At 70.1% G+C, this 55,144-nt stretch carries 59 protein-coding genes and 1 pseudogene (1 of these 60 cut by a window edge); 19 read left to right on the forward strand and 41 right to left on the reverse strand.

Going from position 1 to position 55,144, the window contains the following annotated elements; translation table 11 throughout:
• From VGE03_RS09825 to VGE03_RS09840, 4 genes are all read right to left on the reverse strand, one after another.
• Positions 1-149 (reverse strand): SDR family NAD(P)-dependent oxidoreductase (locus VGE03_RS09825; protein WP_331046359.1); only part of this gene is annotated, 149 nt, incomplete at its 3' end.
• A gap of 26 nt (positions 150-175) precedes the next feature.
• Positions 176-1,168, reverse strand: a complete 993-nt coding sequence (locus VGE03_RS09830; RefSeq protein WP_331046302.1) for an HlyD family secretion protein — start codon at positions 1,166-1,168, stop codon at positions 176-178.
• Between the two features lie 25 nt (positions 1,169-1,193).
• Positions 1,194-1,949 (reverse strand): ABC transporter ATP-binding protein, encoded by a 756-nt coding sequence (locus VGE03_RS09835; protein WP_331046303.1) that lies wholly within the window; start codon positions 1,947-1,949, stop codon positions 1,194-1,196.
• Entirely contained in the window at positions 1,946-3,118 is a 1,173-nt protein-coding gene (locus tag VGE03_RS09840; RefSeq protein WP_331046304.1) for an ABC transporter permease, read from the reverse strand. Before VGE03_RS09840 ends, VGE03_RS09835 begins: the two co-directional genes overlap by 4 nt.
• A gap of 192 nt (positions 3,119-3,310) precedes the next feature.
• On the opposite strand from VGE03_RS09840, the gene VGE03_RS09845 reads away from it, so the two are divergent.
• The 3 genes and pseudogenes from VGE03_RS09845 to VGE03_RS09850 all read left to right on the forward strand — a co-directional run bounded on the left by VGE03_RS09845 (position 3,311) and on the right by VGE03_RS09850 (position 7,682).
• The gene (locus VGE03_RS09845) at positions 3,311-5,404 is read left to right on the forward strand and encodes a S46 family peptidase (protein WP_331046305.1); all 2,094 of its coding nucleotides are present in this window, start codon (positions 3,311-3,313) and stop codon (positions 5,402-5,404) included.
• Between the two features lie 26 nt (positions 5,405-5,430).
• Positions 5,431-5,604, forward strand: a pseudogene (locus tag VGE03_RS16560) (hypothetical protein).
• A 2-nt stretch (positions 5,605-5,606) separates the two neighbouring features.
• A complete protein-coding gene (locus tag VGE03_RS09850; protein ID WP_331046306.1) occupies positions 5,607-7,682 on the forward strand; it encodes a S46 family peptidase in 2,076 nt (691 codons plus the stop codon).
• Between the two features lie 197 nt (positions 7,683-7,879).
• Here VGE03_RS09850 and pgsA read toward each other — a convergent pair whose 3' ends face one another.
• From pgsA to VGE03_RS09885, 7 genes are all read right to left on the reverse strand, one after another.
• Positions 7,880-8,524, reverse strand: a complete 645-nt coding sequence (gene pgsA / locus VGE03_RS09855; protein WP_331046307.1) for a CDP-diacylglycerol--glycerol-3-phosphate 3-phosphatidyltransferase — start codon at positions 8,522-8,524, stop codon at positions 7,880-7,882.
• Between the two features lie 69 nt (positions 8,525-8,593).
• Positions 8,594-9,205: a carbonic anhydrase gene (locus VGE03_RS09860; protein WP_331046308.1), complete on the reverse strand. Its 612-nt coding sequence runs from the start codon at positions 9,203-9,205 to the stop codon at positions 8,594-8,596.
• 42 nt (positions 9,206-9,247) lie between these two features.
• The gene (locus VGE03_RS09865; protein WP_331046309.1) at positions 9,248-9,556 is read right to left on the reverse strand and encodes a YdeI/OmpD-associated family protein; all 309 of its coding nucleotides are present in this window, start codon (positions 9,554-9,556) and stop codon (positions 9,248-9,250) included.
• Positions 9,557-9,585: 29 nt separating this feature from the next.
• On the reverse strand, positions 9,586-11,481 hold the full coding sequence (gene uvrC / locus VGE03_RS09870) for an excinuclease ABC subunit UvrC (RefSeq protein ID WP_331046310.1): 1,896 nt from the start codon (positions 11,479-11,481) through the stop codon (positions 9,586-9,588).
• Positions 11,482-11,530: 49 nt separating this feature from the next.
• Positions 11,531-12,013, reverse strand: a complete 483-nt coding sequence (locus VGE03_RS09875; protein WP_331046311.1) for a DMT family transporter — start codon at positions 12,011-12,013, stop codon at positions 11,531-11,533.
• Positions 12,014-12,019: 6 nt separating this feature from the next.
• Positions 12,020-12,910, reverse strand: a complete 891-nt coding sequence (locus VGE03_RS09880; RefSeq protein ID WP_331046312.1) for an alpha/beta hydrolase — start codon at positions 12,908-12,910, stop codon at positions 12,020-12,022.
• Between the two features lie 56 nt (positions 12,911-12,966).
• On the reverse strand, positions 12,967-13,440 hold the full coding sequence (locus tag VGE03_RS09885; protein WP_331046313.1) for an NUDIX domain-containing protein: 474 nt from the start codon (positions 13,438-13,440) through the stop codon (positions 12,967-12,969).
• Positions 13,441-13,467: 27 nt separating this feature from the next.
• Here VGE03_RS09885 and VGE03_RS09890 point away from each other — a divergent pair, with 27 nt between their 5' ends.
• The 6 genes from VGE03_RS09890 (at position 13,468) to VGE03_RS09915 (ending at position 16,311) form a co-directional block, all read left to right on the forward strand.
• Positions 13,468-13,599 (forward strand): hypothetical protein, encoded by a 132-nt coding sequence (locus tag VGE03_RS09890; RefSeq protein ID WP_331046314.1) that lies wholly within the window; start codon positions 13,468-13,470, stop codon positions 13,597-13,599.
• A complete protein-coding gene (locus VGE03_RS09895) occupies positions 13,592-14,350 on the forward strand; it encodes an SDR family oxidoreductase (RefSeq protein ID WP_331046315.1) in 759 nt (252 codons plus the stop codon). Before VGE03_RS09890 ends, VGE03_RS09895 begins: the two co-directional genes overlap by 8 nt.
• Before the next feature lie 3 nt (positions 14,351-14,353).
• A complete protein-coding gene (gene folB, locus VGE03_RS09900) occupies positions 14,354-14,749 on the forward strand; it encodes a dihydroneopterin aldolase (RefSeq protein WP_414644927.1) in 396 nt (131 codons plus the stop codon).
• 81 nt (positions 14,750-14,830) lie between these two features.
• Entirely contained in the window at positions 14,831-15,514 is a 684-nt protein-coding gene (locus VGE03_RS09905; protein WP_331046316.1) for a hypothetical protein, read from the forward strand.
• A gap of 13 nt (positions 15,515-15,527) precedes the next feature.
• Positions 15,528-15,929, forward strand: a complete 402-nt coding sequence (locus VGE03_RS09910; protein WP_331046317.1) for a hypothetical protein — start codon at positions 15,528-15,530, stop codon at positions 15,927-15,929.
• Positions 15,930-16,023: 94 nt separating this feature from the next.
• Positions 16,024-16,311: a GNAT family N-acetyltransferase gene (locus VGE03_RS09915; protein ID WP_331046318.1), complete on the forward strand. Its 288-nt coding sequence runs from the start codon at positions 16,024-16,026 to the stop codon at positions 16,309-16,311.
• A 15-nt stretch (positions 16,312-16,326) separates the two neighbouring features.
• Here VGE03_RS09915 and VGE03_RS09920 read toward each other — a convergent pair whose 3' ends face one another.
• The gene (locus tag VGE03_RS09920) at positions 16,327-16,641 is read right to left on the reverse strand and encodes a hypothetical protein (RefSeq protein WP_331046319.1); all 315 of its coding nucleotides are present in this window, start codon (positions 16,639-16,641) and stop codon (positions 16,327-16,329) included.
• Positions 16,642-16,753: 112 nt separating this feature from the next.
• Positions 16,754-17,785, reverse strand: a complete 1,032-nt coding sequence (gene dusA / locus VGE03_RS09925; protein WP_331046320.1) for a tRNA dihydrouridine(20/20a) synthase DusA — start codon at positions 17,783-17,785, stop codon at positions 16,754-16,756.
• A 120-nt stretch (positions 17,786-17,905) separates the two neighbouring features.
• Between dusA and VGE03_RS09930 the strand changes: the two genes are divergently transcribed.
• Positions 17,906-18,208, forward strand: a complete 303-nt coding sequence (locus VGE03_RS09930) for a UBP-type zinc finger domain-containing protein (protein WP_331046321.1) — start codon at positions 17,906-17,908, stop codon at positions 18,206-18,208.
• Here VGE03_RS09930 and VGE03_RS09935 read toward each other — a convergent pair whose 3' ends face one another.
• Positions 18,209-20,074 carry a monovalent cation:proton antiporter-2 (CPA2) family protein gene (locus VGE03_RS09935; RefSeq protein WP_331046322.1) on the reverse strand — a complete coding sequence of 622 codons (1,866 nt, stop codon included), beginning with the start codon at positions 20,072-20,074 and terminating at the stop codon, positions 18,209-18,211.
• Positions 20,075-20,215: 141 nt separating this feature from the next.
• Between VGE03_RS09935 and VGE03_RS09940 the strand changes: the two genes are divergently transcribed.
• From VGE03_RS09940 to VGE03_RS09955, 4 genes are read left to right on the forward strand one after another with little or no spacing between them, the layout of a single operon-like run.
• On the forward strand, positions 20,216-21,406 hold the full coding sequence (locus VGE03_RS09940) for a winged helix-turn-helix domain-containing protein (protein WP_331046323.1): 1,191 nt from the start codon (positions 20,216-20,218) through the stop codon (positions 21,404-21,406).
• Positions 21,407-21,463: 57 nt separating this feature from the next.
• Positions 21,464-22,015: a helix-turn-helix domain-containing protein gene (locus VGE03_RS09945; protein ID WP_331046324.1), complete on the forward strand. Its 552-nt coding sequence runs from the start codon at positions 21,464-21,466 to the stop codon at positions 22,013-22,015.
• Positions 22,012-23,706: an MFS transporter gene (locus VGE03_RS09950; RefSeq protein ID WP_331046325.1), complete on the forward strand. Its 1,695-nt coding sequence runs from the start codon at positions 22,012-22,014 to the stop codon at positions 23,704-23,706. The genes VGE03_RS09945 and VGE03_RS09950 overlap by 4 nt, the downstream gene beginning before the upstream one ends.
• A 28-nt stretch (positions 23,707-23,734) precedes the next feature.
• Entirely contained in the window at positions 23,735-24,856 is a 1,122-nt protein-coding gene (locus tag VGE03_RS09955) for an HlyD family secretion protein (protein WP_331046326.1), read from the forward strand.
• Positions 24,857-25,014: 158 nt separating this feature from the next.
• Here VGE03_RS09955 and VGE03_RS09960 read toward each other — a convergent pair whose 3' ends face one another.
• Together VGE03_RS09960 and VGE03_RS09965 are read right to left on the reverse strand one after the other, a co-directional pair.
• A complete protein-coding gene (locus VGE03_RS09960; RefSeq protein ID WP_331046327.1) occupies positions 25,015-26,508 on the reverse strand; it encodes an aldehyde dehydrogenase family protein in 1,494 nt (497 codons plus the stop codon).
• An 88-nt stretch (positions 26,509-26,596) separates the two neighbouring features.
• Complete coding sequence (locus VGE03_RS09965; RefSeq protein ID WP_331046328.1) at positions 26,597-27,064, reverse strand: hypothetical protein; 468 nt, start codon at positions 27,062-27,064, stop codon at positions 26,597-26,599.
• A gap of 172 nt (positions 27,065-27,236) precedes the next feature.
• On the opposite strand from VGE03_RS09965, the gene VGE03_RS09970 reads away from it, so the two are divergent.
• The 3 genes from VGE03_RS09970 (at position 27,237) to VGE03_RS09980 (ending at position 30,299) form a co-directional block, all read left to right on the forward strand.
• Positions 27,237-27,647: a CBS domain-containing protein gene (locus VGE03_RS09970; protein WP_331046329.1), complete on the forward strand. Its 411-nt coding sequence runs from the start codon at positions 27,237-27,239 to the stop codon at positions 27,645-27,647.
• Positions 27,648-27,744: 97 nt separating this feature from the next.
• Entirely contained in the window at positions 27,745-28,317 is a 573-nt protein-coding gene (locus tag VGE03_RS09975) for a hypothetical protein (protein WP_331046330.1), read from the forward strand.
• Between the two features lie 257 nt (positions 28,318-28,574).
• Entirely contained in the window at positions 28,575-30,299 is a 1,725-nt protein-coding gene (locus VGE03_RS09980; protein ID WP_331046331.1) for a PAS domain-containing sensor histidine kinase, read from the forward strand.
• A 3-nt stretch (positions 30,300-30,302) separates the two neighbouring features.
• Here VGE03_RS09980 and VGE03_RS09985 read toward each other — a convergent pair whose 3' ends face one another.
• The 17 genes from VGE03_RS09985 to VGE03_RS10065 all read right to left on the reverse strand — a co-directional run bounded on the left by VGE03_RS09985 (position 30,303) and on the right by VGE03_RS10065 (position 47,319).
• Positions 30,303-30,803, reverse strand: coding sequence for a periplasmic heavy metal sensor (locus VGE03_RS09985; RefSeq protein ID WP_331046332.1), 501 nt, complete (start codon positions 30,801-30,803; stop codon positions 30,303-30,305).
• Positions 30,800-31,228 (reverse strand): hypothetical protein, encoded by a 429-nt coding sequence (locus VGE03_RS09990; protein WP_331046333.1) that lies wholly within the window; start codon positions 31,226-31,228, stop codon positions 30,800-30,802. The genes VGE03_RS09985 and VGE03_RS09990 overlap by 4 nt, the downstream gene beginning before the upstream one ends.
• A 5-nt stretch (positions 31,229-31,233) precedes the next feature.
• A complete protein-coding gene (locus VGE03_RS09995) occupies positions 31,234-31,797 on the reverse strand; it encodes an RNA polymerase sigma factor (protein ID WP_331046334.1) in 564 nt (187 codons plus the stop codon).
• A 65-nt stretch (positions 31,798-31,862) separates the two neighbouring features.
• Entirely contained in the window at positions 31,863-32,462 is a 600-nt protein-coding gene (locus tag VGE03_RS10000; RefSeq protein WP_331046335.1) for an EF-hand domain-containing protein, read from the reverse strand.
• A 61-nt stretch (positions 32,463-32,523) separates the two neighbouring features.
• Positions 32,524-35,415: a bifunctional [glutamine synthetase] adenylyltransferase/[glutamine synthetase]-adenylyl-L-tyrosine phosphorylase gene (locus VGE03_RS10005; protein ID WP_331046336.1), complete on the reverse strand. Its 2,892-nt coding sequence runs from the start codon at positions 35,413-35,415 to the stop codon at positions 32,524-32,526.
• Complete coding sequence (locus VGE03_RS10010; protein ID WP_331046337.1) at positions 35,412-36,848, reverse strand: HAMP domain-containing sensor histidine kinase; 1,437 nt, start codon at positions 36,846-36,848, stop codon at positions 35,412-35,414. The genes VGE03_RS10005 and VGE03_RS10010 overlap by 4 nt, the downstream gene beginning before the upstream one ends.
• Positions 36,848-37,246 carry an endonuclease domain-containing protein gene (locus tag VGE03_RS10015; RefSeq protein ID WP_331046338.1) on the reverse strand — a complete coding sequence of 133 codons (399 nt, stop codon included), beginning with the start codon at positions 37,244-37,246 and terminating at the stop codon, positions 36,848-36,850. The genes VGE03_RS10010 and VGE03_RS10015 overlap by 1 nt, the downstream gene beginning before the upstream one ends.
• 64 nt (positions 37,247-37,310) lie before the next feature.
• Entirely contained in the window at positions 37,311-37,982 is a 672-nt protein-coding gene (locus VGE03_RS10020) for a response regulator transcription factor (protein WP_331046339.1), read from the reverse strand.
• Between the two features lie 69 nt (positions 37,983-38,051).
• The gene (locus VGE03_RS10025) at positions 38,052-39,596 is read right to left on the reverse strand and encodes a Do family serine endopeptidase (RefSeq protein ID WP_414644929.1); all 1,545 of its coding nucleotides are present in this window, start codon (positions 39,594-39,596) and stop codon (positions 38,052-38,054) included.
• Positions 39,597-39,708: 112 nt separating this feature from the next.
• Positions 39,709-40,200 carry a cytochrome c-type biogenesis protein gene (locus tag VGE03_RS10030; protein WP_331046341.1) on the reverse strand — a complete coding sequence of 164 codons (492 nt, stop codon included), beginning with the start codon at positions 40,198-40,200 and terminating at the stop codon, positions 39,709-39,711.
• A complete protein-coding gene (locus VGE03_RS10035; RefSeq protein WP_331046342.1) occupies positions 40,197-42,176 on the reverse strand; it encodes a heme lyase CcmF/NrfE family subunit in 1,980 nt (659 codons plus the stop codon). The genes VGE03_RS10030 and VGE03_RS10035 overlap by 4 nt, the downstream gene beginning before the upstream one ends.
• Positions 42,173-42,643 (reverse strand): cytochrome c maturation protein CcmE, encoded by a 471-nt coding sequence (gene ccmE, locus VGE03_RS10040; RefSeq protein WP_331046343.1) that lies wholly within the window; start codon positions 42,641-42,643, stop codon positions 42,173-42,175. Before ccmE ends, VGE03_RS10035 begins: the two co-directional genes overlap by 4 nt.
• Positions 42,640-43,440 (reverse strand): c-type cytochrome biogenesis protein CcmI, encoded by an 801-nt coding sequence (gene ccmI, locus VGE03_RS10045; protein WP_331046344.1) that lies wholly within the window; start codon positions 43,438-43,440, stop codon positions 42,640-42,642. Before ccmI ends, ccmE begins: the two co-directional genes overlap by 4 nt.
• A 37-nt stretch (positions 43,441-43,477) precedes the next feature.
• Positions 43,478-44,839 (reverse strand): hypothetical protein, encoded by a 1,362-nt coding sequence (locus VGE03_RS10050; RefSeq protein WP_331046345.1) that lies wholly within the window; start codon positions 44,837-44,839, stop codon positions 43,478-43,480.
• A gap of 79 nt (positions 44,840-44,918) precedes the next feature.
• Positions 44,919-46,355: a sensor histidine kinase gene (locus tag VGE03_RS10055; RefSeq protein ID WP_331046346.1), complete on the reverse strand. Its 1,437-nt coding sequence runs from the start codon at positions 46,353-46,355 to the stop codon at positions 44,919-44,921.
• Positions 46,352-47,032, reverse strand: coding sequence for a response regulator transcription factor (locus VGE03_RS10060; RefSeq protein WP_331046347.1), 681 nt, complete (start codon positions 47,030-47,032; stop codon positions 46,352-46,354). The genes VGE03_RS10055 and VGE03_RS10060 overlap by 4 nt, the downstream gene beginning before the upstream one ends.
• Before the next feature lie 8 nt (positions 47,033-47,040).
• On the reverse strand, positions 47,041-47,319 hold the full coding sequence (locus VGE03_RS10065) for a hypothetical protein (RefSeq protein ID WP_331046348.1): 279 nt from the start codon (positions 47,317-47,319) through the stop codon (positions 47,041-47,043).
• 332 nt (positions 47,320-47,651) lie between these two features.
• On the opposite strand from VGE03_RS10065, the gene VGE03_RS10070 reads away from it, so the two are divergent.
• A complete protein-coding gene (locus tag VGE03_RS10070) occupies positions 47,652-48,026 on the forward strand; it encodes a hypothetical protein (protein ID WP_331046349.1) in 375 nt (124 codons plus the stop codon).
• A 73-nt stretch (positions 48,027-48,099) separates the two neighbouring features.
• Here the strand turns inward: VGE03_RS10070 and VGE03_RS10075 are convergent, their stop codons facing one another.
• The 7 genes from VGE03_RS10075 to VGE03_RS10105 form a co-directional block, all read right to left on the reverse strand.
• Positions 48,100-48,909, reverse strand: a complete 810-nt coding sequence (locus tag VGE03_RS10075; RefSeq protein WP_331046350.1) for a PhzF family phenazine biosynthesis protein — start codon at positions 48,907-48,909, stop codon at positions 48,100-48,102.
• A complete protein-coding gene (locus tag VGE03_RS10080) occupies positions 48,909-49,481 on the reverse strand; it encodes a nucleotidyltransferase family protein (RefSeq protein WP_331046351.1) in 573 nt (190 codons plus the stop codon). Before VGE03_RS10080 ends, VGE03_RS10075 begins: the two co-directional genes overlap by 1 nt.
• A complete protein-coding gene (thiD, locus tag VGE03_RS10085; protein ID WP_331046352.1) occupies positions 49,478-50,275 on the reverse strand; it encodes a bifunctional hydroxymethylpyrimidine kinase/phosphomethylpyrimidine kinase in 798 nt (265 codons plus the stop codon). Before thiD ends, VGE03_RS10080 begins: the two co-directional genes overlap by 4 nt.
• Before the next feature lie 38 nt (positions 50,276-50,313).
• On the reverse strand, positions 50,314-51,132 hold the full coding sequence (folP, locus tag VGE03_RS10090; protein ID WP_331046353.1) for a dihydropteroate synthase: 819 nt from the start codon (positions 51,130-51,132) through the stop codon (positions 50,314-50,316).
• Entirely contained in the window at positions 51,132-51,434 is a 303-nt protein-coding gene (locus tag VGE03_RS10095; protein ID WP_331046354.1) for a transcriptional regulator, read from the reverse strand. Before VGE03_RS10095 ends, folP begins: the two co-directional genes overlap by 1 nt.
• A gap of 2 nt (positions 51,435-51,436) precedes the next feature.
• Entirely contained in the window at positions 51,437-52,087 is a 651-nt protein-coding gene (locus VGE03_RS10100) for a hypothetical protein (RefSeq protein ID WP_331046355.1), read from the reverse strand.
• Between the two features lie 73 nt (positions 52,088-52,160).
• On the reverse strand, positions 52,161-53,372 hold the full coding sequence (locus VGE03_RS10105; protein WP_331046356.1) for an acyltransferase family protein: 1,212 nt from the start codon (positions 53,370-53,372) through the stop codon (positions 52,161-52,163).
• 495 nt (positions 53,373-53,867) lie between these two features.
• Here VGE03_RS10105 and VGE03_RS10110 point away from each other — a divergent pair, with 495 nt between their 5' ends.
• Positions 53,868-54,284, forward strand: a complete 417-nt coding sequence (locus VGE03_RS10110) for a GreA/GreB family elongation factor (protein WP_331046357.1) — start codon at positions 53,868-53,870, stop codon at positions 54,282-54,284.
• A 62-nt stretch (positions 54,285-54,346) separates the two neighbouring features.
• Here VGE03_RS10110 and ftsH read toward each other — a convergent pair whose 3' ends face one another.
• Positions 54,347-55,144: the final stretch of an ATP-dependent zinc metalloprotease FtsH gene (gene ftsH, locus VGE03_RS10115; RefSeq protein WP_331046358.1), read on the reverse strand. It continues 1,149 nt past the right edge of the window; only the last 798 of its 1,947 coding nucleotides appear in the window; its start codon lies beyond the right edge, outside the window; its stop codon occupies positions 54,347-54,349.

Here is a 55,144-nt window from a genome sequence, read left to right on the forward strand (position 1 = left end):
GATCCGCCCGAGCCGTCGAGCGATCCACCGAGGTCGTTGACCACCACCTTGGCCCCGCGCGCGGCGAGGGCCAGGGCGTGGGCGCGGCCCAGCCCCCCGCCGGCGCCGGTGACGATGGCTACGCGGCCATCGAAGCGAATCTCGGTCATGGGGGCCTCCCTCTTTGCGGGAGAACCTAGCCTGCCTTGGTCGGCGGAGTCGCGGGGGTCGGCGCGCGCTTGGCGCCGGCGACCTGGCCTGGCTTCATGAACTTCACGAGCACGCGCTGGCCGATCAGGAACGGCGCGCCGTCGGCGCTGACCACCACCTCGACCACGCGTTCGTCGGTGCGTTCGGCCGGATCGTCCGATTGCAGCTTGCGGGCCCCGAACATGGCCGCGCGACGGATCACCTTGCCGACATAGATCTTCGAACCGTCGCCCTCGGGGCTGATCTCCACCGGCTGGCCGATGAACACGGCCGGCACCGCCGCCTCGCTGATCTCGGCGCGGACGATGCGGGCGGTGTTGGGCTCGAGATCGAACATGGTCGAGACGTTGAGGGTCGAGGCGCCGGCGCCCGGGTTGGCGTAGCGGCGGACGATGCGGCCGTTGGCGGGCGAGCGGATGATGGTCAGCTCGACGTCGTAGGCGGCCTGGTCGCGGCGGGCGCGAGCGGTCTGCACGGCGGCCTGCTGGGCGCCGAGGCGGGCCTGGGCCTGGGAGATGGCGTCCCGGGCCTGGTCGAGACGCTGGGCGGCGACGAAGTTGGTGGCGGCCAGACGCTCCAGCCGCTCGAACTCGCGCTGGGCGGTGCGGATGTCGACCTGGATCAGGCGCAGCTGGCTTTCGGCGGCGGCCAGATCGGCGCTGGCGGTCTGCAGGGCCAGGCGCGGCTCGTCGTCCTCCTGACGGGCCAGGATCTGGCCGGCGACGACGCGGTCGCCTTCCTGCACCAGAACCTCGCGCACGACGCCGCCGCGGCGGGCCGCGATCTGGATGATGCCGCCCTCGATATCGACCTTGCCGTTGGCGATGGCCGCATAGGGACTTTCGACCTTCTCGGAGGCGGCTTTCTCGTCAGCGGCCTTCTTGTCGGCCGCCTGCCCCTGCAGGAACAGGACGGCGAACACCGTGATCCCTAGGGCGGCGATGCCGATCCAGAGCCATTTGTTCTTGAGGATGCGCATTTCGGTTCTCGGTCAGAAAGGGCGTTCAGTGCGACGCCAGAACGGCGTCGGGATTGGGAGTGCGGCGTTCGTCGCTGATGATGACGCCGTCCTCGATGTGGATGACGCGATCCGCCCAGGCCTCGAGGCGCGGGTCGTGGGTCACGCAGATGACGGCGGCGCCGTGCTCGGTCGCGGCCCGGCGCAGCAGGCGGATGACCACCTGACCGTTCTCGCCGTCCAGCGCCGAGGTCGGTTCGTCCGCGAACAGGATCTGGGGGTCCTTGGCGAGGGCCCGGGCGATGGCGACGCGTTGCTTCTCGCCGCCGGACAGGGCGGTCGGACGCTGGTGCAGGCGATGGCCGAGACCGACCTCCTCCAGCGCCAGCTGGGCGCGCTTCTTCGCGTCGGCGGGCGACAGGCCCTGGAATTTCAGCACCACCTCGACCTGCTGCAGCGCCGTCAGCGCCGGGAACAGGTTGAAGCCCTGGAAGATGAAGCCGCAGTGCTCCAGCCGGAAGCGGTCGATCCGCCCGGCCGAGAAGCTCCAGAGGTCATCCACGTCGAGGGTGTCGACCCGCCCCTGCTCGGGACGCAGCAGACCCGACAGGGCCGCGATCAGGGTCGACTTGCCCGAACCCGACGGCCCCATGACCATGGTCAGGTCGCCGTGACGGGCGTCGAAATCCACGCCCTTCAGCACCTCGACGAAGCTCTTGCCGGACTTGAACCGCTTGACCAGGCCCTTGGCCTCGATCGCGAAGTCGCCGTGCTTTCCGTGCACCTTGGTATGGCCGGTCATCGCAGCAGGTCCGCAGGTTGGCTGTTCTTGAGGATGCCGAGCGACAGCAGGCCCGACAGCATGGCGATGAGGATCAGGCCGCCGCCGACGACGATCAGCAGCGGGATCGGCAGGGCGATGATGACGGCGTTGGCCATCGCGAACAGCTGGATCAGCCAGGTCAGGAAGATCGCCGCGACCACGCCGACGCAGCCGACCCAGAAGCTCAGCTCCATGACGATCCGGCGCAGGCTGCCCATGCCGACGCCGAGGGCGCGCAGCGAGGCGAACTCCTTGATGTTGGCCATGATGGCGCCGCGCAGGGTCTGCCAGGTGATGGCCACGCCGATGATGGTGCCCAGCACCACGCAGCCGCCGATGATGATGACCAGGATGCCTTCCTCGAACATGGCGCCGGCGTTGGCGTCGGCCAGTTCCTGACGGGTCCAGGCCTTCCACTGGCCGTCGCCCTGCACGTTCAGCTCATCGGCGACGCGCTGGGCCTGGGCCGGATCGGACAGCTTGATCATCAGCGGGCCGACGCGCGGCCCGGTGTCGGCCTGGCCCACCATGCGCAGGGTGTCGCGCGACATGATGATCGTGGCCTGCATCATGTTGGGATAGCCGCGGGTGATGCCCACCACGGTGACCGTCTGGCCGTTGTAAAGGGCCTTGTCGCCCAGCTTGACGCCCAGCTTGCGCGTGGCGGTCTCGTCGATGGCGACGGTGTAGGGCTGGCGCAGGGCGTCGACCAGTTCCTGCGAATAGTCGGTCGGGATGGTGACCGAGCCGGGCGTGGTGTCGATGATGCTGGTCTGGACGAACTCCTGACGCGGCGCGCCCATCTTGGCGCGATCGGCCTGGGACATGGTCGGGTCGACGTTCTTGACCGACTGGAACGAGCCGCCGGCGCCGTCCAGCGGCTGCACCTCGATGACTGCGGGATTGCGGTAGGCCAGCGGGATGAAGCGACGGGGCACGCCCGACGGTCCGCCGATCAGGCTCTTGGCCCCCGGCTGCATGATGATGATGTCGGCGCTGGAGCGCTCGATCGTCGCAGTGAAGCCCTTGCCGATGCCGATGAAGACGCCGGTCATGGCCAGCACCAGCAGGCCGGACAGGGCGAGCGCCATCACGGCGGCCATGTAGCGGCGCCACTCATACAGAAGGGTTGAAAGCGCGAGCGACATGTAACCAACGAGCCCCGGACGATGAGCGTTATCTGACGACCGTTGAGGTTGTGGCCAAGTTAAATCGGGGTAAGGCGATCAGCGCTCGGCGAAGACCTGTGCGGTAAACCGTGGACGACCGGCGAAGAGTGGCGCTAGGTACGCGCCCAAGAGGGCTGGCACGGTCGTGGTCAGGCCCAGGGAGACCACTGCATGCTGTTCCGTTCGCTGCGTTCCGCCGTCCAGGCGACCGCTTCCATCATCGCTGTCGGCGGCGTCATGGCCGTCCTGGGCGCGCCGGGAACCGCCCGCGCCGACGAAGGCATGTGGACCTTCGACAACTTCCCGATCGCCACGGTCAACCAGCGCTACGGCACCCGGATCGACCAGCAGTGGCTGGACCGCGTGCGCAACGCCTCGGTGCGTATCCAGGGCTGCTCGGCCTCGTTCGTGTCGCCGGAAGGCCTGATCCTGACGAACTGGCACTGCGTCGTCGGCTGCTCGCAGGAACTGTCGACCCCGACCCAGGACTTCGTGAAGAACGGCTTCATGTCGGCGACCCGCGAGGAAGAGCGCCGCTGCCCGGGCCAGACCGCCGAGGTCCTGACCGAGATCGTCGACGTCACCGACCGCGTGCTGGCCGCCGGTGAAGGCCTGGAAGGCGCCGCCTTCAACGCCGCCCGCTCGGCCGAGATCAACAAGATCCAGCAGGAAGCCTGCGCCGGCGACGCCAAGTTCAACTGCCAGGTCATCAGCTTCTACCGCGGCGGCAAATACGCCCTGTACAAGTTCCGCAAGTACGACGACGTCCGCCTCGTCTTCGCGCCGGAAAACCAGGCCGCCTTCTTCGGCGGGGACCCCGACAACTTCAACTTCCCGCGCTACGCCCTCGATGCCGCCTTCCTGCGCGCCTATGAGGACGGCCGTCCGGTCAACGTCGGCAACAACTACCTGCGCTGGAACCCGAACGCACCGGCCGAAGGCGACGTGACCTTCGTCTCGGGCAACCCGGGCACCACCCAGCGCCTGCTGACCATCAGCCAGCTGGAACGCCTGCGCGACCAGCAGCTGCCGGTCACCCTGATCCAGAACTCGGAACTGCGCGGTCGCCTGCTCGAGTACTCGCTGACCGGCGACGAGGCCAAGCGCGTCTCGTTCGACCCGATCTTCGGCCTCGAGAACAGCTTCAAGGTCTTCTACGGCCAGCAGGGCGCCCTGACCGATCCGGCCTTCATGGCCCGCAAGCGCGAGGAAGAGGCCGAGCTGCGCGCCCGCGTCGCCGCCGACCCCGCCCTCGTCCAGCGCATCGGCGACCCGTGGGCCGACCTGGAGCGCGTTCAGGCCACCGCCCGTGACCTGTACCTGCCCTACCGCCAGCTGGAACAGTCGGCCGGCGGCGGCTCGCAACTGTACGCCTACGCCCGCGCCATCGTCCGCGCCTCGAAGAACACCAACCTGAGCGAGGCCCAGCGCACCCAGATGGCCGCCGCCATCTCGGCCGAGACGCCGATCTACGTGGACATGGAGGAAATCCGTCTGCGTTACTGGCTGTCGAAGACCCGCGAGTACCTGACCGTCGACAATCCGCAGGTGAAGGCGCTGCTGGGCCGTGAAAGCCCGGAAGCCCTGGCCGACCGTCTGATCTCGGGCACGAAGCTGGCCGACCCGGCCTTCCGCGCCCAGGCCCTGACCATGACGACCGAGCAACTGATCGCCGCCGATCCGCTGCTGGCCTTCGTGGCCGCCAACGACGACGCGGCCTCGAGCATCGGCGCGCGCTGGAACGCCGAGGTCAACGCCCCGACCGCCCGCGCCGCCGAGAAGGTCGCCCAGGCCCGCTTCGCGGTCTACGGCACCAACCTGTATCCGGACGCCACCTTCAGCCTGCGCCTGTCGTACGGCCAGGTGCAGGGCTGGACCTACCGTGGCATGACCGTGCCGGCCTTCACCTACATGGGCGGCGCCTACGAGCGCGCGACCGGCTCCGAGCCGTTCAACCTCGCCCAGGCCTTCATCGACAACGAGGCCCGGGTGAACAAGGACGTGGTCTACGACTTCTCGTCGACCAACGACATCATCGGCGGCAACTCGGGCTCGCCCGTGATCAACGCCAACGGTGAAGTCATCGGCGCCGCCTTCGACGGCAACATCCACTCGCTGGGCGGATCGTTCGGCTATGACGGCGAACTGAACCGCACCGTGACGGTGTCGACCGCCGCCATCACCGAGGCGCTGCGCAACATCTACCCGATGCCGCGCCTCATCGAGGAACTGGGCGTCGACCGTCCGCAGCGTCGCCGCCGCTAAGAGTGACGTGACAGACCCTTCTCCCCCTGCGGGAGAAGGTGTCAGGCCGCAGGCCTGACGGATGAGGGGTCGCACCGGTCTTGCCGGGCGGCCCCTTCGTCTTCATGGTCCCCGCCTCATTCGGTGAAAGCCGGAGACACCCCTCATCCGACCCGCTTCGCGGGCCACCTTCTCCCGCAAGGGGAGAAGGAAGGAGTTGATTATGCGCCACCTCACCCCCGCCCTCGCCGCCGCTGTCCTGACCCTCGCCGCCGGCTCCGCCGCGAAGGCCGAGGAAGGCATGTGGACCTTCGACAACTTCCCCATCGCGCGGGCGAACCGGACGCTGGGCACCAACATCGATCAGGCCTGGCTGGACCGCGTGCGCCTGTCGTCGGTGAAGTTCGGCGGCTGTTCGGCGGGCCTGGTCTCGGCCGAGGGTCTGGTGATGACCAACAACCACTGCGTCGCCACCTGCGTGGCCAATCTGTCGACGCAGGAGATCAACTACGCCGAGACCGGCTTCACCCCGCGCAGTCGCGAGGAAGAGCTGAAATGCCCGGGCGGCACGGCCGAGATCCTGACCGACATCACCGACGTGACCCAGCGCATGCACGCCGCCGGCGCCGGCCTGACCGGTCAGGCCTTCACCCGCGCCCGTGACGCCGAGGCCGGCCGGATCGAGCAGGAAGCCTGCGCCGGCGATCCGAACAAGCGCTGCCAGGTGGTGACCCTGTACCGGGGCGGCCAGTTCAAGCTCTACACCTACAGGAAGTACTCGGACGTCCGCCTGGCCTGGGCGCCCGAGGATCGCGCCGCGACCTTCGGCGGCGACCTGGACAACTTCAGCTTCCCGCGCTTCGCCATCGATGCGGCCTTCATCCGCCTGTACGAGGACGGCCGTCCGGCGCAGACGCCGGTGCACTTCAAGTGGAACGCCGACCGTCCGGTCGAGGGCACGCCGGTCTTCGTTTCGGGCAGCCCCGGCGCGACCCAGCGCCTGCTGACGCAGGACCAGCTGTTCAGCGTGCGGGACGTGGTCCTGCCCATGGACCAGCTGATCGCCTCCGAACTGCGCGGCCGTCTGATCCGCTACTCCGAGGAGGGCGAGCGTCAGGCCTTCGAGGCCATGGACCCGATCGTCTCGATCGAGAACACCTACAAGCGCGGGCTGGGCCGGATGCGCGCCCTGACCGACGCCAACTTCATGCGCATGAAGGCCGAGCAGGAAGCCGACTTCCGGGCCCGCGCCGAGGCCGGCGCCGGGGCGAACAACCCGTGGACGACCCTTAGCGCGGTGCAGCCGATCCTGCGCGAAAGCTATCCGGCCTACGCCCTGCTGGAGGGCGGCACCGGCATCGGCACCACGCCGGTGGGCGGCGGTTCGCAGCTGTTCCTGTGGGCCCGGACGCTGGTGCGCGGCGCGCAGGAGCGGGCCAAGCCCTCGGCCGAGCGCCTGCCGGAATACGCCGACAGCCGCCTGGCGGGCGTGCAGAGCGGTCTGTTCGCCGAGCGTCCGGTCTATCCGGGGCTGGAGCAGGTCCGCATGGAATGGTGGCTGTCCAAGACCCGGGAATGGCTGACGGTCGACAGTCCGAACGTCCGCGCCCTGCTGGGCAATGAGTCGCCGGAGCAGCTGTCGGCCCGCCTCATCGAAGGCACGAGCCTGGGCGACCCGGCGGTGCGCCGCGCCCTGTGGGAAGGCGGGCTGGCGGCCATCGAGGCCTCGGACGACCCGCTGATCCAGTATCTGCTGCGCATCCAGGAACCGACCCGCGCCGTCCGCGCGGACTGGGAGGAAAAGGTCCAGGCCCCGACCGACCGCGCCTCGGAGCAACTGGCGGCCCTGCGCTTCCAGACCTACGGCGACACCGTCTATCCGGACGCCACCGGCACCCTGCGCCTGACCTACGGCCGGATCGAGGGCACGGACGTACCTGGACAGCGGTTTGGAGCCTTCACCACCTTCGCCGGCCTGTGGGACCGGGCGACCGGCGCCGCGCCGTTCGACGTCGCGCCCAGGCTGCTGGCCGCCCGCGACCGCATCGACGGTTCGACCGTGCTGAACATGGCGGTGTCGTCGGACACCATCGGCGGCTCGTCGGGTTCGCCGGTGGTCAACGCGGCGGGCGAGATCGTGGGGGCGAATTTCGACTCCACCGTCCTGACCCAGCGCAACGCCTATGGCTATGACCGCAACGTCAACCGCTCGGTCATCGTGACCACCGGCGCCGTGACCACCGCCCTGCGCGATGTCTACGGCATGCAGCATCTGGTGGAGGAACTGGGGGTTCGCTGAGGCGGACTCGGTGGCTAGTGGCTAGTGGCTCGTGGCTAGTGGCTAGTGGCTAGTGGCTAGTGGCTAGTGGATCAGGCGAAAGGCTTCGCGGTCCAGACAGAAAGAAGCCCCGCTCGGCGATCCGGGCGGGGCTTTTTCATGTGCTCGATGGAGGCTGCGGCCAAAATAGCCACTAGCCACTAGCCACTAGCCACTCCCTAGAGCTGGCTCATCTTCTGCTGGGCCTTCGAGAAATACTGCCAGCCGGTCCACAGGGTGACGACGGCGGCGACCCAGGTCAGGACCACGGCGAAGGTCTCGAAATGCGCCTGCCATTCCGGGGCGGTGCCGTCCGGGTTGGTCAGGCCGAAGGCGTCCCACAGCAGGGTCAGTTGCAGGGCGCCCAGGGCGAACATCTGCAGGGTGGTCTTCCACTTGGCCAGCAGGGTGACCGGCAGCTTGACCTTGCCCGCCACGGTCTCGCGCAGGGCCGAGACGGCGAACTCGCGGAACAGGATCAGGCCGCAGGGGATGGCGATGCCCGGCAGGGAGCCCGAGGCCAGCACGCCCAGGATGGCGCCGGTGATCAGCACCTTGTCGGCGATCGGATCGAGGATGGCGCCCCAGCGGGTGGTGGCGTGCCAGCGCCGGGCCAGGAAGCCGTCGACCCAGTCTGTCGAGGCGGCGACGGCGAAGATCCAGAACGCCCAGACCCCGAAGCTGAGCTGCTGCTCGGGCGACAGGAAGCCGTCCATGAAGCCGGGCGCCGCGCCCGCCAGCATCAGGAACATCACCACCCCGGCGGCGAGGCGCAGGCCGGTCAGGATGTTGGGGATGGGATTGGCGTGGTGGGTGGGGGTCATCGCTGCCTTCCGAAAACGGACGTCCGGTGTGCCACGCTTCGCGGTGCGAGGCGAGGCGTCAGACGGCCGCTATTCGAGGGGTTCGAAGCGGCCCGGTCCCTTCAACGCGCGAAGCACGCCGTCGGCGATGCCGAAATGCAGGCCGATCAGCTTGATCTGCCCCGCGGCCTCCCGCTCGGCGATCCAGGGGAAGGTGCGCAGATTGTCCAGCGACAGGCGGACCACGGCTTCCTCGGCCGCGGGCCCCTGCTCTTCCGAAGACACTTCCTCGCAGACCCGGCGGACCGTCGGGCGGCCTTGGGCGACCCAGGGGGCGACGAAGTCCTGCACATTGTCGGGCGCGCCGTGGATCATGGCGTTCACCCCGCCGCAGGAGGCGTGGCCCATGACGACGATGCGCGAGACGTTCAGCACCTTCACGCCGAACTCCAGCGCCGCCGACACCCCGTGCAGATGGCCGTCCGGCTCGTAGGGCGGGACCAGATTGGCGACGTTTCGCACGACGAACAGCTCACCCGGCGCGGCGTCGAAGATCAGGGCCGGATCGGCGCGGCTGTCGGAACAGGCGACGATCAGGGTGTGCGGCTGCTGCCCCTTGGCGAGGGCCTCGTACTCGGCGCGGGCCTCGGGCCAGCGTTCTTCACGGAAGCGGCGATAGCCGGCGGCGATCTGGTCGGTCATGAGGCCGGTATAGGCGATCCGTTGACGCAGGGGGAGAGGGCCTCAGCCCTTGGCCGCCTTGCCGTCGATCAGCACCGCCTGCTGCCACGGGCTGGGCGCCTTGTCGGTGCGGTGGATGCAGCCGACCCAGCAGCAGGGCCGCTTCTTGCCTTCCAGAAGCTCCTCGCCGGTCCGCACGATCCGGCGCTGGCGGGTGGCCGGCTGTTTGGCGTCATCGACCCAGCAGATGAACTCGTTGCGGCCCAGCGGCGTCAGGGCCTGCCACAGCGCCAGCACCTCGGGATCGGACTGGATGGCGGACCGCAGGTCGTCGCCTGCGACGTGGACCGTGCCTTCTGCGAACGCGCTCATGCCGACATCCCTTCCCTTGGACGCCTATCCTAGCCCCGGGCTTCCGGATGGAAAAACCCATGGATCCGCTCGGCCAGCGCCTGGCTGACGCCCTCGACCTTGATCAGGTCCGCCACCGAGGCCCGGCCGACGCCCTTGGCCGAGCCGAAGGCGTGCAGGAGCGCGCGCTTGCGGCCGGGACCGACGCCCTCGATCTCGTCCAGCGGGTTCTTCTTGATGTCCATCGAGCGCCGCTTGGCATGGGCGCCGTTGGCGAAGCGGTGCGCCTCATCCCGCAGACGCTGGATGTAATACAGCGCCGGCGACTTCAGCGGCAGCATGAAGGGCGGCTTGCCGGGGATGAAGAAATGCTCCTTGCCCGCGTCGCGGTCCGGCCCCTTGGCCACGCCGACGGCCAGGATGTCGTCCAGCCCCAGATCGGCCAGCACCGCCAGCACCTCGGCCAGCTGGCCCCCGCCACCGTCGATGAGCAGCAGGTCCGGACGCTCGACCTCCTCGCCCTCGTCCTCGTCCTTGACCAGACGGCTGAAGCGACGACGCATGACCTCGCGCATCATGCCGTAGTCGTCGCCGGGGGTGAGCTCGTCGCCCCGGATGTTGAACTTCCGGTACTGGTTCTTGCGGAACCCCTCGGGCCCCGCGACCACCATGCCGCCGACGGCGTTGGTCCCCTGAATGTGGGCGTTGTCGTAGATTTCGATGCGCTCGGGACGGCTCTCCAGTCCGAAGGCCTCGCACAGTTCGTCGAGGATCTTCGACTGGGCCGAGTTCTCGGCCAGCTTGCGGCCCAGCGCCTCGCGGGCATTGGTCAGGGCGTGATCCACCAGCGCCTTGCGGTCGCCGCGCGCGGGCTTCTCGATCGTCACCACCCGGCGGCCGTCATCGAGCTTGGCCTTCATCGAGAAGGCCTCCTCCAGCAGCTCCTTCTCGTGCGGCACGACGTTGGACAGGATCTGCCGGGGCACCGGCTTGTCCTCGTAGAACTGGCCCAGGAAGGCGGCCAGGATTTCCGGATCCGTGTCGGCCCGGTCCACGCGGGGGAAGTAGGCGCGCCCGCCCCAGTTCTGGCCGCCACGATAGAAGAAGACCTGCACGCAGGCCTGACCGCCGTCCGAATGCAGGGCGAAGACGTCGGCCTCGGCCACGCCCTCGGCGCTGACCGAGTTCTCCATCGAGATGGCCGACAGGGCGCGGATGCGGTCGCGAACGCGGGCCGCCTGTTCAAAGTCCATGTCGTCGGACGCCGCCTGCATCTCGGCGGACAGGCGGCCGATCACCGCCCGCGACTTGCCGCGCAGGAAGGCCTCGGCCTCGTCGACCAGCCCCTCGTAGTCTTCCAGCGAAATCAGGCCCGTGCACGGCGCCGAGCAGCGCTTGATCTGGTGCAGCATGCAGGGCCGCGTGCGGGTCTCGTAGACGCTGTCCGAGCAGGACCGCAGCAGGAAGGCCTTCTGCAGCGTCGTCAGGGTCCGGTTCACCGCCCAGGTCGAGGCGAAGGGGCCGAAATAGTCGCCCTTGATCGTATGCGCCCCGCGATGCTTGCGGACCTGCGGCGCGCGATGGTCGCGGCGGATCATCAGTTCGGCGAACGACTTGTCGTCGCGCAGCACCACGTTGAAGCGCGGCTTCAGCTTCTTGATGAAGTTCGATTCCAGCAGCAGGGCCTCGGTTTCCGAGGCCGTGACCACCAGCTCCATCGAGCGGGTCAGCGAGACCATCAGGCCGATTCGCTGGGTGTGGAAGCGCCCCTGCGCGTACTGCAGGATGCGCTTCTTCAGGCTGCGCGCCTTGCCGACGTACAGGCAGGCGCCGTCCTCGCCGTACATGCGATAGACGCCCGGCTTGTCCGGCGCGCGGCGGGCCTCGTCGCGGATCAGGTCCGCGGCCTTCAGGGCCGAATCGGGGGCGAGCGTCTCCTCGGTCATCCGCGCCAATATAGGCGTCCCCGTCCCGCCGCGAAGCGTCAGCAGTCGCCTAGAAGCGTCGAACCATCAGCACGCCGGCCACGACCAGCGCCACACCGGCCATCCGGCCCAGGCTGATCGGGCTCTGCGGCGAGCCAAACGCGCCGAAATGGTCGAGGATCAGGCCGATCAGCAGTTGCCCCGCGACCATCAGAGTGATGGTCAGGGCGACGCCGAGGCGTGGCACGCCCCAGGCTGCGGCGACCACGAAGATCGCGCCGTACAGGCCGCCGATCCACGCATACCAGGGCAGCCCCCGGGCGGCGGTCAGGTCCGGCTTGGTCTGCAGGATCATGGCCACGATGCCCAGCGCCGCCGTGCCGACCGCGAACGAGACGAAGGCCGCGTTCACCGGCGAACCGACGGCGGTCATCATCTTGGCGTTGGTGGGAGCCTGGAGGGCGGTGGCGCCGCCGGCGAGGACGACGGCGATCATGGACAGCAGCATCGGGTTCATGCCGTCATGGCTAGCACCCTTGCCGGCGGCGCGCACCGGGTCTCAGCGACCGAGGATGAAGCGCGCCGCGCGCTCGCCCTCCGCATCGCCCGCCACGCCGAACTCGACATTGATGTCCCGATGGCTGTCGTCGGGCGCGACCACGACCTGGGCCTGACCGTCGGCGCGGATCAGGGCGGCGGCCAGCCCCTCGCTCTGTCCCCGGGAGTCCGCGCGGCTGGAGATATGGAAGATCAGATAGGGCGGATAGCGAACGCCGGAGCGAACCAGCAGGGTCGGCGACAGGGCCGCGGCGTCGTCGCCGAACGCCTGGGAATAGAGGTTGCCGAGCAGGCGACCCGCGGGGCCGTTTCCCCGATCTCCCGTCGCGTCGTAACCGGCCCCGTCCAGCAGGATCACGCCCGCCAGATCGGACGGCTGCAGGCCCTCACCGGCCAGATAGGTCGGGTCAGCGCCCACCAGGGCCGCCAGATGCGCGCCGGCGGAATGCCCCATCAGGAACAGCGGACGTCCGGGATGGCTGCGCTTCAGGGCGGCGACGGCGGCGGCGACGTCCTGCGCCTGCTCGCGCGGGGTCACCTGCGGCACGAGGCGATAGCCGATGGAGGCGAAGGTCAGGCCGTGGCGCTGCGCGTACTCCGGCAGGCTGTGCACCATGGACTTGTCGCCCATCGACCAGCCGCCGCCATGGATGAAGGCCAGCACCGGCCCGGTGGCCGCGCCGGCATAGAGGTCATAGGCCTGTTTCGGGTCGGAGCCGGTCGCGATCGAGGTGTGCGGCGCGTCCGAACGGCCGTTGCCGTCGCCTCGCCCGCCCTCCCGGCGGCGGAGACGGTCACGAAGGCGCGCCCGGTCCTGGGCGGCGGCGGTTCCGGCGGCGAAGGCGGCGGCCAGCCCGGTCATCAGGGCGGCGCGGCGATGCAGTTCACGCATGGTGTCTCTCCTGAAGCCCCCGGAAAATCCAACGCCAAGCTTGGGCGTTTCCGTCGCTACCAGTCCGGCGTCGGTTCGCTCCCGCCGAACACCTCCGCCAGTCGGGCCCGTGTCGAACGATGCGCATCCTCCGGGAGGGCGGTCGGATCGAACCAGCCGATCTCCGCGATCTCGCCGTGGCTGGAGCGGTCGGTCATCGTGAACCGGTCGATGCGATAGACCAGCACATGGTCGCCGCGGAAATAGCGCTCGTTGGAGTGGACGCTGACCAGTCGCGGCCGCCCCTCGACGATCAGCCCGGCCTCCTCGCGCATCTCACGGATGATCGCGGCCTCGGCGGTCTGCCCGCGCTCGACCCCGCCGCCGGGCAGCCACCAGCCGTGGACATAGGTGTGCTTGACCAGCAGCACCCGCCCCTCGCCGTTGATCGCCACACCCCGCACGCCCAGCGTCATCCCCCGCGTCGCCCGCGAGAAGGCGAAGAACAACGGTCGGGTGAAGGGCTCGATGCGGGCGCGCCAGGTCGTCATCCGGCGACGATAGGGCCTGATCCATTCTTGAACAGCGGGGCCGGTCGCTTTATTGCCGGTCGCATCAAGGAGCTTCCCATGCTGGCCCTCTACATCATCCTCGGCTTCGTCGTCGTGCTCGGCGTGATCAACTTCATCGAGTTCGGCCGGGTTGACTAAGTCTCCCGCTGATCGCGGCGCCGCGCTGGTCACCGGCGGCGGCAAGCGGATCGGCAAGGCGATCTGTCTGGAGCTGGCCCGCGCCGGCTTCGACATCGTGATCCACTATCGAGGCTCGAAGGACGCGGCCGAGGCCGCGGCTGAGGACGTGCGCGCCCTCGGCCGCCGCGCCGTCACGGTACAGGGCGACCTGTCGAACGAGGCGGAGGTGCGCGGGATCGTCCCGGCCGCCGTCGCGGCCATCGGTCCGCTGGCCGTGCTGGTCAACAACGCGTCCGTCTTCGAGGACGACCGGGTCGGCGACCTGACGCGTGACAGTTGGGACGCTCACATCGAGACCAACCTGCGGGCGCCGATCGTGCTGTCCGAGGCCTTCGCGGCGCAGGCCCCGGACGGCGGCTCCATCGTCAACCTGCTGGACCAGCGGGTGCTGAAGCCGGACCCCCGGTTCTTCTCCTACGCCCTGTCGCGCAACGGCCTGTGGTGGGCGACGCGGACGATGGCCCAGGCGCTGGCGCCGCGTCTGCGCGTCAACGGCGTCGGCCCGGGGCCGACCCTGCCGTCCATCCACCAGAGCGCGGACGACTTCGCCGCCGAGGCCGCCGCCGTGCCCCTGCAGAAGGCGGGAAGCCCCGAGGCCGTGGCCGCCGCCGTCCGCTGGCTGGTTGAAGCCGACCTCGTGACGGGCCAGATGATCGCCGTCGACGGGGGCCAGCACCTGGCCTGGCGCACCCCGGATATTGTGGAGTAGCCCGTGGCAGCCCCCTCCCCCCTGACCTTCCCCGGCGCCGGCGCCCCGGTCCGCGAGGCCCTGACGGTCTTTGTGCGCGGCCTCGAGGTCGAGGCGGGCATCGGCGTCTACGATCACGAGCAGGGTCGCCTGCAGCGGCTGATCATCGATGTGACGCTGGAGATGACCCCGGCGCCGATCGAACGGCTGGGCGACACCATCAACTATGAAACCGTCGCCGAGGCCGCCCGCGCCATCGTGGCGGAAGGTCACATCGGGCTGGTCGAAACCTTCGCCGAACGGCTGGCCCTGGCGATGCTGGAAGACCCCCGCGTGCGCCGCTGCACCGTGCGGATCGAGAAGCCGGGCGCCCTGGGCGGCGCGGCCGTTCCGGGCTGCGAGCTGGTTCTGGGCCGCTAGTTCCGGCCGCTGATCGGGTCGGGCAGGTTGCGCCGCGCGAGCGGGGCCGTCATACCTGACATCGGACTTGAAGGACCTCCGATGGCCGAACCCGGCGATCCGCAACACCCTGATGATCATGACGATCATATCGGCTTCGCCTCGGCGGCGTCGCTGCAGGGGCGCAACCGCGATGTCGCGCCCGAACCGGTCGTCGAGCCCGTCGTGGAGGCGGCCGCCGAGCCCGAGCGCCCCTCCGCGCCCGAGCCTGAGCCTGACCTGTTCGATCCGCCCGCGCCGCGCGCCGTGATCGAAACCCCGGAGCCGGTCATTCCGCCTCCCGTAAGCACGCCGACGCCGCGATCACCCGCCTCGGCGGATTCGATCTTCGAGCCCTCGCCGGGCTTCACCGGCCGTTCGAAGGACCGCGGCCCGCCCGTGCAGGACCCGCCGGGCGGCGGCATGAGCCTCTATGCGGTCTACGCCCTGATCCTGCTGGCCGTGCCGACCCTCGGCGTCTCGGCGGCCATCGCCCTGCTGGCGGTGACCGGACGTCCCGGCCCGGACGACACCCTGTCGCGGTCGCACTTCATCTTCCAGCAGCGCACCCTGTGGGCGGCGGCGGTCGCGGTGGCCGCCGGCGTCATCCTGCTGGCCGCGCCGTTCGGTCTTGGCGTGCCGGTGCTCTTCCTCGCCGCCCTGTGGGTGGTGCTGCGCGGCGCGACCGGCGTCTGGAACCTGAAATCGGGCAAGGCCATTTCCAATCCGCGGAGCTGGTGGATCTGAGAAAGGCGCGCTGATGTCCCATACGAGCCCGGACAAGGCCCTCGCCCCGAGCGGCGACGGAGCCGGGACCGGTGGACGCGCGGCGCCCCTGACGAGCTGGGTCCTCTACGCCCTGACCCTGCCGACCGGCGGTCTGAGCGCCATCATCGGCGTGATCATCGCCTATCTGGGCCGGACGACCGCCGCCCCGCTGGTCCGCGCCCACATCGACGCGCAGATCCGTCTGTTCTGGTCGGGTTTCATCTGGGCCGCCCTGTTCACTCTGGCCTGGGGGCTGAGCCTGTGGCTGACGACCCTCTACGTCGGCATCCCGATGCTGTTCCTGTTCTGCGCGGCCCTGCTGTTGCTCGGCGTCTGGTTCACGATCCGGAGCGTCCTCGGCGCCCGCGCCCTGATCGGCGGCCGCGCACCCTGAGACCCCGACGACACGCCACGGAAGGATCAGCCGGCGTCAGGGAACGCCGCGCGTCTCCGGGGATTGGTTCGCCGACACAAGCCGGAGCCCTCCCATGACCACCTTCCGCGACGTTCGCGACGAGCAGCGCTTCGAGCAGGGTTTCGCCGACGCCGAAGGTCAGACCCGCGTGGTCTTCGCCGACTATGCGGTCCACGACGGGGTGCGGGTGATCCTGCACGTCGAGGCGGACCCCGCCCTGCGCGGCGGCGGTGCGGCGGGCCGGTTCATGCAGTCCCTCGCCGCCCACGCCCGCACCGAGGGCCTGAAGCTCCAGCCCCGCTGCAGCTACGCCGTCCTGTGGCACCGCCGGCACCCGGAATACAACGACCTGCTGGCCTGACCCGTCCCGGGCCGGTCAGAGCGACCGGCTGACGATCGCCTTCAGGGTCTCCGACTTCGACGGCAGATCGCTGGCCAGGCGCCCGGCGATCTCACGCGCGCCGACGGGGTAGGCGTCCCCGCCCTCGGCGATCTCACGGGCCATGGCCGCGGCCTGCATGAGCACCACCTCGAGCGCCTCGACCTGCTCGACCGCCAGCGCCCGCGCCTCCATCTGCAGGCGTTTCACGCGGTCCGCCGTGGTCTCCGGCTTGCGCATCAGATCATAGATTTCAGCCTCGGCCTGAACGAGGCGCAGGTCGGGCTGGGCAGGCGGTGTGCGCTTGGGCATGGCTGGTCCTCCTGCATTGGCAATGCAGGCCGACTCCCGGGAGTTCCCGCGTTAACCGGGCCGGATTCGACAAAAGCGGGGCTGTGGCTCCCACGCCTCAGGTACGCCGCGGTCAGGCGGCGTCCTCGCGCGCCTCCATGCGGGCTTCTGCCTCGCGCACGGCCTCGACCGCGCGATCCACCACGTCGATCCCGGCGCCCGGCTTCACCGCCTCGACGGTCAGGATACGGCGGAAGGCGCGAGCCCCCGCGCGGCCGTGCATGACGCCGAGCAGGTGGCGGGTCATGTGCGCCAGATGCACCCCCTCCTCCAGCCGGGCCGTCAGATAGGGGCGATAACGCTCCAGCGCCTCGAAGGCGTCCACGTCCGGGCCGGTCGCGCCGTAAAGACGGCGGTCAGCCTCACCGAGCAGGGCGGGCTCGTGATAGGCCGCGCGCCCCAGCATGACCCCGTCCAGTTGCACGCCGTCAGAGGCGTCCAGATGGGCCTCGGCCTCATCCAGGTTCGCGATGCCGCCGTTGATGCTGATCGACAGGTGCGGCCGCTCGCGCTTCAGGCGACGCACCAGGGCGTAGTCCAGCGGCGGCACGTCACGGTTTTCCTTGGGCGACAACCCCTTCAACCAGGCCTTGCGGGCATGGACGATGAAGGTGTCGATCCCGACGGCGGCGCTGGCGTCGACGGTGGCGAACAGGCTGACCTCGGGGTCCTGGTCATCGACCCCGATCCGGCATTTGACGGTGGCGGGGACCGAGACGGCTTCCTTGATGGCGGCCATGCAGTCCGCGACCAGCTCGGGCTCGCGCATCAGGCAGGCCCCGAACTTGCCGGACTGGACCCGGTCGGACGGGCAGCCGACGTTCAGGTTGATCTCGTCGTAGCCGTACTGCTCGCCGATCCGCGCCGCCTCGGCCAGCTGGGCCGGATCCGACCCGCCGATCTGCAGCGCCACCGGATGCTCCACCTTGTCGAAACCCAGCAGCCGGTCACGGTCGCCGTGGACCACCGCCGGGGCCGTGACCATCTCGGTGTACAGCAGGGCGCGAGTCGACAGCGCGCGATGGAAGGCGCGGCAGTGCCGGTCGGTCCAGTCCATCATGGGCGCGACGGACAGGCGGCGGGACTGGGCGAGCGGGTCGGACAAGGGCGGGCCTGAGGGAGGATGAGGCGGCGGCTTTTACGCGATACGGGCCCGGAAGGCGATCTCGCGGCTTGCGCGACCATCCGGGCGGGGCGAACGTGGGGTCTCGGCAGGAGAGGCGCCATGGCGGGTTGCGGTCACGTCACCACCATCAACCGGGTCACGCCGCAGTCGAAGGGCTGCGAGGAGTGCCTGAAGACAGGCGGCTGGTGGGTGCACCTGCGCCTGTGCCGGACCTGCGGCCATGTCGGCTGCTGCGACGACAGCCCCAGCCGCCACGCGACCGCCCACCACCACGCGACGCATCACCCGATCATCGAGGGCTATGACCCTCCGGAGGGTTGGGGCTGGTGCTATGTCGACGAGGTCTTCGTGACCCTGCCGGACAAGACCCCGCAGGTCGGACCGATCCCCAAATTCTTCTGATCAGACGCCGGACTTCTCGCGCTCTTCCTCTTCTTCCTCCAGCGCCTCCGCGGCCTCCTCGTTGAGAGCCTGACCTTCGCGGCGGGGCTTGATGTAGGGCTCCGGCTTGGTCGTGCGGATGTTGCCGCGCATCAGCGACCGCCCACCGGTGATCCCCTCGACCATCTGGATGGCCAGCCGGTCCTCGTCGCGACGACGGACGTCTTCCAGCGTCTCCTGCGCCTGCTCGTGGGTGAAGCCCAGGTCGATCAGCACCTGATAGCCGAACACCAGGGCGCTCTCGAAGGTCTCGCGCAGCTGGTACTCCACTCCGGCCTGCACCAGACGGATGGCGTGACCGCGGTCATAGGCGCGGACAAACAGCTTGGTCAGCGGAAACTCGGCCTTGACCAGTTCGACGATCCGGTCGGCGGTCTCGGGCTTGTCGACACAGACCAGGATGGTCTCGGCCTTGTCGGCGCCGGAGGCCCGCAGCACGTCCAGCCGCGCGCCGTCGCCGTAGTAGACCTTGAAGCCGAAGTTCCCGGCGGCCTGGATCATCTCGACGTCGGTATCGATGATCGACACATCGACATCCCGGGCCAGCAGGGGTTGCGAGACCACCTGGGCGAAGCGGCCGAAGCCGATGATCAGGACCCGCTCGCGCAGGTTCTTCGCCCTGTCGACGCCGTCCGCCTCTTCCGGGTTCAGGGTCTCGGCGGGCATCAGCTTGCGAACCGCGATGGTGGTGATCGGCGTCAGCATCATCGACAGGATGACGATGGCGCTGGCGATGGCGGCGATGCGGGCGTCGAACACCCCGGCGGCCAGGGCCGCGCCATACAGCACGAAAGCGAACTCGCCGCCCTGGGCGAACAGCACGGCGCGTTCGACGGACTCGCGCTCGCTGGCCTTGAAGATGCGGGCGACGCCGTAGATGGCCACCGCCTTCACCGCCATGAAGGCGATCACCCCGCCGATCACCACCTGCCACTCGGCCAACACCACCGACAGCTCCAGCGACATGCCGACGCTGAGGAAGAACAGGCCCAGCAGGATGGCGCGGAACGGCTCCACATCCGCCTCAAGCTGATGCCGGAAGGTGGATTCGGACAGCAGGACCCCGGCCAGGAAAGCGCCCATGGCCATCGATAGCCCGCCCAGATCCATCAGCCAGGCCGCCCCGACCACGACCAGAAGCGCCGCCGCCGTCATCACCTCGCGGCCGCCGTAACGGGCGAGGATGCGGAACACCGGGTTCATCAGGAATTTGCCGGCGGCCAGCACGATCGCCACGGCGCCCACGGCCAGCAGAAGCGTGCGCCACAGCGGCGGCCCGCCCTCGCCCGCCAGTCCCATGACCGAGGCCATCACCGCCACGATCGCCAGCAGGGGCACGATGGCCAGGTCTTCCAGCAGCAGGATGGAGATGGCGCGGCTGCCCTGCGGCGAGGCGATCTCGCCCCGCTCGTCCAGCATCTGCATGATCACGGCGGTCGAGCTGAGCACGAAGCCCATGGCGGCGATGAAGGCCACCGGCGCCGACAGGCCCGCGGCCATCCCGGTGAAGGTCAGCAACAGACCCGCGCCCAGCACCTGCGCCGCGCCGAGGCCGAAGATTTCCTTCCGGAGGCTCCACAATCGGGTGGGTCGCATCTCCAGCCCGATGATGAACAGGAAGATGACCACCCCGAACTCGGCGACGTGGAGGATGGTCTCCGGCTCCTTGAACAGGCCGACGCCGAAGGGGCCGATGATCAGGCCGGCGGCCAGATAGCCCAGCACCGAACCCAGTTGCAGACGCCGGAACAGGGGCACCGCGACCACCCCGGCCGCCAGCAGGGCGGCCACGTGCCCAAGCTCAAGTCCGCCCGTCGCCTCGGCCATGATCGTCCCCTCATCCGCGAAGCTTCCATAGTGGGGCTCAAGGATGACAAGCGCCACCCCGGTTCAGCCTGATCGGCGACGAGGACCGCTTCCCGCGATTGCCGCCATGGCGTGGCGGGAGAGTTCCGCTAGGCTGGCCGCGTGACAGAGACCATCAGCCTCAGGACCGCCCGCCGCATCGCCCTGGCCGCGCAGGGCTTCGGCAGGACACGACCGGCGACGCCCGGCCGGAGCCATGTCCGCGACCTCGTCCGCAAACTGGGCGTGGTGCAGATCGACAGCGTCAATGTGGTGACGCGCACCCATTACCTGCCGGGCTTCTCGCGGCTCGGCCACTATCCGCGCGAGGCGCTGGAGGCCGAGGCCTGGGGGCCGAAGCGCAGCCTGTTCGAATACTGGGGTCATGAGGCCTCGCTGATGCCGATGGAGCTTCAGCCCCTGTTCCGCTGGCGCATGCAGCGGGCGCAGGAGGGCGCCATGTGGACCGGCATCGCCCGCTTCGGCCGCGAGCGGCGCGACTATATCGACGGGGTGCTGGCCGAGATCGAACGGCGCGGTCCCGTGACCGGCGGCGACTTCGCCAGCGGGCCGCGCGGCCAGCCCGGCTGGTGGGAATGGTCAGACGGCAAGCGCGCGCTGGAGTGGCTGTTCTGGGCCGGAATGATCACGACGAAGACCCGCAACGGCTTCGAGCGGGTCTATGACCTGACCGAGCGCGCCCTGCCCGCCCGCATCGTCGACCTGCCCACGCCGGACGAGGCGGACGCCCAGCGTGAGCTGATCCGCATCGCCGCCCGGGCGCTGGGCGTCGCCACCGAGGCCGACCTGCGCGACTGGTTCCGCATGCCGGTGGCCGAGACGAAGGCGCGGATCGCCGAACTGATCGAGGCGGGCGAACTGACCCCGGTCCAGGTGAAGGGCTGGCGGCAGACGGCGTATCTGGCGCCCGGCGCGCGAACCCCGCGCAAGGTGACGGGACAGGCCCTGCTGTCGCCGTTCGACAACCTGATCTGGGCGCGCGACCGGACGGAGCGGCTGTTCGGCGTACGGGTGCGACTGGAGATCTACACCCCCGCCCACAAGCGCGAGCACGGCTACTACGTCCTGCCCTTCCTCGAGGACGAGGCGATCACGGCGCGGGTCGACCTGAAGGCCGATCGCAAGGCCGGGAGACTGCTGGTGCAGGCCGCCTGGCGCGAGCCGGACGCCACCCCCGACACCGCGGCCCGGCTGGCGCACGAGCTGAAGCTGATGGCCGGCTGGCTCGGGCTGGAGGGGGTCCATGTCGTGGGCAAGGGCGATCTGGCGGAGGCGCTGGACGGCGCCGTCTGAAAAAGCCTTCGGCCGCCCCTTGAATAAGTGGACACCAGTGTCCACTTAGCCGCGATCATGGATCGCCCCCTCCGAAAAGACGCCGCCGATCGCCGCGCCGCGCTGCTGGACGCCGCCCGGGCGGTGTTCGCCGAAGAAGGCATCGACGCGCCGCTGGACCGTATCGCCGAACGGGCGGGCGTGGGCCGGGCGACCCTGTACCGGAACTTCCCCGGGCGCACCGAGATCGCCCTAGCGGTGCTGCTGGACGACGTGGCCGAACTGGGCGAGCAGTTTTCGGCCCCGACCGCGCCGGACGCCTTCCCCGACTTCCTGACAAACCTGTCGGCCCGGCTGGTCCGCAACACGGCGCTGGGCGGAGTGGTTCGCGCCTCGCCGTCGCCGGACATCCTGACCCCGCTGCGCGAGGCCATGGTCAAGGCCGCCATGCCGTCACTGAAGGTGTCGCAGGCCGCCGGCGTCGTCCGCGGCGATCTGAAGGCGTCCGACATCCGGGTTCTGGCCGCCATGCTGGGCGGCGGCATCCATAATGCGAAGCCCGCCGAACGGAACGCCATCGCCCGTCGAACGCTGGAGCTTGTACTGGACGCGGTGAGGGCGCGGACATGAGCCGCAAGAACTTCAACCTGCCCTGGGCCGAGTACGTCCAGACGCTGAAGCCGCACGAGCGGCCGATGTTCCCCGGCTCGCCCGCCACCCCGGACCACACCCTCCCCTACCGGCTGGCCTATTTCGCCGTCGGCATGCTGGTGACCGCCACCGGCAGCATCGGCTCGGCCATGGTGACGGCCAACACCCAGCAACTGGCCGGAGCGCTGGGGATTACCCTGACCGAGGCGGCCTGGTTGCCGGTCGTCTTCGTGATGACCAACGCCTGCATGAACCTGCTGCTGGTCAAGTTCCGGATGCAGTACGGCTTGCGGCTGTTCGCCGAGATCTTCCTGATCGCCTACGCCCTGATCAGCGTCGGCGCCCTGTTCTTCGAGGACTACCAGTCCACCCTGATCGTGCGGGGCTTCGCCGGCATGGCCTCGGCCGCGCTGACCACCCTGGGCGTGCTCTACACCATCCAGGCCTTCCCGGCGGCGCATCGGCTGAAGGGGCTGGTGCTGGCCATCGGCGCCTCCAGCCTGGCGCTCCCGGCGGTGCGCATCTTCTCCAACCATCTGGTCGACCTGTCTGAGTGGAGGGGCTTCCATGTGTTCGAGCTGGGCCTGTCCCTGCTGTCGCTGGCGGCCGTTTTCGCGCTCCGTGCTCCGCCGTCCGAGCGGTTCAGGGCCTTCGAGAAGATGGACTTCCTGACCTTCGCCCTGTTCGCCCCGGGGATCGCCCTGCTGACCGCCGTGCTGGGGCTGGGCCGGATCGTCTGGTGGACCGAGGCCGCGTGGATCGGCTGGGCCCTGATCGGCGCCGTCATCCTGCTGACGGCCGCGGTGGTCATCGAATTCAATCGCAAGACCCCGCTGATCAATCTCAAATGGATGGCGGGTCCGGCCATCATCCGGCTGGCGATCATCATCATCGGCATCCGCGTGGTGCTGTCCGAACAGACCTATGGCGCGGTCGGCCTGATGACCCAGATGGGCCTCGGCCCGGATCAGATGCACGGCCTGTTCTGGCTGATCCTGGTCGCCACGGCGGCCGGGTCCCTGACCAGCGCCTTCACCATGAACCCGGCCAAGCTCTACAAGCCGATCGCCATTTCTCTGGCCCTGATCGCCGTCGGCGCCTTCCTGGATTCCCACTCGACCGTCCTGACCCGACCGTCACAGCTCTATTTCAGCCAGGCGCTTCTGGCCTTCGCCGCCGCCTTCTTCATCGGCCCCGCCATGATGAGCGGTGTGGTCGAAGTGCTTCAGAAGGGCGCCCACAACTTCGTCAGCTTCATCGTCGTTTTCGGCATCGGCCAGAACCTCGGCGGACTGCTGGGGTCGGCCCTCGTCGGCACCCTCCAGACGGTGCGGGAGAAGTTCCACTCCAACCAGTTGTCCGAACAGATCAGCCTCGGCGATCCGGACGTGGTGCAGCGGCTGCAACAGCTCTCCGGCGCCTATGCCCGGGTGATCGGCGACCCCGCCCTGCGCACCGCAGAGGGGCAGGTCCTGCTGCAGCAGCAGATCAGCCAGCAGGCGCATGTGCTGGCCTACAACGACGTCTTCCTTGTGATCTCCGTGGTGGCCGCGCTGGGCTGCCTGTGGGTGACCTTCCACCATCTGCGCCCCCGCTTCGTCGCCCGACGCGACGCAAGACGGGCCGCGAGCGCCGACGCCGCTTCGGCCGCGGCCGCCGCCATCGACTGAACCTTCAGGCCCCCCGATCGATACGCCAATGACCGACACGACCGCCCCCACCGCCCCCCAGCCGGCGCCCCAGCAGCCTCCTCAGCCCGCACCGCCTCCGGCCGCCGCCGAGCCGCCGCAGAAACGCGTGCTGATCAGCGTCATGCTCGTGATCATCGCCATCGTGGGCGTGCTGCTGGTGCTCTGGGCCTGGCGGCTGCCGCCCTTCACCTCGGGCGTTCAGCATACGGACAACGCCTATGTGCGCGGACAGGTGACGGTCATCGCCCCGCAGGTGACCGGCTATGTCACCTCGGTCGAGGTGCAGGACTTCCAGACGGTGAAACAGGGCCAGTTGCTGGCCACCATCGATGACCGGATCTATCGCCAGCGCCTGGAACAGGCCCGCGCCCAGCTGCACGCCGCGGAGGCCGCCCTGGCCAACTCGACCCAGACCCAGAACTCGGCGCGCGGCTCGGTCGCCCAGAGCAACGCCAGCATCGCGGCGGCCCGCGCCAACGTCGCCAAGGCCCAGGCCGACCACAACCGCGCCCGCACCCTGTTCGAGGGCGGCTGGGTCGCCCAGGCGCAGGTCGATGTGACCCGCACCGCCCTGCAGGCGGCGCAGGCGCAACTGGCGGCGGCGCAGGCCGCGACCGGGATCGCCGAAACCGGCGTCACTTCGGCCGTCGTCAGCCGGGGCTCGCTGGAGGCGGCCGTCGAGAACGCCCGCGCCGCCGTGCATCTGGCCGAGATCGATCTGTCCAACACCCGCATCGTCGCGCCGCGTGACGGTCGTCTGGGCGAGATCACCGTGCGTCAGGGCCAGCAGGTCGCCGTCGGCACGCAGCTGATGGCGCTGGTCCCGGACCGCATCTGGGTGACGGCGAACTACAAGGAGAACCAGCTGCGCGACATCCGCGTCGGCCAGCCGGTCGAGCTGTCGGTCGATGCGCTGGGCGGCCAGACCCTGACCGGCAAGGTCGAGCAGATCGCCCCGGCCACGGGCTCGGAGTTCAGCGTCATCCGCCCGGACAACGCCACCGGCAACTTCACCAAAGTCGCGCAGCGGGTCCCGGTGCGCATCGCGCTGGACCCCGGCCAGGACGGACTGGATCGTCTTCGTCCCGGCCTGTCGGTGGTGGCGCGGGTCGACACCCGCGCCCGCTGACCCGTCTACTTCTTGCGACGGCTCAACAGGACGATGATCGCGATCACGCCCCCTATGGGAGCACCCAGAAACAGCAGCACAATGATCCAGTGCCAGATGCTCATCGTACCCATTGCAGCCCCCTCCGAGATGGTTGAGCCAGCCTATTCGCAGGATCGTCAGACGTCGAATTTGACGCCCTGCGCCAGCGGCAGGGCCGATGAGAAATTCACGGTCTGGGTCTGGCGGCGCATGTAGGCCTTCCAGGCGTCCGAGCCGGATTCACGGCCGCCGCCGGTGTCCTTTTCACCGCCGAACGCCCCGCCGATCTCGGCGCCCGAGGGGCCGATGTTGACGTTGGCGATGCCGCAGTCCGAACCCCACGCCGACAGGAATTGTTCGGCCTCGCGCACGCTGTCGGTGAAGACGCAGGACGACAGGCCCTGCGGCACGGCGTTCTGCAGCTCGACCGCCTGGTCGAAGTCCGACCAGGTGAGGACGTAGAGGATCGGGGCGAAGGTCTCGTGCTGGACCACTGCGGTCTGGGCCGGCATGCGGACGATCGCGGGTTTGACGTAGGCCCCTTCAGCCTCGACCCGGCCGCCGCCGGTGACGATCTCGCCGCCCTGCTCGACCGCCTGCTTCAGCGCCGCCTCGAAGGCCTCGACGGCGGGCACGTCGATCAGCGGACCGACCAGGGTCCCGGCGTCGCGCGGGTCGCCGATGGGCAGGGTCTCGTAGGCGGCCTTCAGGCGGGCGACCAGCTTGTCCGCCACGCTCTCATGCACCAGCAGACGGCGCAGGGTGGTGCAGCGCTGCCCCGCCGTGCCCACCGCCGAGAAGGCGACCGCGCGCACGGCCATGTCCAGATCGGCGCTGGGCGTGACGACCATGGCGTTGTTGCCGCCCAGCTCCAGCAGTGAACGGCCCAGACGCCCGGCGACGGTCTGCGCCACGGCCTTGCCCATGCGGGTCGAACCGGTGGCCGAGACCAGCGGGATGCGCGCGTCGGCGGCCAGCGTCTCGCCTGCCTCACGTCCGCCGATGACGAGTTGCGACAGGCCTTCCGGCGCTTCGGCGAACCGGGCCAGGGCCCGTTCGAACACGGCCTGCGTGCCCAAGGCCGTCAGCGGAGTCTTCTCGGACGGTTTCCAGATCACCGGATCGCCGCACACCAGCGCCAGGCAGGCGTTCCACGCCCAGACGGCGACCGGGAAGTTGAAGGCCGAGATGACCAGCACGGGGCCCAGCGGCTGGTACGTCTCGCGCATGTGATGGCCGGGGCGCTCGCTGGCCAGCGTCAGGCCGTAGAGCTGGCGCGACAGGCCGACGGCGAAGTCGCAGATGTCGATCATCTCCTGAACCTCGCCGAGCCCCTCGGACACGATCTTGCCGGCCTCCAGGGTGACCAGTCGGGCGAGGTCGTCCTTGGAGGCGCGAAGCTCCTCGCCGAACAGGCGGACCAGTTCACCACGACGCGGCGCCGGCACGCGCTTCCAGGCGTGGAAGGCCTCAACCGAGCGGCCGACGACGCCGCCGAGATCCGGGGTTTCCGTCACCGACCCGGCGCTGGAGCCGTCGATCGGAGACCGGGTCGGCAGGTGGCCGTTCCAGACCGCGGCGTCCACGCCCAGTCGCTCAAGAATGGCCTTCGCCTCGTTCGCCGCGGTCATCGTCGTTCTCCATGCCGATGAGGAGCGCTTAGCGGCCCGGGCAGGCAAACGAAAGGGCCGCGCCGTCTCCGGCGCGGCCCCTGTCCGGTCAGTACCGGCGGCGGTCGTAACCCCGGCCCGGGTCGCGATCGTAGCCGTCGTAACCACGATCGTCGTACCGGTAGTCCCGGCGATCATCCCAACGATCCCGGCCGCGGCCGCCGTAGCGCAGCTGGGCCTCGATCCTTTCGAGCCGGGTGTTGATGTCATTCACCTCCGACCGGTTGTAGCCGCCCCGGCGATAGGTCGCCTTGACCCGATCAAGCTGGTCAAAGGCCATCTGGATGCCGTGCAGGCGGTTCTGGCTGATCTGGCCGTTGGCGGCGGCGCGACGGACCTGCTGTCGCAGGGCGGCCTGCCGCGGCTCGATATCCCGCCCCCAGACGTCATAGGGGTGGTCCGCGCCGTAGCCGTAATATTCGGCCTCACGGTTCTGGGCCGTCGCCGGCGCGGCGACCATCAGGGTCGACGCGGCCGCGAGGGCGAGCAACGCCTTGTGGTGGAGCGCAAGCTTCATGGTCTTCATCCTCATCTCGATGCGCCGATGGGTCCGGCGTCTGGACGTGAAGAAAACACGGCGCCGCTGACGTCAGCCTGAGACCGCCGTTGTCCGGCCGTCATCTAGATGAACCGGAACCGGGATCAGCCGCGGCGGTTTCTGTCCGCGAACCAATCGAGGGAGAGAGCCGATGAAGGTACGTGATCTGATGAGCAAGGACGTGCAGGTGGCCCGCCCCGGCGACAGCCTGCAGGACGTCGCGCGCCGCATGCATGACGGCGGCTTCGGTTTCATGCCCGTCGCGGATGAAGACCGGCTGATCGGGACGATCACGGATCGGGACATCGTCGTGCGCGCCATCGCCGGCGGCGTCGCCGCTAGCGCGCCGGTGGTCGAGTTCATCACCCGCGATCCCCACACCGCGCGCGCCGACGACGATCTCAAGACGGTGCTCGACGCCATGAGCACCCGACAGGTCCGTCGCCTCCCGGTGCTGGACAAGGACGACCGGCTGGTGGGCGTGGTGTCGCTGGGCGACCTCTCCACCCGCGTGAAGGAAAAGTACGCGGGCGAGGCGCTGGAAGACATCTCGCGCAACTGACGGCGGGGCGGGCGTTAACGCCCGCTTCACCCTTTCGCCAAACCGCCTGTTCATCCGCGCGCCCGCATTGTGCGCCGCTGCAACACGGGAGCGGTTCATGGCGCGCGCGCAATTCCAGAAGGGCCAGAAGGTCTGGGTCGAATGCGTCGGCGCGTGGGCCCAGATCGAGAAGGTTCAACCCGTCTGGGCCAAGGGCTTCGAGGAGCCCGTCCGCGTCACCTACGACGTCGGGCTGGGTCGTGAGTTTCTGGGCCACGAGCTCCTGCTTCCCGTTGAGGATTCCGCCGCCGACGTCGGCCAGAACTGGCGTCTGATGCGCGCCCGGAACAAGTGGCAGAACGCCGAGGACTGCCCCCACCATCCCTTCCCGGGAACCTATCCCGTCGTAGTCACTGACAAGGCGGACTGGGGCGGCTGGCGCGTGCCGGGCGCCGAGTACGACCGGGATCCCGACCAGATCGAATTCCAGGCCCGCCTGATCGCGGCGGCGCCGAAGCTGATGGACCTCGCCGCCCGCCTGCTGTCCTCGGTCGACGAGGCGCCGGACGACGCGCCGCCGGAGATGCGCGCCCTGGCCCGTGAGGCCCGCACGATCCTGAAATCCGTCACGGACGTGCTGGCGGCGCCGACGCTCGACAGCGCCGCGACGCCCGCGCCCCAGGCCGCCTGACAGGTCACGAATCGCCGAGTGCGACTCTCGTGACTCACCCCGTTCGAGAACGTTGATTCAGGGTTAACCCTGCTCGACACGAATCCGCGACGCAGCCTAGATTCGGGGCTCGTTGTCGAATCGTCCGGGAGAGCGCCTTGCGGGGTGAGGAACGCCGCATATCACCACAAGGACGACGCGCCTCCGACCGTGAGCGTGGAGCGCCCGCGTGGCTGCGTATCGCCATCCTGACGCTGGCCCTGGCGATCACCGCCCACGTGCTGCTCGTCGCACGCGACGTGACCGGACCGCAGGCGACCGCAGGCGGCTTCTCCTTCTCCGATCTCTGGGTGCTCGGCCCGCCGATCGCGATCGGCCTGTTCACCCTGGCGCTGGTCGTCGTCATGCAGCGGCGCCAGATGGGAATCAGCCGCGCCTGGGCCGCGTCCGAGCGACGCTTCCGCGGCGCGGTCGAGGCCGCCCATTGCGGCGTGTGGGACTGGGACCTGGAAACCGGTCAGGTCACCATCTCGGACTATATGGCCGGTCTGCTGGGCGTGGACCGCAGCGGCACCCTGTCCGAGGACGCGGTCATGGACCGCATCCATCCGCGCTATCGCGAGGCCGTGGCCCACGCGTTGCGGCAGGCCCAGACCTACGGCGCGTTTGAGGTCAGCTTCCCGGTGCCCGACGAGAACGGCCGCGCGCGCTGGATCGACGCCCGCGGCCAGGCGCGCGGCGACCGGGGACAGGACGGCTTCACCTCGGTGCTGGGCGTCGCCCTCGACACCACGGAGGCCCGTCGCGCCAAGGCGCAGGCCCAGTCCGCCGAGGGCCGGCTGCGGGACGGCATCGAAAGCATTTCGGACGCCTTCGTCCTGTTCGACAAGAACGGTCGCCTGCTGCTGTCCAACCAGGCCTTCCAGGACGCCTTCGCCTTCGAGGACGGCGTGGTCCGCAAGGGCGCCTTCAAGCAGGACCTGAACCGCATCGCGGCCCTGGCCATCAAGTCCGAACAGCCCGCCGCCGGCGGACGCGCGGGCGCCCGCGAGGTCGAGCTGGTCGACGGCCGCTGGCTGCAGCTGGTCGAGCGCTTCACCTCGGACGGCGGCTCGGTGGTCTCGGCCGCCGACATCACCGCTATCAAGCAGAAGGAGGCGGAGCGCCAGCGGGCGGTTGAACGCCTGCACGCGACCATCGCCGAACTGGAGGACCGCGAGGAGAAACTGTCCCTGCTGGCCCGCAAGTACGAGGTCGCCATGACCCGCGCCGAAGCCGCCAACCAGGCCAAGTCCGAGTTCCTGGCCAATATGAGCCATGAACTTCGCACCCCGCTGAACGCCATCAACGGCTTCTCGGAGATCATGGCCGGCGAGCTGTTCGGGCCGCTGGGGCACGAGAAGTACAAGGGCTACTCAGGCGACATCCTGAAGTCGGGCCAGCACCTGCTCAGCCTGATCAACGACATCCTCGACATGGCCAAGATCGAGGCCGGCAAGCTGACCCTGCACTACGAGCAGGTTTCGCTGAAGGAGATCGTCGACGACGCGACCCGCCTGATGCGCGGCAAGATCGAGGAGGCCGGGCTGAAGCTGGTCGTCGACGCGGCCGAGCTGCCGGAGATCGAGGCCGATCATCGCGGTCTGAAGCAGGTGGTGCTGAACCTGATCTCCAACGCGGTGAAGTTCACGCCCGAGGGCGGCGACATCATCGTCGCCCTGTCCCGCCTGGACGATGATCGGGTGCGTCTGGCGGTGACCGACACCGGCATCGGCATCGCGCCGGAAGACCTGGCCCGTCTGGCCCGCCCGTTCGAACAGGTCGAGGGCCAGCACTCCAAGACGACGCAGGGCACCGGCCTGGGGCTGGCCCTGACCAAGTCGCTGATCGAGCTGCACGGCGGAGCGCTGGTGATGGAGAGCGAGCCCGGCCGGGGCACGACCGTCAGCTTCGACCTGCCGATCCGGCGTCCGGGGAGCCAGGCTCAGGCCCGCGCCGCCTGAGCCCTATTTCTTCGCGGCGGCCTGCGCCCCGTCATCCCGGTCCCGGGCGACGACGCGACCGCGGCGGGTCAGGATTTCAGACAGCGCCTGACGATCAGCCGGGTCCAGCGTAGCCAGCAACTGCACGGCGTCCGCCTCGAGACGGGCGCGGCCGCGCAGCTCCGCGGCGCGCGATTCTTCCAGCAGGGTGCGCGCCCGGACCGGGTCGAAATTGGGCTGGGACGCCAGATCGACGGCGGCGCGGCGCTTCTGGCGGGCCTCCTCGAAATCGGGCTTGGCGGCCAGGGCCGACGCCTTCAGCGTCGCCTTCACCCTCTGACGGACCTGGGGGTCCAGCTGACGGATCAGCGCCATGGGCGAGTGCTCGCGCGCGGGGCGCTGCAGGGCCTCGATCCGTTGCTCCGCGCGCTTGTGAGTGACCCAGATGGTCCCTCCCGCGGCGACGGCGAACAGGTTCAGCGCCACCGAGGCGGCCAGGGCGATCTTCAGGGCTTTAGGGCTCAACCCAGAACCTCCGCGTCATCCACACCCTGCAGGGTGGACTGGTAGAGCACTGCGTCCGCCTGGGCGTCCGCCGTCAGATGAGCCGTCATGATCACACCGGCGGCGACCCCGGCGCAGGCGGCCGCGGCCCACCCCGCGCCGAACAGCAGGGTCAGGCGGTCCAGCCAGCGGCGGCCATGCTTGCCGACCTTGAGCCCGGCCTCCGCGGCGGAGGCCAGCACCCGATCGCGCAGGGCCATCGACACCTGCGGCGTCGGGACGGCGTGCAGCAGCGCGTCGACGGCGTCCGCTTCCGCCAGCGCAAGGCGCGCGCGTTCGGGCTCGGCCGCCATGAAGGCCCGCGCCGCCGCCCGCTCGCTTTCAGGCCAGCGCCGTTCGTCGGCCCCATAGGCCGACACCAGGGCGATGAACCGTTCCGCCGTCATCACACTCACGCTCCTTCAGCCCCCGGCCGCATATCGGCCAGGGCCAGTCTCAACGCCCGCCGTCCTCGGGACAGCAGACTTTCCAACGCCTCGACGCTGACGTCCATCAGGGCCGCGGCCTCGATATTGGTCAACTCCTGATAGTGACACAGGACGATGGCCTCTCTCTGGCGATCCGGCAAACGCGCCAGCGCGCTTTCGACCCGGACGCCGACATCCGCCGCCAGCAGGCCCCGGTCCGGCGCCGCGCCCTCGTCCGGGCGATCCGGCGGCGTATCCGTCGCGATCTCGCGCTTGCGGCGCAGGCGATCGTAGCAAAGGTTCAGGGCGACCCGATGCAGCCAGGTGTCGAACCGCGCCTTGCCGGGCGCCCATCGCGGCGCCTGTCGCCAGGCCCGCAGCATCGCTTCCTGCGCCACGTCCTCGGCCTCGACCGCGTCGCCCAGCATCCGGCGCGCCAGCGCCAGCATGCGCGGCAGCTTGCGCGCGACCATGGCCTGAATCGCCGCGGGATCGCCCTGACCCACGCGGCGCACCAGATCCTCGTCGGGGTCGGCGATCAGCGCCAATCGGCCCTCGTTCGAACGTCATCGAAAGGGTCGTTCGGCGCAGAACCGTCGTCCCCGACATCTCCTTACTCCGAAGCGGGCGCCGGAGGCGACGCCTCTCGCGCGACGCGACGCTGACCGCCCCGGTCCCGCCGGTGCTCGCGCATCGTCTCGCGGGCGGCGCGACGCTCCTCGACGCTCAGGAAACCGTCACTGTCGCTGTCCAGACGGGTGAAGGCCTGGTCGGCGCGCGCCCGCACGTCGGCGATCACCACGGGGCCGCGATCACCGCCCCGCATGCCCTGTCCGCCTTCGGGATGATGGCCGCGACGCATCCGCTGCGGCCGTCCCTCGCCGGCGGCCCGTTCGGCGCGCGCGACGAATTCCTCGCGGCTGAGCTTGCCGTCACGGTCCGTGTCCAGTCGGGCGAAGCGCGCCTCGGCGCGTTCCGAGCGCATCGCCACGGCCCGGGCGCGGCGCTCATCCGGCGTCACCGTCCCGTCGCCGTCGGCGTCCGCGGCGGCCAGACGCTCGACCCGGCGTTCGACGAAATCGGCGCGGCTGACCGGACCGGCCTGCGCGGCGCGCGGAGCCGGACGCTCAACCGGCTGCTGGGCCGTGGCGGCCCCGGCCGCGGCGGCCAGGGCGACGACGGCGAAGCCGCCGATCAGTAGGGTTTTGCTCATTCGATGATCTCCATGGCCCTTCGGGCCGGTCACCCTGTCAGGAGATCAAACGGCGGGCGGATCAAACTCCGTCGCGGACCGGCGGCAGGACGCGCTCGAACGCGCTGCGGGCCGCCGTCCTGACCTCGGCCAGCCGCGCGGTCAGGGCGTCATAATCAGTCGATCCGGCGGCCTCGGCCAGTCGCTTGCGGAAGCCCGCCGGCTCGGTCGAGGGATCGCCCGGATCATCGAAGGCGGCGGCCAGCACCTGTCCCAAAGCCTGCTGAAGCCGCCAGGCCTCGGCCAGTTCGGGGTCGCCGACCAGCGCCTCCAGCGTGGACACCGTCAGCGGCTCGCCGATGGCGGCGGCGTGCAACTGTCCGACCTGGGCGACGAATTCGGCGTCCACCTGCCCCCCGGGGGCCAGCTTCAGGTCCCAGCCGCCCTTGCCCGGTCGTTCGCGGGCCATCAGATCGCGCATCCGGCGTGCATCGGCGGCGACGTTCACCCCCGGACGGGGACGCCTGAGAATGGCCTCAAGGGCTTGGGCGACCGCCGCGCCGAACGCCGGATCATCCGCCCACGCCACACGCGCCCGCGTCAGCGCCATGAACTCCCAGGTGTCGGCCTCGGTCGCGTAGTAGTCCTGCAGGGCAGACAGGCGCAGGGAGACCGGCCCCTTGGCGGCGCCGGGCCTGAGCCGCATGTCGACCTCGTACATCCCGCCCTCGGCCGTATGCGCTGACAGGGCGGCGATCAGCCGCTGGGTGAAACGCGAGTAGAAGACCCCCGCGGCCCAGCCCTTCTCCGACGAAACCGCGTCCGCCGGCGCCTCGTACAAGGTCATCAGATCGAGGTCCGAACTGGCCCGCATCTCGCGCGACCCGGCCTTGCCCAGGGCGATGACCGCAACCTTGCCGCCGGGCAGCGTTCCACCCTGCCGTTCGGCCTCGGCCAGGGCCGCCGGCGCGAGAGCGGCCATGACCGCATCCGCCAGCGTCGTCAGGGCGCGCCCCGCCGTCTCCGGTCCGGCGCGGCCCGTCAGGATCTGCAGGCCGATGCGGAACATCTGGTCGCGGTGGATGCGCCGCACGGCGTTCATCGCCGCCTCGAAGTCCGACGCGGCGGCGGCGTCTGCCAGCATCTGTTCGGCGATGCCCGTGTCTTCCTCCAGATCGCGCGCGAACCGGGCGTCCAGCATGCTGTCCAGCGCGGCCGGATAGCGCCCGAGCGTGCGCGCCAGCCGCGGCGCGAAGGCCATCACGCCGACGACCAGTTCGAACAGCTTGGGCTGCGCCAGAAACAGCGCCTGCACCTGAACGCCCGCGCTCAGGCCGGAGAAGAAGACCGCGAAGCGGCGGAAGGCGTCGTCGGCGGCGCCCGTGTCCGCCAGCGCCGTCAGCAGACGCGGGGCCAGACGGGTGAACAGCTCGCGCCCGCGCGCGGTGCGGGTGGCCGGGATGCGGCCGTGGTGCCAGCTGCGGATGGCGTCGGCGACGGTGGCGGGCTCGGAGAAGCCCATCCGCGCCAGGGTCTCCAGCGTCTCGGGATCATTCTCCACGCCGGTGAAGACCAGCGAGCCGTAGCGCGACGAGAGTTCCTCCTCGCCCTCGAACAGCTCGCCGTAGCGCCGGTTCACCCCGACCAGCAGCGCCTCGACGGCGGCGTCGAAGGCGGGCAACTCGCCCTGCCCCGCCAGCGCAGCCACCGCCGCCCGCCGGGCCGGGTCGACCGGCAGGCTGTGGGTCTGTTCGTCGTCCAGCATCTGGACGCGGTGCTCCAGCCCGCGCAGTTCGATGTAGGCGGCGGTCAGTTCCTCGCAGACCTCCCCCGCGATGTGCCCGGCGTCGCGCAGGGCCGCCAGCGCATCGACCGTGCGTGGGGTCCGCAGCTTCGGATCGCGCCCGCCGAGGATCAGTTGCTGGGTCTGGGCGAAGAACTCGATCTCGCGGATGCCGCCGCGTCCCAGCTTGAGGTTCGCCCCCGCGGCCTGCAGCCCCTCGCCGGTCTTGTGGACGTGGATCTGTCGCTTGATCGACTGGATGTCGAGAATGGCCGGGTAGTCGAGACTGCGGCGCCAGATGAAGGGGATGAGCGCCTTCAGGAAGGCCTTTCCGGCCTTCGGATCGCCGAGCATGGCCCGCGCCTTGATGAAGGCCGCCCGCTCCCAATTCTGGCCGACGCCCTCGTAGTAGGTCAGGGCGAAGGGCACCGCGACCACCGGCGGGGTCGAGGAAGGATCGGGGCGCAGCCTCAGATCGACGCGGAAGACGTAGCCGTCGCCGGTCCGCTCCTGCATCAGGGTGGCGAAGGCATGGGCCAGCCGGTCCACGAACCGCTGCGGCTCGACGCCGTCGGCCAGCACCGTGGTCAGCACCTCCGGGTCCCAGAACAGGCTGATGTCGATGTCGGACGAATAGTTCAGCTCGTCCGCGCCGTGCTTGCCCATGGCCAGACCGAACAGGCCGGGGACCGGACCGCGCCGGTCGTCGGCTGGCGAGACCAGCTTGCCGCGCTCGCGCTGGTCGTGGGCGACGGCGGCGAGCGCGGCGCGGGCCGAGGCGTCGGCGAAGCGGCTCAGCGCGCCGGTCACCTGATCCAGCGACCACAGCCCGCCCAGATCGGCGAGGGCCGTCAGCAGATGCAGTTCGCCCTTCAGCCGCCGCAGCGGCGAGCGCACAGCATCCGCCCCGCCGGACAGGGCCGCCGTTCGCGCCTGCACGTCGGCCAGATGGCGATCCGGCCCCTGCTCCAGAAACGCGCGCAGCGCCTCGGGCCAGCGGCGCGCGAGACTGAACAGATAGGGCGAGGCGGCGAAGACCGGCGCCAGCGCGGGCCAGGCGGATTCGAGCAGGTCGCTCCAGCCCTGCGCCCCCGCGCTTTCGGACAGACGCTCGTGCGCCCGTCCCGCCGCGTCGTTGTCGATGGCCGGACCGCAGGGGCGAAGGACGACGGGGGATTCGGCGTCGCTCATTCCTCGGCCGCCGGCAGGACCAGCGCCACGCGCAGGCCGGGGCCCGAGCCCTCAAAGACGCCGGGCCCCTCGTCGAGGGTGATCCGGCCGCTGTGCGCCTCCATGACCGCCCCCACCAGCGACAGGCCGAGGCCCGAGCCGGGCTCGGTGCGGCTGTTGTCCAGCCGGACGAAGCGCTGGATGACCCGCTCGCGATCCTCCTCGGGCACGCCGGGGCCGGTGTCGGTGACCGAGAACTCGATCTCGCCGGACGACCGGCGGCGCGCGCGCAGCATCACCGCCCCGCCGACCGGGGTGTATTTGATGGCGTTGTCGATGATGTTGGCCAGGGCCTGCGCCAGGAAGGGCTGGTTGGCGTTGACCATCAGGCCGCGCTCGATCTCCGAAGAGAACTCCAGCCCCTTGTCCTCGCTGGCCGGCTCGTACAGCTCGGCCATGTCGGTGGCCAGATCGGCCGCGTCGAACAGGGCCGGGTCCGGAATGCGGCCCGACCCCGCGGCCGCCTGCAGCCGGGCGATGGCCAGCACGGTGTTAAAGGTCTTGAGCAGGTCGTCCGCCTCGGACAGGGCCAGCTCCAGCGCCTCGGTCCCGTCGATCTTGCCGGACTCGGCGTCGATCAGGGCGACCTCCAGCTTGGCCCGCATGCGGGTCAGGGGTGAGCGCAGGTCGTGGGCGATCGCGTCGCCCGCGTGGCGGATGGAGGCCATCGAGCCCTCCAGCCGGTCCAGCATGGTGTTCAGGCCCTGCCCCAGCTCGTCCCACTCGTCGCCCGAGTTGCGCACCGTCGCGCGGGCCTTCAGGTCGCCGTCCTGCACCGCCGTCACGACGGTCTTCAGCCGCCCCATGGCGCGCTCCAGATTGCGACTGACCAGCAGTCCGCCCGCCAGACCCAGCAGGAGGACGATGCCCATGGCCGCCCACAGCGCCTGCGTCAGGCGGGACAGATAGGCCTCGGTGTCGCCCATGGACTCGCCGACGAACAGCACCTCGCCGCCCGACAGACGGACCTGCACGCCCAGCGACTGGGGCCGGGTCACCCGGCCGCTGGCGTCGTTGTCGGTATAGGTGAAGGTCTGCCAGGTCGGCGCGGTCCCGCCGTCGCCCTGATCGCGCGGGACGATGTCGATGGGGGACTCGGTCAGGTTGCCGGTGATCAGCCCGCCCTCGGCGTCCATCAGGATGTAGAGATAGGGCCCGCCCCGGATGGTCCGGTCCACCAGCGCGGCGTTCAGGGCGTTGGGCCCGCGCTCGCGATAGATGCCGCTCAGCACCTCGAACTCGGTCGTGACGTCCGCCTGCGTCTTCGCCCGCGCCTCATTGGCCGAGGCGATATAGACATAGGCCAGCACCGCGCTGGCCGCCGCCGCGAACAGGGCGACGAACAGCAGCGTCAGCCGGAAAGGCGTCCGACGAAGGAGCGAGGGGAGACGCACTACTGTTCTCCCTCCCCGGCACGGGGAGGGTGGTCGGCGCGCAGCGGCGACCGGGTGGGGCGGGCAAGGCAACGCATCCGCACCTCTTCGATCACCTCGCTCACTCTGTTCCGCACCGCTTCATTGCCTACCCGAAACGTCAGAAAGCCTAACCGCGCAAGCACCGCATCGCGAACCCGATCCTTTCGCGCCCGATCCTCAAGATCATGCGAGGCCCCGTCGACCTCGACGATCAGCATCCTGTCCAGGCAGACGAAATCGAGGATGTAGCCACGCTCCGGATGCTGTCTCCGGAAATGCAGGCCTTCCTGACGAAGCTGCCGAAGCCTGACCCAAAGACGCGCCTCGGCGGGCGTCATTGATTTCCTGAGGGCCCTTGCTCTGGCGATGACGGCCATGTCGCCGACCCCTCCCCACCCGGTCGCTTCGCGACCACCCTCCCCGAGCGGGGAGGGAGATCACCTAGGCTTCCAATCTGTAACCGGCGCCCCTCACCGTCTGCAGCATCGCCTTGTCGAAACCCTTGTCGATCTTGGCGCGCAGGCGGCTGATGTGGACGTCGATGACGTTGGTCTGGGGGTCGAAATGATACTCCCACACCTTCTCCAGCAGCATGGTGCGGGTCACCGACTGGCCGGCGTGGCGCATCAGGAACTCGAGCAGCTGGAACTCGCGCGGCTGCAGGTCGATCTCCTGACCGGCGCGGTGCACGGTGCGGGCGATGAGGTTCATCTCCAGATCGCCGACCTTCAGCATGGTGGCGACCGAGCCGGTCTCGCGGCGGCGTGACAGGGCCTCGACGCGGGCGATCAGCTCGGAGAAGGCGTAGGGCTTGACCAGATAGTCGTCAGCGCCGGCCTTCAGGCCCGTGACGCGATCCTCGACCTCTCCCAGCGCCGACAGGAACAGGACCGGGGTCTGGTCGCCGTCCTTGCGCAGGGTCTCGACCATGCCGATGCCGTCCAGACGCGGCATCATCCGATCCACGACATAGACGTCGTAGCCGCCCTTCTGGGCCTCCAGCAGGCCGAAGGCGCCATCGACGGCGTGGGTCACCTCGTGGCCCGCCTCGGTCAGTCCCCGGACCATGGCGGTCGCGGCTTCGGCGTCGTCCTCGACAACCAGAATGCGCATGGAATCAGCCCCTGAATTCAAAATCGCCGCCGATGTTAGCGCATCGGCGGCGATCAAGTCAGTTAAGCCTTATTCAGACTCCGGAAGTTCCAGAACCGTCGGAACATTGCCTTGCGGCGTCCAGACCAGGACGAAGACGCCCGTCCCGGCGCGGCGGGCCGCCTCGACGGCCGCCTGGAAGTCGGCGACCGAGGTCACCGCCCTCTGACCGGCGCGCATGATCACGAAGCCCGGCTGGTAGGCGCGGTTGTCGCCACGCCCCTGCTGGGTGATCACGACGCCGTTCACATTGGCCGGGATCTCGTAGCGCTGACGCAGGGTCGGGCTCATCGGCGCGACCGTCAGGCCGCCGACGGCCGAACCGGCCGCGGCCCCGCCGGGGGTCGGCTCGGCGCCGGGCGCGGCGCCACCCTCGTTGTTGAGCTCGGCCACGGACGGACGGGTGCCCGACCGGACGTTGATGGTCTGGCGACGACCGTCGCGAACGACCTCCAGACGCAGGTTGTCGCCGGGGCGGGCCTGACCGACGCGACGGGTCAGGTCGTTCGAATCCGTGACCTTCTGTCCGTTCAGGGTCAGGACCACGTCGCCCTGCTGCAACCCGCCGCGCTCGGCCGGGCCGCCCGGCGTGACGCTGACCACATAGGCGCCTTCGCGGCTTTGCAGGCCCAGCGGACCGACCCATTCGCGGTCGATCGGACCGATCTGGACGCCGAGATATCCGCGCTCGATCGTCTCGCCGCGCATCAGGCGGTCGGTGATCGGCTTGGCGACCGAGGCGGGGATGGCGAAGCCGATGCCGACCGAGCCGCCCGTCGGCGAGTAGATGGCCGAGTTCACGCCGATCACGCGACCGTAGATGTCGAAGGTCGGGCCGCCCGAGTTGCCCCGGTTAATGGCGGCGTCGATCTGGATGTAGTCGGTATAGGGGGTCGAGTTGTCGAGCTGGTTCCGGCCTTGGGCCGAGACGATGCCGGCCGTGGCGGTGCCGCCCAGACCGAAGGGGTTGCCGACCGCGATGACCCAGTCGCCCACACGGGGCTGGGCCGTCTCCTCGAAGCTCACATAGGGGAAGTCCGACCCGTCGACCTTCAGCACGGCGAGGTCCGTCGACTCGTCGCGGCCGACCACCCGGGCGGTCAGCTCGCGCGCATCCGCCAGCTTGACGGTGATCTCGACCGCGTCGGCGACGACGTGGTTGTTGGTGACGATGTAGCCGTCGGCCGAGATGAAGAAGCCCGAGCCCGAGCCGAGGGCGGTCGTGCCCTCGTCCTCGCCGCCCTCGCCCTCACCCGACGGCGGCTGGACCGGAACGGCGCCGAGGCCCGGGATCTGGATGAAGCCCTGCGGGCGGGCGGCGACGCGGGTCTTCACATCGATTTGCACGACCGCCGGGGCGACCTGCTGGAAGATGTCGGCGAAGCTGAGCGGCGCGCCCTGCGGCGGGGCGAAGGCCAGGCCCGCGGCGCCCGCGCTGGGGGCCAGACGGCCCGAGACGCCCGCGACCGGGCCGGCGTTGGCGGCGGGCCAGTCGATCACCCCGCCCGCGGTCGCGGCGGCGGCGAAGGCCAGGCCGGCGACGGCCCCGAGCATGAATTCCTTGCGCTTCATCATAGGCGGTCGTCGATCCTCTCACCGGGCGACGGACGCGCCCGTTACGGCGATGAATATAGGGCGTTTGCGAGTCTCACCAACGCCCATGCCGCGATGTGGCTCCTGCCCCGCGTCAGTCGTCGGACCGCTTTGCGTCAGGATCGCGGCGAAGCTGACCTTCGGCAAGAATATCGGCGAGCCGGGCCTCCTCCTCGGGCGAGAGCGGCGCGACCTCGGGTTTGCGGCGGCGGGCGAAGGCCAGCAGGGCGGCGCCGACCGCCAGCACCACGACGAAGGGGCCGAACCACAGCAGCCAGGTCCCGATCCGCACCGGCGGCTTGAACAGGACGAAGTCGCCGTAGCGGCGCACCAGATCCTCGCGGATGGCCTGGTCGGTGCGACCGGCGGCGATCTGCTCGCGCACCAGACCGCGCATGTCGGCGGCGATGCCCGCCGGGCTGTCGGCGATGGCCTCGTGCTGGCAGACCACGCAGCGGATGTCGTCGAACAGGCGCTGGGCCCGCGCCTCCTGCGCCGCGTCGGGCAGGGGACGGTCCGGCGCGGGCGCCGGTTCGGCGGCGATCAGGCCGACGGCGGCCACGGCGATCAGCAGGGCGCGCTTCATGCAGCTTTCCTTGCGCCGACGGCCAGCCGCAGGCGGCGATCCAGCAGGGACAGCACCCCGCCCAGCGCCATGACCAGCGGCCCGAGGAAGATCAGCCGCGCCCAAGGATTCCACCAGACGCGGACGTTCCACGCCCGGGCGCCGTCCGGGGACTGCGCCCGCTCGCCCAGCACCACATAGACGTCGTCCAGCCCGCGGAAATCGAGCCCGACCTCGGTCGTGGTCTGGCCGCCGGTGGGGAAGAAGCGGCGCTCGGCCGTCACCGTCCGGCTCCGGCCGCCCGGAACCGAGACGATCAGATGGCCCTGCTCGGCCAGATAGTTCGGTCCCTCGACGATGCGGACGTCATCGAGGGTAACGGTCCACTTGCCGGCCTGCAGCGACTGGCCGACAGCCAGCGGGCGAGCGGCCTCGACGCGGTAGCCGGTCTCGACCACCGCCCCCAGAACGAAGACGCCCAACCCGGCGTGCGCCAGGGTCATGCCCCAGGCGCCCAGCGGCAGCCCCTTCGCCCGGCGCAGGGTCTCGGCCAGGGGCGCCCGGAACAGGCGGACCCGTTCAGCGGTCTCGGCCAGCGCGCCGAGCACCAGCCAGCCCCCCATGCCGATGCCCGCCGCCGACAGCGCCTTGCGCGGCTCGAACACGGCGAAGGCCAGCAGCGCCAAGGCGATCGTCAGGCCGCCGGCGACCGCCAGCCTCTGCGCCACGCCACGGGCGTCGCCGCGCTTCCACGCCAGCAGCGGCCCGGCGGGGAGGATAATCAGGGCCACGGCCATCAGCGGCACGAAGGTCAGGTTGAAGTAGGGCGGACCGACCGAGATGGTCGCCCCGGCCGCCGCCTCGAGGATCAGCGGATAGAGGGTGCCCAGCAGTACGGTCGCGGCGGCCGCGGTCAGGAACAGGTTGTTCACGACCAGCGCGCCCTCGCGGCTGATCGGGGCGAACATGCCGCCGCCCTTCAGCTGGGGCGCCCGCCAGGCGAACAGGGCGAAGGCCAGCCCCGCGGTCACGCCGAGGATGCCCAGAAGGACCAGCCCGCGCTCGGGATCGACCGCGAAGGCGTGCACGCTGGTCAGGACGCCGGAGCGCACCAGGAAGGCGCCCAGCATGGAGAAGGTGAAGGCCAGCAGGGCCAGGAAGGTGGTCCAGCCCGCCAGCGCCCCGCGCCGCTCGGTCACCACCGCGCTGTGCAGCAGGGCGGCGCCGGCCAGCCAGGGCATGAACGACGCGTTCTCGACCGGGTCCCAGAACCACCAGCCGCCCCAGCCCAGCTCATAGTAGGCCCAGAAGCTGCCCAGCAGGATGCCGACCGTCAGGAAGGCCCAGCTGGCCAGGGCCCACGGCCGCACCCAACGGCCCCAGGCGGGCCAGAAGCTGGCGTTGGCCCGGCCCTCGATCAGGGCGGCGACCGCCAACGAGAAACAGACCGAGAAGCCGACGTAGCCGCAGTAGAGCAGCGGCGGGTGGAAGGCGAGCGCCGGGTCCTGCAGCAGGGGGTTCAGCGACTCGCCCTGGAACGGCGCCGGGTTCAGACGGGCGAACGGATTGGAGGTGAAGACGGTGAAGCCGAGGAACAGGGCGCCCAGCAGCCCCTGCGTGGCGACCGCGCAGGTCTTCAGGCCGAACGGCAGGTTCTGCGCCCGCGCCAGCGCCGCGCCGAAGCCGGTCATGACCAGACACCACAGCAGCAGCGAGCCCTCGTGGCTGCCCCAGGCGGCGGCCACCTTGTAGAGCATGGGCTTGTCGGTGTGGCTGTTGGCCGCGACGTTGGCGACCGAGAAGTCCGAGACCGCGAAGGCGAAGATCAGGGCGGCGAAGGCGACGGCGACCAGACCGGCGGCCGCGATCGCGGCGCCGTTGGCGGCCCCGGCCAGCACCGGGCTGCGACGCAGGCGTCCGGCGACGGCGATGACCGCCTGCAATCCCGACAGGGCGAGGGCGAGGATGAGGGCGAAGGCCCCGGTTTCGACGATCACGTGGCGGGGCCTCCCGCCTCGGGACGCCATTCGCCCTTGGCCTTGAGGCGCTCCTGAACCTCGCGCGGCATATAGGTCTCGTCGTGCTTGGCCAGCACCTGGGTGGCGCGGAACGAGCGGTCCGGCAGGAAGGCGCCCTGGGCCACGATCCCCTGCCCTTCGCGGAACAGGTCCGGCAGGTCGCCGCGATAGACGACGCGGGTCGAGGCCAGGTTGTCGGTGACCACGAAGGCGACTTCGCCGTCACCCGAACGCTGGACGCTGCCCATCTCGACCAGCCCGCCCAGACGGATCACCCGCCCCTCCGGCGCCTTCTCCGGCGTCGCTTCGGACGGCGAGAAGAAGAAGGTCACGCTGTCCCGCATCGCATACAGCGACAGGCCGACCGCGAGCGCGAGGATCGGCGCCACGGCGACGAAGATCCACAGACGGCGGCGCGCCTTGGGCGACTTCGGCAACCAGCTCATTGTGCGCCCCCCGGCGGCAGGCGGCGTTCCAGATCGAAGCGGCGCGGGTCCGTCGGATCGAGCGCGGCGATCAGCGGCGTCCACATCCGGCGCGTCTCGGCCGCATCGCCGCGGGCGAGAGCGGCCTCGCCGAGGAAGTACAGGGCGCCCAGTTGCGACGGGTCCAGCTTCAGCGACTCGCGGAAGGCGGCCTCGGCGTCCGCGCCGATGGCGCCGCCGTTGGCCCGCACCAGACTTTCGCCCAGCCGCGCCCAACCCTGGGCGTCGCCCGGCGTCAGAGCCAGCATCCGGCGGAAGGCCGAGGCCGCGCCGATGGCGTCGCCCGCCTCGAACCGGGCCGCGCCCAGCATGGCCAGGGCCTGCGGATTGTCGGGCTGCTCGCGCACCTGACGCTCGATGACCGCGGCGATCTGCTGCGGCTCCAGCGCCGAGGACAGGGTCGCCCAGTCGTCCACCCGCCGCTCAAAAGGCTGGTCCGGCAGGCCGCCGCCGATCACGAGGTACAGCCCCAGCGCGCCGGCCACGGCGACGCCGGTCCCGGCCAGCACCCAGACGCGATCCTTCGCCCCGGCCCGAACCGGCGCGGGGGCGCGTTGCGCCGACAGGATACGACGCCCCGCCTCGGCGCGCGCGGCGGTCCAGCCGGCCTCGTCCAGCAGGCCGCGCGCCTTCAGCCGGTCCAGCTCGGCGAGCTCGGCCGCGGCGGCGACGGTTTCGACCGCCTCGCCCCCGCCCACGCCGCGTCGGGCGCCGGTCAGCACCAGCAGGCCGGCGAGCGCCGCCAGCAGGGCTGTCATGATCCAGAAAAACGTCATCGCCGCGCGATGTAGCCGATCAGGCCGCCCGCGACGAGGCCCCGGCTGTCGCAGGCCCTCCGCCCGCCACGGCGGCCCGGCGCCGCACCGTCCGCGCCGCGTCCTTCGCCTCGATCAGCTCCAGATACCGCGCCGCGATCGCGACCAGCCGCAGGGCGTGCCCCTCGTCCGGCGCCTCGCCGTCGTTGACCATGGTCAGCACCTCGTCGGCGTAGCCGCTGAGACGCTCCGTCAGGGCGTCGACCAGCGTCTTGCGCGCCGCCTCGCTGCCGAAGATCGCCGCCGCGCCGCGGGTCGCCCCGACCAGACGCAGCAGGGCCAGAGCGGCGTCTGCGGCGTCGCCGCCCGCGGGCGCCTCCAGCATGGGCGCCATCCGACTCATCCGTCCCGACGTCTGCACCCGGGTCAGCGGCAGGGCCTTGTCGACGGCCTTGTCCGCCGTGCGCAGCAGGCCCGAAAGCCAGCCCGACACCTTGGTGCGGCTGTCGCGCACGCGCCGCCCCCACTCCGAGTCCGGATCGAGGGTCAGGGTCACGTCCAGCTCGGCCAGCACGCCCGAACACCAGTCGAGATCGGCCATCGCCAGATCGACGCCGCCCGAGGTCTTGCCCGGCTGATAGGCCGCCAGCCGCGCCACCCGTTCATCCACCCCGGCCAGCAGCCGGTCGACGAAACCGGCCAGCTCGGAGGCGCTGAGGAAGCCCTTGCGGCCCGCCACCTCGGACGTGCGGGTGATGATCCGCAGCACCAGAACCGCGTCGTCGAGACGCGAGAACAGCATCTCCAGCAGGCGGCTGGCGCCGTCGGCGTGGATCTCGGAGCAGTCCTTCACCAGCAGCCGGAGCTCGGCCAGCTGATCGCCGTCGGGGCGCTTCAGCCAGACCTCGATCGACGGCAGGCCGCGCCGGGCCAGATGGGCGAGGTCCAGGCAGCTGGCGAGATCGCGCAGGCCCTGTTCGCGCCGGGCCGGGTCGAGGTCTTCCGGCCAGACCAGCGCCGGGCGGTCGCGAACGGCGGCGGCGGCGGACAGGCAGTAGCGGTTGGCGACGGCGATGGCGTCCGGCTCGTCCTGATCCAGTCGCGGCAGAAGCGCCGGTTCGCTTTCGATCGCGGCCCGCCACAGGCGCGGCAGCACGGACGCGGGGAAGGTCATGGCCGCGATTCCGTCGGTTCGCGGCTGGAACATGCGCGCGATCGGAGCCAGCACCATCGCCCGGCGGGCGCGGTCCCGCATCTCTTCCGCCAGCATCAGGCGCAGCTCGGCCGCCCGGCCTCCGGGCAAGGCGGCGACGGCGGCGGAGACGGCCTTCAGAACGGTCTCCGGGCAGCGCCCGATCAGGGCGGCCAGCGCAATGCGGTGGGCGGCGGTCAGCCCGGACATGGAATACCCCAGCAGCCGGAACGGCGTCCCGGACAGAACGCTGATCCTGCCACGGTCAGGGTTAACGCCCCCTGACCGCTCAGACCTCCGCGGTCGGCAGCTCCAGCAGCACCTTCAGCCCGCCCATGTCGCTGTCGCCCAGGGTGATCCTGCCGCCGTAGGCGCGGGTCAGCTCCACCACGATGGACAGCCCCAGACCCGAGCCGGGCGTGGTCTCGTCCATGCGCATGCCGCGCTGCAGGGCCGCCTCGCGCTGGTCAGCCGGCAGGCCGGGGCCGTCGTCCTCGACCACGACGACCATCTGCCCCAGCCCCGTCGCGCCGGCGGAAATCCGGACCCGGCGCTTCGACCATTTGCAGGCGTTTTCCATCAGGTTCCCGAGGATTTCCTGCAGGTCCTGACGTTCGCCGCGGAAGCCGAGTTCATCCGGCGCGCGCCAGTCGATCTCGACATTCTTCCACTCGAACACCCGCTCCAGCATCACCGCCATCTCGTCCAGCACCTCGGCGATGGGCGTCCGTTCGCCCAGCAGCTGGGCGCGGGCGGCGGCGCGGGCGCGACGCAGGTGGTGGTCCACCTGCGCCTTCATGATCTCGGTCTGCTTGCGGACGATGTCCGGCAGTTGCCCCTGCTGCGTCCCGGCCTCGGCCAGCATGACGGACAGGGGCGTCTTCAGCGCATGGGCCAGATTGCCGACGTGCGTCCGCTGACGCTCCACCGTCTCCTGATTGTGGTCCAGCAGGCGGTTCACCTGCTCGGCCAGCGGCTGGATTTCCAGCGGATAGCTGTGAACGATCCGGGCGGCCTTGCCCTTGCGGACATCGGCGATCTCGTTGCGGAGGCCGTACAGCGGACGCAGGCCGATCTGCACCTGCAGGAAGACCGCGACCACAAGGCCGAGGCCGAGGATCAGCAGGGCGATCCAGGTGAAGGTGGCGAACTGGCGGGTGTCGGCGTCGATGGTGGACCGGTCGATCCCGGCCATCAGCACCAGCGGCGCATCGCGCCCCGGCATGGACTTCAGGCTGGCGGCCACCCGCAGGGGCCGGTCTATGGGGCCGATCGCATTATAGCTGATGGTCTGGCCGAAGGCGTCCGTCAGTCTTTCCGCCAGCCCGACCGGGACGATCAGGTCCTCCCCGCCCAACGACGGCGACCTGGCCAGCATTCGCACCCCGCCCTGCCCGTCCAGCTCGCCGACGGCCCAGTATTTGCCCGACAGGGGGCGCAGGGTCATCGAGTCCTTGATCTCGGCGACGGTGACCCCGTCCGGCGTGACGGTGGTGGCCAGCACGACCTCGTCGATGGTGTCGTTCAGCACGAAGCCGAGACGACGCAGGGTGCTTTCCTCGTACTGGCTGGTCAGGGCCCAGCCGGTCAGCAGCAGGGCGACCACGATCCACGCCGCCGCCAGCCAGATCAGGCGACGGGTCAGGCTGCGCCCGGGGCGACCGAACCAGCGGCCCCAGCTCTTCGGCTCGTTGACGGCCGGTTCGCCCCCCGACGCTTCGGTCACGCCGCCTCGGACTCCCCGGCGAGCGGGGTCAGGCGATAGCCGAGGCCGCGCACGGTCTCGATCCGGTCCGACCCGATCTTCTTGCGCAGACGGCCGACGAAGACCTCTATGGTGTTCGAGTCGCGGTCGAAGTCCTGGTCGTACAGGTGCTCGACCAGCTCGGTGCGGCTGATCACCCGGCCCTGATGCATCATCAGATAGTGCAGCAGGCGGTACTCCAGCGAGGTCAGGCGCAGGGGCTCGCCGTTGACGCTGGCGCGGGCCGCGCGCGGGTCGAGGCGCAGTCCGCCGCAGGACAGGGTCGCCGAGGCGATGCCGGCCGAGCGGCGCAGCAGGGCGCGCAGGCGGGCCAGCAGCTCCTCGGTGTGGAAGGGCTTGGTCAGATAGTCGTCGGCGCCGGCGTCGAAGCCCGAGACCTTGTCCGACCAGGCGCCGCGCGCGGTCAGGATCAGGACCGGCGTGGTCTTGCCCTCGCGGCGCCAGCGCTCCAGCACCGAAACGCCGTCGATCTTGGGCAGGCCCAGATCGAGGACGATGACGTCATAGGGCTCGGTGTCGCCGAGATAATGGGCTTCCTCGCCGTCGGCGGCGTGGTCGACGGCGTAGCCGGCGTCGCCCAAGGCCATCTTCAGCTGACGCGACAGGTCAACATCGTCCTCGACCAGAAGCACTCGCATGACGGATCCTAGCGGCTGGCGTCGACGGAGACGTTGAACACCCGTCCGTCGCGCTCGAAGGTGAAGACATGGCTGCCGTTCTGGAAGCCGCGGTAACCGACGAAGCGGGCGTCGCCCGCTCGCGACTGGGCGATGCGCTGGGCCTCGGCCGAGCTCATCTGCGGCCGCTCGGGGCGCTGTTGCTGCTGCTCGCGCGACGGCCGGCGGTCGCTGCCGCGCGGTCCGTCCTGGGCCACGGCCTGGAGCGGCGCGGCCGCCAGCAGGGCGGCGACAAGAATGACGGACATCCGTTTCATGGTGACGGGTTTAGTCTCGCGGCTCTGAACGACGGCTGAACGGGCAGTCTAGACATATTTCACGGTTCGCGCGTCGCCCCCTCCCGTCCGGGGCGAGCTTTTTTTGCTCGCCGCGACCGGCGCCCCGCGGGGCCCTCCCGGCCCGCCCCCTTACGCGCGCACGCGGATCATTTTCTCCACCCGGACCGGCCCGGCCGGACCGTGACGTCGATTTCATGCTGATGAACGTTAACTGACTTTCGCTGTTCAGATCGGGCTCAGGCCGGGGCTGCTTTTATCCACGTCAACGCAGCCACATCGGTTGCGCGAACAGGAGAGACCCGATGTTCAAGAAAGCCATCATCCCCGCCCTCGTCCTGGCCGCGGCTTCCGTCGCGGTCCCGGCCACCGCCTCGGCCCAGTCGTACCGCGGTGACCGCGGCGACCGCTACGAGCAGGACTACCGCGGCTGGCAGCCGATCGCCCAGCGCAAGTACAACCTCGATCGCCGCATCGATCAGGGTCAGCGCAACGGCCAGCTGAGCCGCCGTGAAGCCGGTCGCCTGCGCACCGAGCTGAACGCCCTGGTCCGCCTCGAGTACAGCTACCAGCGCGGCGGCCTGTCGGCCCGCGAGCGCCTGGAACTGGACCGTCGCTACGACCGCCTGTCGCAGCAGGTCCGCTACGAGCGCCGCGATCGCGACGACCGTCGCTGGTAACACCTGACCTCTATCCCTCCCCGAGAGGTCAGCGAGGGGCGCGATCCGCAAGGGTCGCGCCCCTTTCCCTTGGTCAAAGCCGCAGCCGGCTCTCGATGACCGTCACCGCCTGTCCGCGCAGCAGGACGCGGTCGCCGTTCAGGACCGTGCCGATGTCGCCGCCCCGGCCGGGGAAGACCTGCCGGAACCGCACCTCGGCCCGTCCCAGCTTGTCCGCATACAGCGGCGCCAGGATGCAGTGCGCCGAGCCGGTGGCCGGATCCTCGTCCACGCCGCAGCCCGGCGCGAAGAAGCGGTCGACCACATCGACGTCATCGGACGGATCGGCGGGCGCGCAGACGATGACCTGACCGATCTCGCCCGCCTCGCCCTGGATCGCCGCCAGCGCCCGGATGTCCGGCGTCACCGCATGAACAGCGGCGGCGTCCGCCAGCACGGCGACCAGATAGCGACCGGCCCAGACCTCAAGCGGCTCGACGCCGAGCGCTTCGGCCAGCCCAGCGACCGGACCGGTGCGGCGCGGCGGGTCGGAGGGGAAGTCCATCTCGTAACCGCCCTGCATCGCCCGCACGATCAGCGGGCCGGAGCGGGTGTCGAAGGTCACGGCGGGCACATCGAGCCCGGTCTCGGCCAGCAGCACATGGGCCGAGGCCAGGGTGGCGTGGCCGCACAGATCGACCTCCATCCCCGGCGTGAACCAGCGCAGCCCGAAGCGGGCGGGATCGTCCGTCCGCAGCAGGAAGGCCGTCTCGGCCTGATTGTTCTCCTTCGCCAGCGTTTGCATCCACGCGGCGTCAGGCCATTGGCCGAAGGGCTCAACCACGCAGGCGGGGTTGCCCCTGAAGGGCGCGACGGCGAAGGCGTCGACGGTCCATTGTTTCATCACACACCCTCGACCCTCAACTCCGGCCACCGTGCCCTTGCGCTGGCGACCACCTTGTCCCAGCCCCTGGCCAGCGGGCGGTTCGGATTGGGGCGCAGGACCATGTCGAACATGTCCTGAAGCCCGAACGGCGCCGCGACGCTGATGCTGTCGTCGGCCTCCAGCCGGACGCCGACCGAGAAGGCCGGGGCGACGAAGCGGCTGAGGGCCGTGTCGGTGTCCGGCAGGGCCTCATAGGGCTCGCCGAAGCGGTCGGGGAACCAGATGTGGACCCGGGCCTGATTGCGGACCTCGACGATGTCGCGGAAGGGCGGCTCGAAGGCGGCGGCGACCTGTTTGATCACCACGTCCTCGGCGTCCCAGCTGGTGTCGGGATCAAAGTAGCCGAGGTCGTAGTCCTTGATGCCGTAGCCCGCCGGGCGGCCGGACACGTCGTTCCAGACGGCCTGATAAACGGCGCCGGAGAAGACCCGCCAGTCGCTGAGGCCGAGGCCCCGGACCGTGGTCATCACATGCATCAGGTCGGGGGTGGCGCGGACGATGTCGCCGAGCCGGGCCTCGAGATCGCTCATTTGCGCAGCGTCCAGCCGTGGTCCAGCGGGCCGTGGCCGCCGCCCAGACCGGGGGCGCGGCGGATGGCTTCGGCGACATAGGCCCAGGCCTCGGTCACGGCGACTTCCAGCGTCTGGCCGCGGGCCAGACCGGCGGCGCAGGCGCTGGCCAGGGTGCAGCCGGTGCCGTGGGTGTGGCGGGTGTCGACCCGCTCGCCCTCCAGCAGGGTCTCGCCCTCCGGCGTGACCAGCACGTCGATCACCCGGTCGCCGGTGGCCACGTGGCCGCCCTTCATCAGGACCGCCCTGGCGCCCATGCCCAGCAGGAACTCACCCGCCCGGCGCTGGCCGTCGAGGTCGGCGACGGTGAGGCCGGTCAGGGCCTCGGCCTCGGGCGCATTGGGGGTCAGCAGGCTGGCGCGCGGGATCATCAGCGACCGCACCGCCTGCACCGCCTCGTCGGGCAGCAGGGGGTGGCCGCCCTTGGCGATCATGACCGGGTCCACGACAGTCGCGGCGTCGGAGGTGTCGAGGATGGCGGCGACGCGCTCGACCACGTCGGTCGAGCCCAGCATGCCGGTCTTGATGGCGTCGGCGCCGATGTCGTCCAGCACCGCCCGCGCCTGCGCCTCGATCAGGTCCAGCGGCAGGGGGTGGACGCCGTGAACGCCCAGGGTGTTCTGAACCGTGATGGCGGTGATGGCGGTGGCCGCGAAACCGCCCATGGCGGTCACGGCCTTGGTGTCCGCCTGTATGCCCGCGCCACCGCCCGAATCCGAGCCGGCGATGATCAGGACGCGTCCGAGAGAGGTCATCCCCTGCGAATGGCCGAGTCCGCCGCGGCGGGCAAGCCTCAGGTCGCGACAGCCGCCATGACCGCCGCCTGCACCGCGAGCGCCTGGACGGTCTCGCGGACGTCGTGGACGCGGATGATCTGCGCGCCGCGACGGGCCGCCTCCAGCGCCAGCGCCAGCGAGCCGCCGAGGCGGTCGGTGGCCTCCACGGCGGTCGGGTCGATGGCGGCGATGGTCCGCTTGCGGCTGGCGGCGTAGAGCACCGGCAGGCCGGTGGCGCCGAGGCGTTCGAGGTTGGCGGTCAGGGCCATGTTGTGGGCCAGGGTCTTGCCGAAGCCGATGCCGGGGTCGAGCCAGAGCCGCCCGGGCGGAATGCCCGCGGCCATCACCTCCCCCGCCCGCACCGCCAGCCAGTCGACGACCTCGGAGACCACGTCGTCGTAATGGGGGGCGTCCTGCATGGTGCGCGGCTCGCCCTTCATGTGCATCAGCACCACGTCGCAGCCGAGGTCGACGGCGGTCGGCAGGCTGACGGGCGAGAAGCCGAGGGCGGTGACGTCGTTCCAGATGTTGGCGCCCGCGCCGACGGCGGCGGCGGCGACCTCGGGCTTCATGGTGTCGATGCTGATAGGGCCGTCCCAGAGGGCGCGAAGGCCGGCGATGACGGGGGCGGTGCGCATCACCTCGTCCTGAACGCTGACCGGCTCGGCGCCCGGGCGAGTGCTCTCGCCGCCGACGTCGAGGATGTCGGCGCCCTGCCGGACCAGCTCCAGCCCGTGGGCGACGGCGGCCTCGACGGTGTCGTGCCGTCCGCCGTCGGAGAAGCTGTCCGGCGTGACGTTGACGATGCCCATGACGCGGGGGCGAAGGACAGCCATCAGTCCTTGCCCCCGATCAGGTTGCCCAGCGCCATCAGGTAGGCCTTGAAGGCCTTGCGGCCGGGTTCGGTGATGGAGACGCGGGTCAGGGGCTTGTTGTTCACGAAGCTCTTGTCGATGGCGACATAGCCCGCCTCCTCCAGCTTCTTCAGGTGGACGGAGAGGTTGCCCTGGGTGGCTTCCAGGACGGTCTTCAGCTCGGTGAAGTCGGCGGTTTCGACGTCGGCCAGATAGACCATGACCCCCAGCCGCATGCGGCCGTGGATGACTTCGTCGATCCGTCCGAGATCGGCCAGCCCCATGCTCAGCCCGCCTTCAGCCCGGCCTTGCGGGCGTCGCGGTACAGGATCCAGCCCGGCAGGGCGAACAGCAGGAACAGGGCGACGGTGCAGACGCCCAGATAGGCCAGGGGCTGGCGCACCAGCAGGCCCAACGCCACCGCCGTGACCCAGCCGCCCAGCGCGACGGCCAGCATCCAGCCCTTCTTCTTCAGGATCCAGGCGACGTACCAGGCCGCGGCCTGAAGGGCGAAGACGATGGCGGAGTAGTAGAGCCAGACGGCGAAGTCCTGATCGCGCCAGGACCCGACGGCGAAGACGATGATCACCGCCGTATTGGCCATGCCGGTGGCGCTGAAGGCGGCGCTGGTGACGCGCGAGGCCAGCGGTCCCCGATTGCCTGCTCCGGTCTTGCGGTCATGCAGGATGGCCCAGGTCAGGATGGCGAGGAAGGTTCCGGTGATCCCGACCACGAAGGCCAGGTTGGCGAGGTCCGGCCACCGGATGACGCCGAAGGCCTGCCCCAGATGGAAGAGGCACTGGAGCCCGTACAGCAGGCCGCCGGCGAGGTAGCAGATGGCCAGCGTCATCGGGACGCTGCCTCCGCCGCTCTCGACGATGGAGCGCATGAAGGCGAGGTCGTCCTCGGGCGAATGCAGGCGGGGCTTGGCGGGCATGGTGGTCCCTCTGGGCGATTCTCTTCGGGCTGCCGACCGGTCCGGGGTGGACCAGTCGGCGGGTCTTCGCAAGCTATTCGGCGGGGACGGCGGCGGGATCGACGGGGCGGCGGCGCCAGGGGATGCGGCGGCCGTTCAGCCATCTGCCCATGAAGCCGTGACGGACGGTCAGCTCATAGGAGAGCAGGCAGACGGCGAGAACGCCCAGCGAGACGCCGGCCAGCTTGGCCCACCAGGGGGCGGCCCAGTCCTGCACCCAGACCTGGGCCAGCATGACCAGCGGCAGGTGCAGGATGTAGACCCAGTAGGAGGCGTCGGCGAGGTAGCGGCGCACCGGGCTGTGGCCCGACAGGAAGCGCAGGCACAGGGCGACGGCGGCCAGCGCCGAGCTGAAGACGGCCATGGCGACGACGGCGGCGGCGAGGGCCTTGGCCTGCGTCGGCTCGACCATCGGGGCGAGGCTGGGACCACCGGCGAGGACGTAGCCCCACGCACCCGACACCACGGCCAGGATCAGATACACCGGCCACCAGCCCGCAAGGCGATCCAGCAGCTCGCGGCGGCGATCCAGCAGGAAGCCGAGCGCGAAGGCCAGGCCGAAGCCGACGAGGGCGGCGGTATGCGGGACCAGACCGGCGTCGGGCGTCGGGACGGCGAAGAAGGCGATCCACTTCGGGTCCAGCCAGAAGGCCACGGCCAGCGGCGCGGCCAGCACGAAGGGCGTCCACCAGCCGATCAGGGCGCCGGTCAGGCGATCCACGGCCCGCCCCCAGCCGCCGTTCCGGTCCAGCGCCGCGAAGGGCGCGCGCAGGATCAGCACAGCGAGGCAGAACAGGGTCAGGACGTAGAGGAACCACAGATGGGTCAGCGGGAGGTTGGTCCAGTCATAGGTCGGCGGCGGCGGCGGCTCGGCGCCGGGGACGACCCAGCCCTGCACATGGGCGTTCCAGACCAGCGCCGTGACGATCCCCGCCATGACCGGGAACCAGAAGGCCAGCAACGGCCCGGTGATGCGGACGGCGCGATCCCTGACGAAGCCGAGCCAGCCTTTGCGGCCGAGGATCATGTGGGCGAACAGGCCCGCGATCAGGAAGAAGGTGGTCATCCGGAACAGGTGGATCGGGAAGAAGACCATGGCCGCGCCGATCGAGGTGCTGTCGTCGCCGACGATCCAGATCTGCTGCGGGAAGAAGGACAGGCTGGCGTGCAGGACGACGCCCAGCAACAGGGCGCCGCCGCGCAGGGCGTCGAGGCCGTGCAGGCGCTCGGGCGATTGGATGGACATCACGGGCTCCCCTCGTTTGAGGAACGACGATCTACAATAGACTTGTTTGAATTGCAAACTTGTTGGCGAGAGGAGCGCCTTCCCTGACGGACGGACTGGCTGGGGCTCGGGAAAATCCTCAGTCGAAACAGAAGGCTGAAGGGTCGACTGCCTGAACCTCAGGACGGAGACGAGGCGGGAGACGGAGGCGAAAATACCGTCTGAACCGTCCAGAACGTCCATGGGTCGGAGGGCGACCCGGGACAGACTGTAACAGGCCGATGCGTCAGGATTGGACGTATGGGCCTCCCCGGTTTGACTTCCCTGCCCGCGGGCCTAGCCTGAAGGGATGTGCGGATTGTCCGAACAGGGCCGGTTGCTGAACCACGCGGGACGCCTCGTCGCAGGCGGCTGACCCGGAAGCGATGACGCGTGTCGCGCTTCCGGGTGACACGACCTTTTCCCACGGACGCCGGCGCCCGCTGAAGCGCGCCCTCCGCACATCGAGAGACTTCCATGACCACCCGCCCCTCCGGCGTCGCGTCCGCGCGGCTGCCCGCCATTCACCTGAGCGCGACCGACCACGCCTTACTGACCACGCTGGTCGGGGACGCCGAGGCCGACGGCGTCGCCGGCCTGCTGCAACAGGAGCTGGGCCGGGCCCACGTGCACCGCTCGGGCCGTCGCCTGCACACCGTCGGGCTGAACTGCTGGGTCCACTATACGGACGAGCGCAGCAGCCGGACCCGCCGGGTGAAGATCGTTCCCCCGGCCGAGGCCGACATCGACGCCGGCCTGATCTCGCCCCTGTCCCACGTCGGGGCCGGGCTGCTGGGTCTGGCGCAGGGCCAGTCGATCCGCTGGCCCGATCCGGCAGGCCGCGAGCGGACCCTGACCCCGGTGCTGATCGAGGACTGCGAGTCCCTGATCTGATCCGGGAATGCAGAAAGGGCCGGGGATCGCTCCCCGGCCCTTCCGTTTCAGTCAGCGGCGGCTCAGTGAACCGTCGGCGCCTCGACCTCGGTTCCGTCCGACACCGGGGTGATCGGCACCGAGACCGACGGACCCGAGTTGGGGAAGTTGTTCTCGTCCCGGTTCGGGGCCAGGCCCTTGTCCAGCAGGTCCTTGATCTCGTCGCCCGAGAGGGTCTCGTACTCGAGCAGGGCCTGGGACAGCTTCTCGTGGTCGTCGGCCTTCTCGGTCAGGATCTTGCGCGCTTCATCCCAGCCCGAGGTGACGAGGCGCTTGACCTCCTCGTCGATGATGCGGGCCGTCTCTTCCGAGATGTTCTGGGTGCGCGAGACCGAGTGGCCCAGGAAGACCTCTTCCTGGTTCTCGCCGTAGGCGACGGTGCCCAGCTTCTCGGAGAAGCCCCAGCGGGTGACCATGGCGCGGGCCAGCTTGGTGGCCTGCTGGATGTCCGAGCTGGCGCCCGAGGTGATGTGGTCCTTGCCGAAGATCAGCTCCTCGGCCACGCGGCCGCCGGCCATGATGGCGATGCGATCGACCATCTGCTGGTAGTTCATCGAATAGCGGTCGCCTTCCGGCAGCTGCATCACCATGCCCAAGGCGCGGCCGCGCGGGACGATGGTCGCCTTGTGCACCGGGTCGGCCATCTTGACGTTCAGGGCGACCAGGGCGTGACCGGCCTCGTGATAGGCGGTCAGCTTCTTCTCTTCCTCGCTCATGGCCATCGACTTGCGCTCGGCGCCCATCATGACCTTGTCCTTGGCGTCCTCGAAGTCGCGGTGGGTGACCATGCGACGGTCCTTGCGGGCCGCCATCAGGGCCGC

Source organism: Brevundimonas sp. (genome assembly GCF_036400995.1).
In the GTDB taxonomy this organism is placed as follows: domain Bacteria; phylum Pseudomonadota; class Alphaproteobacteria; order Caulobacterales; family Caulobacteraceae; genus Brevundimonas.

Excerpts from the sequence above, each read along its gene's own strand:
- VGE03_RS09965 (WP_331046328.1), bottom strand. The coding sequence starts at position 27,064 with ATGAAGCTTGCGCTCCACCACAAGGCGTTGCTCGCCCTCGCGGCCGCG.
- VGE03_RS09975 (WP_331046330.1), top strand. The coding sequence starts at position 27,745 with ATGGCGCGCGCGCAATTCCAGAAGGGCCAGAAGGTCTGGGTCGAATGC.
- VGE03_RS09830 (WP_331046302.1), bottom strand. The coding sequence starts at position 1,168 with ATGCGCATCCTCAAGAACAAATGGCTCTGGATCGGCATCGCCGCCCTA.
- VGE03_RS10025 (WP_414644929.1), bottom strand. The coding sequence starts at position 39,596 with ATGATGAAGCGCAAGGAATTCATGCTCGGGGCCGTCGCCGGCCTGGCC.
- pgsA (WP_331046307.1), bottom strand. The coding sequence starts at position 8,524 with ATGACCCCCACCCACCACGCCAATCCCATCCCCAACATCCTGACCGGC.
- VGE03_RS09920 (WP_331046319.1), bottom strand. The coding sequence starts at position 16,641 with ATGCCCAAGCGCACACCGCCTGCCCAGCCCGACCTGCGCCTCGTTCAG.
- VGE03_RS09950 (WP_331046325.1), top strand. The coding sequence starts at position 22,012 with ATGAGCCGCAAGAACTTCAACCTGCCCTGGGCCGAGTACGTCCAGACG.
- VGE03_RS10080 (WP_331046351.1), bottom strand. The coding sequence starts at position 49,481 with ATGAGCGATCTCGAGGCCCGGCTCGGCGACATCGTCCGCGCCACCCCC.
- VGE03_RS10050 (WP_331046345.1), bottom strand. The coding sequence starts at position 44,839 with ATGTCCGGGCTGACCGCCGCCCACCGCATTGCGCTGGCCGCCCTGATC.
- thiD (WP_331046352.1), bottom strand. The coding sequence starts at position 50,275 with ATGACCTCTCTCGGACGCGTCCTGATCATCGCCGGCTCGGATTCGGGC.
- VGE03_RS09865 (WP_331046309.1), bottom strand. The coding sequence starts at position 9,556 with ATGAGCGCGTTCGCAGAAGGCACGGTCCACGTCGCAGGCGACGACCTG.
- VGE03_RS09955 (WP_331046326.1), top strand. The coding sequence starts at position 23,735 with ATGACCGACACGACCGCCCCCACCGCCCCCCAGCCGGCGCCCCAGCAG.
- VGE03_RS10075 (WP_331046350.1), bottom strand. The coding sequence starts at position 48,909 with ATGAAACAATGGACCGTCGACGCCTTCGCCGTCGCGCCCTTCAGGGGC.
- VGE03_RS10105 (WP_331046356.1), bottom strand. The coding sequence starts at position 53,372 with ATGTCCATCCAATCGCCCGAGCGCCTGCACGGCCTCGACGCCCTGCGC.
- VGE03_RS09860 (WP_331046308.1), bottom strand. The coding sequence starts at position 9,205 with ATGACCGACCAGATCGCCGCCGGCTATCGCCGCTTCCGTGAAGAACGC.
- ccmE (WP_331046343.1), bottom strand. The coding sequence starts at position 42,643 with ATGAGCTGGTTGCCGAAGTCGCCCAAGGCGCGCCGCCGTCTGTGGATC.
- VGE03_RS09905 (WP_331046316.1), top strand. The coding sequence starts at position 14,831 with ATGGCCGAACCCGGCGATCCGCAACACCCTGATGATCATGACGATCAT.
- VGE03_RS10060 (WP_331046347.1), bottom strand. The coding sequence starts at position 47,032 with ATGCGAGTGCTTCTGGTCGAGGACGATGTTGACCTGTCGCGTCAGCTG.
- VGE03_RS10070 (WP_331046349.1), top strand. The coding sequence starts at position 47,652 with ATGTTCAAGAAAGCCATCATCCCCGCCCTCGTCCTGGCCGCGGCTTCC.
- VGE03_RS09915 (WP_331046318.1), top strand. The coding sequence starts at position 16,024 with ATGACCACCTTCCGCGACGTTCGCGACGAGCAGCGCTTCGAGCAGGGT.
- VGE03_RS10030 (WP_331046341.1), bottom strand. The coding sequence starts at position 40,200 with ATGAAGCGCGCCCTGCTGATCGCCGTGGCCGCCGTCGGCCTGATCGCC.
- VGE03_RS10000 (WP_331046335.1), bottom strand. The coding sequence starts at position 32,462 with ATGAGCAAAACCCTACTGATCGGCGGCTTCGCCGTCGTCGCCCTGGCC.
- VGE03_RS10110 (WP_331046357.1), top strand. The coding sequence starts at position 53,868 with ATGACCACCCGCCCCTCCGGCGTCGCGTCCGCGCGGCTGCCCGCCATT.
- VGE03_RS09850 (WP_331046306.1), top strand. The coding sequence starts at position 5,607 with ATGCGCCACCTCACCCCCGCCCTCGCCGCCGCTGTCCTGACCCTCGCC.
- VGE03_RS09960 (WP_331046327.1), bottom strand. The coding sequence starts at position 26,508 with ATGACCGCGGCGAACGAGGCGAAGGCCATTCTTGAGCGACTGGGCGTG.
- VGE03_RS09880 (WP_331046312.1), bottom strand. The coding sequence starts at position 12,910 with ATGCGTGAACTGCATCGCCGCGCCGCCCTGATGACCGGGCTGGCCGCC.
- VGE03_RS09885 (WP_331046313.1), bottom strand. The coding sequence starts at position 13,440 with ATGACGACCTGGCGCGCCCGCATCGAGCCCTTCACCCGACCGTTGTTC.
- VGE03_RS09910 (WP_331046317.1), top strand. The coding sequence starts at position 15,528 with ATGTCCCATACGAGCCCGGACAAGGCCCTCGCCCCGAGCGGCGACGGA.
- VGE03_RS09930 (WP_331046321.1), top strand. The coding sequence starts at position 17,906 with ATGGCGGGTTGCGGTCACGTCACCACCATCAACCGGGTCACGCCGCAG.
- VGE03_RS10065 (WP_331046348.1), bottom strand. The coding sequence starts at position 47,319 with ATGTCCGTCATTCTTGTCGCCGCCCTGCTGGCGGCCGCGCCGCTCCAG.
- VGE03_RS09835 (WP_331046303.1), bottom strand. The coding sequence starts at position 1,949 with ATGACCGGCCATACCAAGGTGCACGGAAAGCACGGCGACTTCGCGATC.
- VGE03_RS09845 (WP_331046305.1), top strand. The coding sequence starts at position 3,311 with ATGCTGTTCCGTTCGCTGCGTTCCGCCGTCCAGGCGACCGCTTCCATC.
- uvrC (WP_331046310.1), bottom strand. The coding sequence starts at position 11,481 with ATGACCGAGGAGACGCTCGCCCCCGATTCGGCCCTGAAGGCCGCGGAC.
- ccmI (WP_331046344.1), bottom strand. The coding sequence starts at position 43,440 with ATGACAGCCCTGCTGGCGGCGCTCGCCGGCCTGCTGGTGCTGACCGGC.
- VGE03_RS09970 (WP_331046329.1), top strand. The coding sequence starts at position 27,237 with ATGAAGGTACGTGATCTGATGAGCAAGGACGTGCAGGTGGCCCGCCCC.
- VGE03_RS10100 (WP_331046355.1), bottom strand. The coding sequence starts at position 52,087 with ATGCCCGCCAAGCCCCGCCTGCATTCGCCCGAGGACGACCTCGCCTTC.
- VGE03_RS10095 (WP_331046354.1), bottom strand. The coding sequence starts at position 51,434 with ATGGGGCTGGCCGATCTCGGACGGATCGACGAAGTCATCCACGGCCGC.
- VGE03_RS10020 (WP_331046339.1), bottom strand. The coding sequence starts at position 37,982 with ATGCGCATTCTGGTTGTCGAGGACGACGCCGAAGCCGCGACCGCCATG.
- VGE03_RS10015 (WP_331046338.1), bottom strand. The coding sequence starts at position 37,246 with ATGGCCGTCATCGCCAGAGCAAGGGCCCTCAGGAAATCAATGACGCCC.
- VGE03_RS09840 (WP_331046304.1), bottom strand. The coding sequence starts at position 3,118 with ATGTCGCTCGCGCTTTCAACCCTTCTGTATGAGTGGCGCCGCTACATG.
- VGE03_RS09945 (WP_331046324.1), top strand. The coding sequence starts at position 21,464 with ATGGATCGCCCCCTCCGAAAAGACGCCGCCGATCGCCGCGCCGCGCTG.
- folP (WP_331046353.1), bottom strand. The coding sequence starts at position 51,132 with ATGGCTGTCCTTCGCCCCCGCGTCATGGGCATCGTCAACGTCACGCCG.
- VGE03_RS09935 (WP_331046322.1), bottom strand. The coding sequence starts at position 20,074 with ATGGCCGAGGCGACGGGCGGACTTGAGCTTGGGCACGTGGCCGCCCTG.
- VGE03_RS09990 (WP_331046333.1), bottom strand. The coding sequence starts at position 31,228 with ATGACGGCGGAACGGTTCATCGCCCTGGTGTCGGCCTATGGGGCCGAC.
- VGE03_RS10005 (WP_331046336.1), bottom strand. The coding sequence starts at position 35,415 with ATGAGCGACGCCGAATCCCCCGTCGTCCTTCGCCCCTGCGGTCCGGCC.